The organism is Coprococcus eutactus, from assembly GCF_001404675.1.
GTDB lineage: Bacteria > Bacillota > Clostridia > Lachnospirales > Lachnospiraceae > Coprococcus > Coprococcus aceti.
Genome location: NZ_CYXU01000001.1, coordinates 1 through 57,671 on the forward strand (window position 1 = coordinate 1; position 57,671 = coordinate 57,671).

The window sequence follows — 57,671 nt, forward strand, 5'->3', positions numbered from 1 at the left end:
GAAAGTCATCGTCAAAAGCAGATGGAAAGAATAGGGTTATGTCTACTAGCAAAGGGCGGGTGGAGTCTGAAAGAAGTATTACTTGTGAGGGTGGAAGTACAACAATAGACGATGTTACAGGAATGGATTGGTATAATTATTATAGGGATACATATGGGAAAGAAAATGTGTGTTGGGAAAGTTGTAATCCATCAGAAGTAGCGTCCGCTTGGCAAGGTAGTTATCCCTATACTGGTGTGGATGCCTATACGAATATAACATTACATGATGGTGATATAATCTATATGGGCGAACCATTCCCAACGGGGTATTCTACAACATCAGAAGTAGCGCAGACTATAGGCAATGATGCTCAAAAGGTCTTTGGAGGATTGCAAGTAAAACCATATTATGAAAAAGGAATGGCTTATGCAGAATACAGAAGTAAGTTAACTCCTTACAAAGTTCATGGAGAACTAAATGTGGCAGATGGAGTCGCTTTGAATAATCCGCAATTTGGTCAAGGAGGATTAACGCAAAGATTTGACCCTAATTTTGATTTTAATTGTGCTAATGGAGTACTGGAAAAATTAGATAATCAAACGATTAGTTTAACAAATACTAAAATATCACTAGAGGAATATTTCGGTATGATGAATGAAATTAAGTAGGAGAAATGCTATGAAAAATGGGAAAATTAAATTGGGAAGATATATTATTGAACCAAAGACGAGTATTGATATATTAAATGCAGATGAATTCAATGTAATAAAATTTAATACTGGAAAAGTATATATATCCAAGGAGCCAATGGAATTAAATAAAGAAAAGTTCTGGACTACTATTTTTTGTGATAATAAGATAATATCAAAAGTTGAATTAAGTAATGCTGAAGAGAAGTACAAAATGAATTATCAAACAATGAATGATAATATTCTGAAAGAATTAAGAAAACATAATAATGATTTTTTGAAAAATGAATTAGGAATTCCAAGTAATGAAAGTATTACAGGAATAGAATATGATTATGCATGGGGAAAAATATTTTCATATTATGATAATAAATCATCGGAGACAGGCATTGTGATTGTTTATATTTAATTATGGTTATACTTTAAGACTTCCTTAGAAGTAAAATCTAATAAATCCAACTACCTCCATAACCATTGCCGAAGGCAAAACTTTTCGGTGACCGATTACTATGAATCGAGTCAGAATTCCGTAGAGGAATTCATAGGTTAAAGCGAAATCAGAGTAGTGCAGTCTTTTTGAACTCATAGTAATTCACTCCTAAAGGTTATTCAGAGTGAATTCAACCGGAATCAATCACAGTTAGAGCAAACGGCTCCAACTACAAATACAGCTGATTCGGAGAGATACTCACTCCTGAAGTGATTATCTAATGAAATGTTGGTGGCGACAAACCGTGCGATTATACATCGCTTACGTTTTCTGGAATTGTATCTGGAAATATTGAATATAATAATGGTATCCAAGAAAAAACAATAAAAGAATAGTTTTTGGAATGAAATCCAATAACTATTGAAAATAAACAAGTTTTTGGATATAATGAATACAGCAAATAAAAAATAAATTAGTCATCGAAAATAGATTCATAAGAAAGAAGGTAAATCCTCTCCTCATCATAGGACTCGGATTTTGTTTCGCAAAACAGGAGGATTATATGAATAAGATAATACTTAGAGACGAGTATCTTCAAACTTTGAAGGAATTTAAAGATAAAGACATTATAAAGATTGTAACAGGTATCAGACGATGTGGCAAATCCACGCTTATGCAGATATTTCAGGGCTATCTGAAAGAATCTGGGGTACAAGCAGACCATATCATTGCTATTAATTTTGAAGACTATGATTATGAAGATTTGAAGCAGCCAAGAGAATTATATAAATACATCAAGGATAGGCTTGTAGATGATGATATGCACTATGTGTTCTTTGATGAAATACAGAATGTGGAAGATTTTCCAAAGGTTGTGGACAGTTTGAATTTAAAGCCAAATGTAGATTTGTATCTGACAGGCTCGAATGCCTATATGCTATCTTCTGAGATTGCAACATTTCTTTCCGGAAGATATGTGGAGGTCAAGATGTTGCCCCTTTCCTTTAAAGAATATGTGAAGGCAACGGGAGATGAAAAAGAACTTTCGCTAAAGTATCAGAAATATTTGAAATTCAGTTCATTTCCATATGCTATGATGTTGGATGAGAAGGAAGAAGTAATTAATCAGTATCTTGAGAGTATCTATAGCACTGTGATGTTAAAGGACATTATTTCAAGAAAGAAGATTACCGATGTGATGATGCTTGAAAGTGTGATACGATTTATGTTTGATAATATTGGTAATCTTACATCGACAAAGAAAATCAGTGACACTATGACATCTGACGGAAGAAAAGTGGATGTAAAAACTGTTGAGAAATACATTACAGCGCTGGAAGAATCATTTGTAGTTTATCAGGCAAAACGATACGATGTGAAGGGTAAGAATTATTTGAAAACTCTTGATAAATATTATGTGGTTGACATTGGACTTCGTTATATGTTACTTGGTTCTAGAAATGCAGACACTGGTCATATTCTGGAAAATATAATCTATCTTGAGCTTATTAGACGAGGATATAAGGTCTATGTCGGCAAGGTGGAATCAGAGGAAGTGGATTTTGTTGCCATGAACAGTAAGGGAATTATTTACTATCAGGTGGCTGCTACGGTCAGAGAGGAATCAACACTTTTAAGAGAGCTAAGACCATTGCAGAAAATTACAGACCATTATCCAAAGTATATCATAACACTGGATGAAGACCCTGATGCTGATTACGATGGTATCAGGAGAATTAATGCGCTGCAGTTCTTACTTGGTGAGGAATAAGATTGAGGGATGAAATACCAAAATCCCACCCAATTTCATAGTAAAGACCTGAATCCGTGAAGTTGATTTGTTTTCGAATTTAGGAAGTGATATAAAACGAGAAGATTATGTCCATATTGTTGATGAATATTGGGTAGATTAGCGAAAAGAGTATGAAAAATGGATGTGCGTGTTAATAAAAATGATAAAATGGTGGAATGGGATGTGGGAGGCAAAACCATCTCGATTTATAACGAATATACCTTATATGCATTTAAGCATGGAAAAGGTATGCTAATGATTAAGGAAAAATATGAAACATCAGATAGTGGATTTAGTGCATATAATGAAGAGGGAAATTTAGTATTTTCGTATAGGAGTTTAGGAAATCATCTTAATTATAGGAATAAGGATATTTCTGTAATCAATGGTGCAATAATATCAGCTGATTATGAAGAAGAGAAAAGAAAATTAATAATTATAAAGGAGTTTAATGAAATAAGGTCACTTTTAATATATGATGATAATGCAGACTTTTTATCAGAGATAAATTGTCCAAAAGGTTATATATTTGTTTCGTTGAAAAATTGTGCTGGTCATATCATGGTAGTAGCACAAGGAATAAATGATTTGACTAGGGATTCATTTGGAAGAAACGATTGGAATTTTGAAATTAATTTTGAAAATTTTTACGTTGAAAGAAAATCTATCACACAGTAATTGATTAGAAAATGGTACCAGAAGGCAAAACTTCATATTAAGTTCCAATTGACCGATATAAACGCACTTTTTGTAACAAGAAAATTTGTTATGAAAGACTAACTGTCTTTACCAAAAACTTTCGACTTGCCCTTACGAAGTAATAGGCAATAGCGAAAGTTTTTATAAAGACAGTTCCATAGCAAAATTTTGGGGATGGGTGCACTTAAGGACAGTCAAAATCAAAACCTCATATTTAGTTCCCAAATGCTGAAATCAACAAAAAATGCGACATTATTATTGATGATTATGAAGAAGAGGTTCTTGAATTAGATAAAATACCAATGGCATTAGAGGTAGTAAATCAGTTTATAAAGAGTAACTCAAATAAAGAACTTGGTAAATTGAAAACAATGTTGGATTGTGTTATAGGCGAAAACATAATGCCTGAGTACATAGATTAATGCGATATACTGTATTGTTTAGCAAATAGGCATGCAATAAATCACATAGTGAGTTATAATGAAATCAACAGGCTGATACATATTATAAGAGGAGGACAAATTTAAACTATGGGAGTACAAAAGAAGAAGTTGTTACACCGGATAATGGCTCTGGCGATCGCAGTTGCGGTTGGATTGTCAGTGATCGTGCCGGGAGGAACAAGTGCTGAAGCGGCGACAATACCTGCGGATGTGACAAAACCATCTGCCAATTGCGTGTTTATAGCAATGAAGGGCAAGTATGTGTCGGAGGCTTCGGCTGCAGTGAAGAGGATCAATCAGATCCGTTATGAAGCATGTAAGCAGGGCGTTAAGATTGATGGACGGAAATTGACGCTTGACGACTATGTGCCGATCAAGTGGTCGGCAGGACTTGAGAAGATAGCAAGGATCAGAGCTGCGGAGGCGAGTGTTACAATGTATCACTCAAGACTTAACGGAAAGTCTGTATTTGATTTCAAATATCCGGGAAATGGCTGGCCGACTTCCGAGGTGCTTGCGTGGAACTGGTCAGAGAGCATGCTCATGGGCATTGAGCAGTGGTACAGCGAGAAGGATGCCTATGTGAAGGGAACTCCTGGAGCGGTGACCGGACATTACACATCCATGATAAATCCTGCAAACAGGTATGTGGGTGTTGGTACATTTATAAATAAGAATGCATCTTATCCGAATACGACTGCAGCCCAGTTCATGGGAAGCGGCAGTCAGGCTGAGACTATGGCTAAGTCCACTGGTGAGAGCGATGTTACGGTGGAGGTGCAGAAGGACAATATCACATCGGTTAAGATGACCGGAAATAAGAGCGTGCAGGAGGGACAGAAGGTAACTCTCACACTCAAGGCAGTCCTTGGACAGTATGGAAGTACATCGTATAAGGTGCTTGCGGGAGCTAAGTGGAAAACATCGAATTCCGCTATTGCAAAGGTGTCACCTACAGGAGTGGTAACAGGTCTCAGAAAGGGAACTGTGAAGATCACAGCCACTGTTGGATCACGTTCAGCATCATATACGGTAACAGTAACAGGAAAATGTGCGCATGTATATTCCGGCAAGGTAGTAAAAACAGCAACTACCAGAAGCGATGGCAAGGTGTTACATACATGCAGAAAATGCGGCCAGAAGAAGTATATCGTTGTCAAGAAGATAAAGAGTGTTACATTATCACAGACGAGATATAAGTATGATGGTAAGACAAAGACACCTAAGGTGACTGTGAAGGACAGCAATGGTAAGATAATATCATCAAAATACTACAAGGTGACATATCCTAAGGCGAGAAAGAAAGCCGGAACATATACGGTGAAGATAAAGTTTTCCGGAAGGTATAAGGGTACAGTTTCAAAGAAGTACAGAATAGTAAAATAAAAAAATACCGTTGTTCATAAAAAATATGGACAACGGTATTTTTAATCTGAAAGAAATTATTTCTTCTCAGGCTCTGGAGTATAGTCAAGTATGGATGAAATAGCCTTGTGAACCTTTGTATACTCAGTTATAAGAATATGCATACGCTGGAATCCAGGCTGCTCCAGATGATAATATACTCTGGTCATTCTCTTTCCAACCTGCTCTTTGTGATCGGAGATGAAACCGTATTCAATCAATTTGTACAGTGCAGGATATAGAGAACCGATAGGAATCTTTATCACGCCGTCTGACAGTGAGTCCATGAGCTGTGACAGCTCGTAGCCGTAATAATCTTTCTGGCTGAGCAGATAGAGTACGAGCAGCTCCACGGAACCTCTGATGAAGTTCGGCTTTGCAACGACTCTTGCATGTACAGCCTCAACTGCTGCTTCCTTTGCGGTATCATTACTTTGATCCTGAACCATAATACTGTTGGAATATATGCTGTTTAATACGTTTTCCATTAAAACCACCTCATACAAAAAAAATAGTTACACTTTGTATTGATTGTAATTGCAAAATCATTTAATTGCAACCTTTCTTTTCATTAAAATGAAAATAAGTTGCGTATTTTTGCAATTTTTGCTTATTTGAGAAAGGTTTTTGACTGTAACTGCCTGGATAATGCCAATAGACGGCTGGCAGCATCCTTTGGATCGTCAGCTTTCATTATGGCGGACACCACACAGATGCCGGCGATAGGTATGCCCGAGAGGACATCCAGGTTGGTCGGATTGAGTCCTCCGATGGCATTTACCGGGATGGGAACTGCCTTGCAAATGTCTCTCAGTGTATCCGTGGATGTGAGCACTGTCTTGACCTTGGTGGTGGTTGGGTAGATGGCTCCAACTCCCAGATAATCAGCTCCCTGTTCATACGCCTCCACGGCCTGAGGAACAGTCTTGGTGGTTGCGCCCACGATGCGGTCAGGCCCCATGAGTTTTCTGGCTATGGAGACTGGCATGTCTGTCTGCCCCACATGGACACCTTCGGCATCGGTCGCCAGCGCCACATCTACCCGGTCATCTATGATGAGTGGCACGTTGTAGCGGCGCGCAATTGAGTGCACCTTGTCCGCAAGATGTATGTACTCACGGGTAGTTCTTTCCTTTTCTCTAAGCTGCATGAGTGTCGCACCGCCGTCCAGAGCACACTCCACTCTGTACAGAAATTCCTCCTCGGACAACCCTGTGCTGTCCGTTATAAAATATAAAGTAGGATCAAATGTATACATTTCAAACTTCTTTCTCCGCCGGCAGACGGCGGTATGCTGTATAGTTCAGATCGTTTTGATCTGATAGTTGTTGTTACACATACAGATAGTCATTGAGTACGGGCTGCAGTCCCTCGCCCTCTATGTCTGAATACATATGTTCAAGACTTCTGTTGTCGTTGATCTCGAACTGCTCGTCGCCCTGCTCACTGCAGGAAGTCTTGCCGCTGTATTTGCTTTCGTGATCGCCGATTCCGGTTGACACGCCCGCCGATACCTTGGTCGCTGCGATCTTCACTATGCCGTTCCTGAAGTCTGCACTCTCCCTTGAAGATACCGTTATTCCGGCAAATGGCAGGAATATCCTGTATGCGCACAGTATCTGGCAGAGCTGCTTCTCGTGTACGTCCAGAGGATTGATCTGATCGTTGTTGATGATCGGTCTCAGTCTTGGACAGGAGAGTGACATCTCTGCGTGTGGGTATTTTCTTTGGAGAAAATACGCGTGAAGGGCTGTTGCCAGTGCATCCTTGCGGAAGTCGGAGAGCCCTAACAGTGCTGAGAATGCAACGCCCCGCATTCCGCCCATGAGGGCGCGCTCCTGCGAGTCGAAACGGTATGGCCATACTCTCTTGTGACCCATCAGGTGAAGAGTCTCGTATTTGTCTGCGTCGTAGGTCTCCTGGAACACTGTCACATAGTCCGCACCGCACTCATGGAGGTAGCGGTACTCATCGGTGTTCACTGGATATATTTCAAGGCCTACCATGCGGAAGTATTTCCTTGCAAGCTTGCATGCCTCGCCGATATACGTTACGTCACTCTGGCTGCGGCTCTCGCCGGTCAGTATAAGGATCTCTTCCATGCCGCTGTCGGCGATGACCTTCATTTCCTTCTCGATCTGCTCTGCTGAGAGCTTCATTCTGTTGATGTGATTGTAGCAGTTGAAGCCGCAGTATACGCAGTAGTTCTCACAGTAGTTGGCTATGTAGAGCGGCGTGAACATGTAGACCGTGTTGCCGAAGTGCCTGCTTGTTTCGCGGCTTGCGCGCTGCGCCATCATCTCAAGAAATGGTTCGGCGGCGGGGGAGAGCAGAGCCTTGAAGTCCTCTATGCTGCACGTCTCGTGTTCAAGGGCAGCCATGACGTCTCTGCCTGTGTAACTGCTGTAGTCGTAGCTGTTCATGTGCTCCATGACCTTGCTGCGGATGTCAGATTCAATAACCTCCATGCCCGGAAGGTATTCCATATGGCTTTTCCTTGACGATGGATCTGTCTCCAGACGGTGTTTGATCTGCAGCGCTTCCGGCGAAAGATATTCCGAATCTATCAGAAAGTGGTTTTCCATCTGAGTGCACCCCCTTAGTCATGCAGGAATCCGGTCAGTGGATCTGAAGCGGATGCCCCTCTGGTGAGAACTCTTCCAAGACCTGCCAGATAAGCCTTTCGGCCTGAATTTATCGCGTCCTTGAATGCCGATGCCATGAGTGGCAGATTTCCGGCTGTGGCGAGGGCAGTGTTGGCCATGATGGCGGCAGCGCCCATCTCCATGGCTTCACATGCCTGGGATGGCCTTCCGATACCGGCGTCAACTATGATCGGAAGCTCGATCTCGTCGATGAGGATCTGGATGAAGTCTTTGGTAGCCAGTCCTTTGTTGGAACCTATAGGTGATGCCAGTGGCATGACCGCTGCGGCTCCCGCATTTACCAGATCACGGGCGGCATTCAGGTCCGGGTACATGTAAGGCAGTACCACAAATCCTTCATTTGCCAGTGCCTCGGTTGCCTTTATCGTTTCCTGGTTGTCGGGAAGGAGATATTTGCTGTCGCGCATGATCTCCACCTTGACGAAGTCTCCACAGCCCAGAGCCCTTGCAAGCCTTGCTATGCGCACGGCCTCCTCGGCGTTCCTCGCGCCGCTTGTATTTGGCAGGAGAGTAACTCCCTCTGGGATGAAATCGAGAATATTTTCCTCTTCCTTTGTATTTGCACGGCGGACGGCCAGAGTGATGATCTCTGCTCCTGCGTCTTTTATAGCTGATTCGATCAGCTTCATGGAATACTTTCCTGAACCCAGAATAAATCTTGAATTGAATTCATGTCCTCCTATTATCAGCTTGTCTTCTTTCATTATAATGCTCCTCCTCCCATGAAACTCACGACCTCCACACAGTCGCCGTCGTTAAATGTAATGTCTGCGTATGTCTCTCTCGGTATGATCTCCTCGTTGATCTCAACAACTATGCGCACCGGTTTGTAGCCGGATTCTTCAAGAAATGCCGCCAGATTCTGCCCGGCAACGTCGAGATCTTTTCCGTTCACTGTTACCATAGCCCTTTCCTCCAAAGTCTTTTATCTGCACAAAAAAAGAGTTACCGATCTGGTAACTCCAATAAAGTCTGCACTTTAACAAACGTCTGCTATCAGGCTTCCCTACGTTGGCATTATCCAAATCAGGTTTCCGGTCGAAGGTCACACCTTCCTCTCAGCCTGTACTACAAGCTCCCGCGTCCTCTTTTTGTTGTCAGATAATAATATACGACCTGAAAACCCGGAATGCAAGAGTAATCTATCAGGCAAAGATGTCATTTGACCGCAAATATTCGAAGTTCTCTCAAAAATATACGGAAAATGTACTGCGATTGATGGCTTTTCCTTGACACAGCCCACATATGTATGTACAATTTAGTTGTTTGGCGCGCTAAAGTGTCATACAAAATCAGCAGGTTGCACAAATGCTGATTTGAGTTATCTTATGGAGGACAGTGAAGTTATGAGACAGAAGAAGATTCATTACATCTATAATAAAGAGATGGAGTGTATGGATCCTGAGGAGAGAAGAAAGCTTCAGGGGGAGAGACTTAGAAAGACAGTAGAACTTGAATATGCAAATGTACCGGCATACAGAGCCAGAATGGACGAGGCGGGAGTAAAGCCGGAGGATATAAACAGCATAGACGATATCGTCAAGCTGCCATTTATGCAGAAGACAGATCTCAGGGATAACTTCCCATTTGGACTGTTTGCAGCAGACAGGAAGGACATCATCAGAATCCAGGGTTCATCAGGAACCACAGGTAAGCCTGTTGTAGCTGGCTACACCCAGAACGATATAGATGTGTGGACGGAGATGGTAGCCAGAGCTATCAAGTGCGCTGGTGGCGGAGAGGATGATGTCATCCAGATAGCTTATGGTTATGGATTGTTCACAGGTGGACTTGGAGCACATCAGGGCGCGACTAAGGTTGGTGCCATGGTAGTTCCGATGTCATCAGGCAACACACAGAGACAGATCATGATGATGAAAGAACTCGGCGCAACCATGCTTTGCTGTACACCTTCATATGCTACATACCTCGCAGAGACCATCAGGGAGATGGGCATCGATCCATCAGAACTGAAGATCAAGTCAGGCTACTTCGGAGCAGAACCTTGGACAGAGGAGATGAGACAGCACCTTGAGGAGCTTCTTGACTTCGATGCATTTGATATATATGGACTAACAGAGATCGGTGGACCTGGTGTTGCATTTGAGTGCTTTGAGAAGAACGGAATGCACATCAACGAGGATCATGTTCTTGCAGAGATCATTGATCCGGTCACAGAGGAGCCGCTTCCAGACGGAGTTCCTGGAGAGCTTGTGTTTACAACCCTTACCAAGACAGGTACACCTATGATCAGATACAGGACACACGATATATGTACACTTACACACGGCACATGTGCATGTGGAAGAACAACAGTCAAGATGAGCCGTATCACAGGCCGTACAGACGACATGCTTGTAATCCGTGGTGTAAATGTATTCCCTAGTCAGATAGAGTCAGTCCTTCTCGGCGTGGAGGAGGCTTCAGCTCATTATATGATCGTGGTTGATCGTGTGAATTCACAGGATAAGCTGACAGTTCAGGTAGAGCTCAAGGAAGATGTGGATATGGGCGATGCTGCAAAGCTTGCGGCTATTGCATCCCGCATCAAGACAGATATCAAGCAGACACTGCTTATCAGCGCAAAGGTTGAGCTGGTTCCACCTAAGACCATTCCACGTTCAGAGGGCAAGGCAAAGAGGATCACAGATAACAGACATATCGGATTCTAATCGGTAAGATTGAGTAGTCAGACGAATCACAGGACTGAAATGTTTGAGAGCGGAAGACTATAGAGAGAATAAAACAGCCGGCTTAATGGCGAGCTTTCCGGGATCGAGACCGGGCATGCCGCTGTGAGCCGGCTGTTTTATCAGGCAGTGATCAGGCAGGGATCAGGCAGTGATCTTGGGAGGCTTGCACCAGCAGACATCAGCTGTGAGGCCTGCCGCCGGGAAACTGGCAAAACAGATAAAATCGCCAAATGCTGAAAAACCTTGCATTTTGGTATGTTTCCGTGTAGAATTTGCTTTGTTATGTGCGCTGACAGTGAGATACTGCACTGCAGTGGTAAAGTTGGTGCGGAGCAGATAAATTATAATTATTATGGAAGGTGGATTAACTAATGAATGTTTACGAGATGATTGCGTTTATAGCGTATTTTGTCCTGGTAATCGGTGTAGGAATTTATTTCTTCTTCAAATCCAAGGGGAATGCCGGCGAGAAGGATTATTTTCTTGGAGGAAGAGATATGAATGGTCTGGTGGCTGCACTCAGCGCCGGAGCATCTGATATGAGTGCGTGGGTTCTCATGGGACTGCCCGGAGCATTCTATGCGACAGGACTCAGCAACATGTGGATATCAGTTGGTCTGTTCATCGGAACAGCATGTGCCTGGATATTCATAGCACCGAGACTCAGAAGATTCTCGATAGCGTACAACGATTCGATCACTATACCTCAGTATTTGACAAATCGTTTTCAGTCAGACAATAAGCTGCTTCTCATAATATGTGCAGTTATATTTGTGGTTGCATATTGTATATACGCTGCGTCAAGTATATCGGCCTGCGGTACTCTGTTCAACACTGTTATGGGCATCGATAGGAATACAGCCATGATCGGCGCTGCAGTCATCATCATCGTGTACACATTCCTTGGTGGTTTTAATGCAGTGTGCTGGACGGATTTCTTCCAGGGACTTCTGATGCTTGCAGCTCTCATGATCGCACCTATCATTGCGGTCATCACCATGCAGGGCGCTGGCTTTATAGCACCTGATGTTGTCATTCCAGACAATTATTACAATGCCCTTATAAGTGGTTCATTTGACAAGACCAGTGTGATCAATATCATATCAGGACTTGCATGGGGACTTGGATATATGGGTATGCCACATATTCTTATAAGATATATTTCGATCAAGTCAGAGAAGGAGATGAAGAAGTCCAGAATAGTCGGTACTTGCTGGACGGGAATCATCCTCGTTATGGCATCCGTAGTTGGTATGGTCGGCCTTAAGTATCTTGGCGGTGGACTTACAGATAACTCACAGGTATTCATCAGACTTGTAAGAGGCGTGTTCCCTGCACTTGTAGCTGGTATACTTCTCTCAGCTATCCTTGCAGCGTCCATGAGTACAGCTGATTCACAGCTCCTTGCTTCATCATCAGCATTTTCGTCTGATGTGTACAAGCCTATATTCAGAAAGAGTGCATCTGACAAGGAGATGCTCTGGGCAGGAAGAATTGTGGTAATCATCATCTCAGTTGTGGCACTTGCCATAGCGATGAATCCGGACTGCGAGGGTATCATGGCACTCGTGTCAAATGCATGGGGCGCATTCGGATCGGCATTTGGACCGGTCATCGTTCTGTCACTGTACTGGAAGCGACTGAATTACAATGGAGCACTTGCTTCTATCATAGTCGGATTTGCTGTTGACATGCTCTGGTACAAGTTCCTTGCAACACCAACAGGACTTTATGAGATCGTTCCTGGATTTGCAGCAGCGTTCATCACAGCTATCGTCGTATCACTTCTCACAAAGAAGCCTGACGACAAGGTTGTTGAGATATTCGAGAAGGCTAAGCTTCCTACGGAGTAATTTGCAGTGTAGAGTTATAAAGCTGGGATCTTTTGGTGGCGGATGAGTTTGTCTGCACACAAAATTATCTCTAAATCAAAATAAAAGGCTGAAAAGATACAAAATCTGAAGAAATTGTATCTTTTCAGCCTTTTTTGCTAAATAAGAGATAATTTTGTGCGCAAAAAAAGAACCACCTGAATTGCTAGGCGGTTCTTTTTTAAACAACAACTTAAACAACTAAGAGTAAATTACTTTCTCTTGAACAACTGAGTTCAGTATATACACAAAATATGAACAGAATATGTACAGAAAAAAAACGTTTTGCAAAATAAAATCTTCAAAATTTAAAGATTTTATGACACATTTTTCAAAGTGCACAAAAAGAAAATGGCCATTTGTGCGGTATGCACAGAGCCTTGTAAAAACATGTAAATCCCGCATAAATATGTAAATAACAGGTAAAGGAGTAAGTATTTCAACTGGTAAAACAGCCTCTTTTTAATTATGATAGGAGATAGGGCGATTATAAGTGTGTGTATGTTTGCCATAACGGGTGGTATATTCGTGTATGCTTACCATCAACCAGTTCCTGCCGAAGTACTGCAGTGTGCTTCTGCGCGATGATTACAGGGAATACGTTTCGGAGATAATCATAGAGGGACACACGGATACGAATGGTTCCTACATATACAATCTTGAACTTTCACAGCAGCGAACGTTCTCAGTGGCAAAGTACTGTCTGACGGAGAGCAACGGCATCATAAGCAGTGGACATGGCAGCGTCGAGACGCGTGGAGATCAAGTTCAGGCTTCAGGACGAAGAGATGATAGATGAGATGATGGACATTCTCAAGGACAAATAGATATATAAGAGGAGAGCAATGGCGGTAAACAAGACAAAACTCAAAAAGCAAATATTTGACATAATACAGATAGGGGACAAAAGCAATCTGGCGAGCAGGGCATTTGACATATTCATAGTGGGTGTCATATTGTCGAACATATCGGTGATGTTCCTGCAGACCTACGATCAGCTTGAACCATATTATGGGCTGCTGAGTGTTATCGAGTGGGTGACTACAGGCATATTCTGTGTTGAGTATATTCTCCGCATATGGACGGCGGATTTCCTGTATCCCACATGCACCAGAGGAAAGGCTATAGGAAAGTTCCTCATATCATATGACGGAGTTGTGGATCTGCTCACGATCATACCAGTGTTCTTTCTGTCTGGCTTCGTGGCGTTCAGGATGCTCAGGGTGATCCGTATATTCCATCTTTTCAGGATCAATTCAAAGTACGACAGCTTCAATGTCATCAAGATGGTCCTGCTGAGAAAGAGCAGACAGATCATATCGTCCATGTTCATCATATTTATACTGATGATGGCGAGCAGCCTGTGTATGTACAGCACTGAGCATGCCGCACAGCCGGGAGTGTTCAGCAACGCCTTCAGCGGCATATGGTGGGCGGTATCGACAGTCCTTACCGTGGGGTATGGAGACATTTACCCGATCACGCTGCTGGGCAAATGCATGGCGATAGTCATAGCATTTATGGGAGTTCTGCTGGTAGCGATACCTACAGGTATCATAAGCGCCGGATTTGTAGAACAGTATCAGAACAATGCCAACGAGGAGTCCAAAGTTGTTGATGTGGACGAGATTGGAGAACTGCTCGTAGATGATGTGAGCAAGTTTTGCGGCAGGACCATACTCCAGGCTACGGAGGAGTATGGTGTGAATATATATATGGTACTCAGGGATAATATGTCTATACTGCCGACAGGTGATCTGGAGATACAGACAGGTGATATTCTGATAGTGAAGTCAAAATTTCTTGAGAAGAGACGTGGAAGCTCATTATCTTAGGTTATGCAAGTAATAAATATAAAATTGAGATTATAAATGAGAAGTTTCTGTAAACTACAAAAAAAACTCAATAATCATATTGATTTATTTTGACTAATTGGGTATACTTTCAACTGAATATGAGAGAAAGTGTTCATATTTATTTTCAGATTATTGAGTGCTGTATAGTTGCGGTGCCGGCAGGGTACAGGCGACATGCACCTATCAATGAAATACATTTAAAGAAAAGGAGTTAAGAAAAATGGCAACAGTTGATTTAACTAAGTATGGCATTACAGGCACAACAGAGATCGTACACAATCCTTCATATGAATTGTTATTCGAGGAAGAGACAAAGGCTGACCTTCAGGGATACGAGAAGGGACAGGTTAGTGAGCTCGGCGCAGTTAACGTTATGACTGGTATTTATACAGGCCGTTCACCTAAAGATAAGTATATCGTAGTAGATGAGAACTCAAAGGACACTGTATGGTGGACATCAGATGAGTACAAGAACGATAACCATCCAATGACAGAGGAGACATGGGCATCAGTTAAGGATCTTGCAAAGAAGGAGCTCTCAAACAAGAGACTTTTCGTAGTTGATGCATTCTGCGGAGCAAATGCTGATACTCGTATGGCTATCCGTTTCATCGTTGAGGTTGCTTGGCAGGCTCATTTCGTAACAAACATGTTCATCAAGCCAACTGAGGAAGAGCTTAAGAACTTCGAGCCAGATTTCGTAGTGTACAATGCTTCAAAGGCTAAGGTTGAGAACTACAAGGAGTTAGGACTTAACTCAGAGACATGTGTAGCATTCAACATCACAAGCCATGAGCAGGTTATAGTTAACACATGGTACGGCGGAGAGATGAAGAAGGGTATGTTCTCAATGATGAACTACTACCTTCCACTTAAGGGAATGGCTTCAATGCACTGCTCAGCTAACACAGATATGAACGGTGAGAACACAGCTATCTTCTTCGGCCTTTCAGGAACAGGTAAGACAACACTTTCAACAGATCCAAAGCGTCTCCTCATCGGTGATGATGAGCACGGCTGGGATGACAACGGCGTATTCAACTTCGAGGGTGGATGCTATGCTAAGGTTATCGACCTTGACAAGGATTCAGAGCCAGACATCTACAACGCTATCAAGAGAAACGCTCTTCTTGAGAACGTTACACTTGATGCAAACGGCAAGATCGATTTCACTGATAAGAGCGTAACAGAGAATACTCGTGTATCTTACCCAATAGATCATATCAAGAACATTGTAAGACCTATATCATCAGCACCAGCTGCAAAGAACGTAATCTTCCTTTCAGCAGATGCGTTTGGAGTACTTCCTCCAGTATCAATCCTTACACCAGAGCAGACACAGTACTACTTCCTGTCAGGATTCACAGCAAAGCTTGCTGGTACAGAGAGAGGTATCACAGAGCCAACACCTACATTCTCAGCTTGCTTCGGTCAGGCATTCCTCGAGCTGCATCCTACAAAGTATGCAGAGGAGCTTGTTAAGAAGATGGAGAAGAGCGGTGCTAAGGCATACCTTGTTAACACAGGATGGAATGGAACAGGCAAGAGAATTTCAATCAAGGATACAAGAGGAATCATCGATGCAATCCTCAGTGGTGCTATCAATGAGGCTCCTACAAAGAAGATCCCTATGTTCGACTTCGAGGTTCCAACAGAGCTTCCTGGCGTAGATCCAGCAATCCTTGACCCACGTGACACATACGCTGATGCTTCAGAGTGGGAGACAAAGGCTAAGGATCTTGCAGCAAGATTCCAGAAGAACTTTGCTAAGTACGAGGGTAATGCAGCAGGTAAGGCATTAGTTGCAGCAGGCCCACAGCTCTAAGATATAGCTTAGGATCATATAGAAGAAAGGAACTGTCATAGTCCAGAGCCTTTCGCATAGAGAAGACCGGATACATTCGTTCAGAGTGTGTCTGGTCTTTTTTTGTCTGCGCCATCCATAAGTAATATTATGCTTTAACCGGCAACCAGAAATTACCTCTTGCAATGCCGAACAAATGTTCGTATAATATTATGCATGAACGAGATAATTACAGGACTTACAACGAAAGAAAAACTGAATATACTGGCGGATGCGGCGAAGTATGATGTGGCGTGTACATCCAGTGGAGTGGACAGGAAGGGACAGAAGGGAGCCCTGGGCAACAGTGTATCATGTGGTATATGTCACAGCTTTGCAGCGGATGGAAGATGTATATCGCTGCTTAAGGTCCTTATGACGAACCACTGTGTATATGACTGCAAGTACTGTCTGAACCGCAGAAGCAATGATGTGCCAAGAGCGACATTTGAACCGGAGGAGCTGTGCGATCTGGTCATAGAGTTCTACAAGAGGAATTATATAGAAGGGTTGTTCCTGAGCTCCGGTGTGCTCAGGGATCCGACATACACCATGCAGAGGATGTGTGAGACTCTGTATCTTCTCAGGACGAAGTACAGGTTCAATGGATATATCCATGTGAAGACCATTCCGGGGGCATCGGATGAGCTTATAAGCATGGTGGGATATTTAGCGGACAGGATAAGTGTTAATATGGAGCTGCCGACTGAGGAGGGGTTGAAGAAGCTTGCCCCGAACAAGAGCTTTGGCACCATACTTGATCCCATGGGCAAGCTGACCAGCACTATAGAATCCCACAGACTGGCGGTGGGCAAGACTGCGCGTATGGAGAGGAGCGGTATCAACAGATACCTTACTGGAAGCATATTCAACGAGAAGAATCTGCAGAAGGATCTGACCGCATACAAAGCAGAGCTGGCAGGGCAGGAAAGACATGGTGCTCTGCAGATGTCAGCAGCAGAGGCACTCACAGATGGAATGACCTCTGATAAAAGAGACATCGGTGCTGCCTCTTCGCCCCTCCCTGTCATGTTTGGAGATACAGACAGGAGACAGGCATTTGCCCCGGCGGGACAGAGCACACAGATGATAGTTGGAGCCAGCGGAGAGTCGGATTACACGCTCATACACACAGCCCAGAGACTGTATCAGCGATACGATCTGAAGCGTGTGTTCTACTCCGCGTATATACCGATCAACGAGGACTCGGCACTCCCTGCGCTGGATACGGCGGTTCCATTGCTCCGTGAGCACAGATTGTATCAGGCGGACTGGCTGCTCAGATATTATGGATTCCACGCTGAGGAGATATTGTCTGAGAACGAGCCGAACCTCGATCAGAGAATGGATCCGAAGTGCAACTGGGCAGTGAGACATCTTGACCAGTTCCCGGTGGAGGTGCAGACGGCACCGTATGATCTGCTTCTCAGGATTCCCGGCATAGGGCCGAAGTCGGCGGGCAGGATAGTGAGAGCCCGCAGATACGGAAGTCTGGATTTCGATAATCTGAAGAAGATGGGGGTGGTGCTTAAGAGAGCACATTATTTTATAACGTGTGGCGGACGTATGATGTACAGGATCCCTATAGAGAGGGATTACATTGTCAGGGAGATGACGGATCTGAGCCGGGGAGAGAACTGGCAGGCATCACACGGCAATGAACAGTATAGACAGATGACTTTATTTGATATAGGAATGAAGGCGTGAAGGTGGAAGTTATGGACAATATGAAGGTTTTCACATGCAGAGACAGATATGACGATATGGCTACATGCATATATGAGGCGTGGAGTATGGCACTGCAGGTCGGACACGACCATGTGATGCTTATGAAGGAGCCTGTGGAACAACTGGATATGTTCGCTGACTATATACATGTCGAGCCGGATGCGGACAAGGTGCAGAAGTTTACCCGGTCTGTGAAGAAGGTATCCTGGCTGGTGTACCGCAACGTATTCAATGCACTATTGTCGCATCAGGAGGATGCACTGGATACTGTGTACAGATATCTGATACTGGCATTTGCCGAGGGGCGGAAGGTGGAACATATGCTCATAAGTCCGGAGGTGATGCGTATCATGGAGCTTGGGCGGAGTGTGAGCAACGAGGCACATCTATTCAGGGAGATAGCCAGATTCACTGTTGTCCAGGGGCGGGTGTATGTATGTCATATAGAACCAAAGGACGATGTTGCGCTTCTTGTCGCCAGTCATTTTGCGGACAGGATGCCGTCAGAATACTGGCTGATAGTGGATGATGGCAGACGTTACGCCGTGGTGCATCCGGTGGATTCGGATATGTATGTGAGGCGGCTTACAGATCAGGAGATGGAGACGCTGGGCAGTGCAGAATATATGGAGGATGATTACACAGATATGTGGAGAACATTCTTCAGCGCGGTGAGCGTGGAGCAGAGAGAGAACTACAGATGCCAGAGAAGCATGTTCCCTTTGTGGTCGAGAAAGCATGCCACAGAATTTTTGGGATGATCATAGAAAAAATGCTTGAATTGGCTGGAAAAATATGATAGTATCTGAACTTGTGATGTATTAATCATATTTTCCTTGCTCACAGATGACTGTGGGCCAGAGACCATAAGGAGGTGCAATGTAATGAACAAATATGAATTAACTTTAGTTGTTAGTGCAAAGATTGATGAGGAAGCCAGAACAGCTGTAGTTGATAAGGTTAAGTCTTATATTGAGAAGGCTAACGCAACAATTACAGAAGTTAACGAGTGTGGACTCAAGAAGCTTGCTTACGAGATTCAGAAGATGGGCGAAGCATACTACTACTTCATTCAGTTTGATGCAGAGGCTGGAGTTCCAGCTCAGCTTGAGGCTAACATTCGTATTATGGAATCAGTTCTTAGATATCTTTGCGTTAGATTAGACGCCGAGTAATAGGAGGTATTCTATAATGAACAAGGTAATATTGATGGGTCGTCTCACAAGAGACCCGGAAGTTAGATATTCACAGTCAAACACAGGTGATGGCCAGATGGCTATTGCAAGATACACATTGGCTGTAGACAGAAGATTCAATAGAAATGGCGACCAGAGTGCAGACTTCATCGGCTGCGTTGCATTTGGCAGGAGCGCTGAGTTTGCAGAGAAGTACCTGAAGCAGGGAACGAAGATTGCTATAACAGGTAGAATCCAGACTGGAAGCTATACGAATAAGGATGGTAACAAGGTGTACACAACTGATGTTGTTGTTGAGGAGCAGGAGTTTGCTGAGAGCAAGGCTGCAAGCGGACAGGCATCAGGCGGTGGATATCAGCCAGCAGGAAGACCGGCACCTGGCAATGCAGGAGCTGAGGGCTTCATGAGTATACCGGAAGGTATTGAGGACGATTTACCATTCAAGTAAAATAGGAGGTAAATACAATGGCTTACAATAAGACTGATAGAGCTGACGCTCCAATGAAGAGAAGAAATATCCGTAGAAGAAAGAAAGTCTGCGAGTATTGTGCTAATAAAGAGGCTGTGATCGATTACAAGGATTCAAACGCACTCAGAAAGTATATCTCAGAGAGAGGTAAGATCCTTCCAAGAAGAATCACAGGAACATGTGCTAAGCATCAGAGAGCAATCACAATTGCTGTTAAGAGAGCTAGACAGATCGCAATATTACCATACGTTCAGGATTAATTCTTATCATTGATAAGTATATAAAGGACCCGTTGTTCAGCTATGTGCTGGATGACGGGTTTTTGTGTAAATTCATAGAATATTATTTCCTGTAGGCGTATTTTATGAGGACAGAAAGGTGGGGGATAAATGGCAGAGAATGTTGTGAGAGTAAGCGGACTCACGAAGACATTTGGAAAGAATACTGTTTTGTCCAATGTCAATATATCTCTTGAAAGGGGGAAGATATATGGCTTTATAGGACAGAACGGGGCAGGAAAGACTACCCTGATCAATCATATCAATGGTCTGTTGTTTCCTGACGAGGGAGAGATAGAATTATTTGGCGCCAGTGACAGCAAGGGGCTGGTGAATGCCAGAAAGAGGATAGGAACGGTGTGCGAACATGCCGGACTGCACGATAATTATAATGCTGTAGACAACATAAAGCTTAATATGAAGCTGAGGGGGATAAAGAACGACAAGCTCATCGAGCAGACCATAGCAAATGTTGGATTGCAGGGCGTTGGCAAGAAGAAGTTTAGGAATTATTCGATGGGAATGAAGCAGAGGCTGGCGATTGGCTGTGCCATGCTGTCAGGTCCGGATCTCCTGCTATTGGATGAGCCGATAAACGGACTTGATCCGGTTGGAATAGTTGAGATAAGAAATCTTCTCAAGCAGATAAATCAGAGATTTGGTGTGACGATACTTATATCCAGCCATATACTTACAGAGCTTCACGAGCTGGCAACGGACTACATAATGATAGACAGAGGACAGATCATAGACTGCCTCTCTGCAGCGCAGCTTGACGCGAAGTGCCACAGGAGACTGAGATTGCGCACCAATGATGTGAAGAAGGTTCTTGATATACTTGCTATGAGATACAATATAGTGAATGTGTATGTGAATGGCGATGAGATAATCGTGGACCAGCCGGTAAACTCAGACGAGCTGGCATGGGTTCTCTACAATGAGAGGGTGTTTGTCAGTGAGTACCATCTCGAGGAGGAGAGCCTTGAGAACTACTTTATTCACAGGATAGGGGGTGCTCATTATGCGTGAACTGTTGTCGGCTGAATTTTATAAGCTGTATAAGAGCCTGGGCTTCAGGGTGTGCCTGATAGTTTTCTTTGTCCAGGATATAATATATCTGATCTCGGTGGGATTGGTTGGAGATATTCTCGGAATAGAACTCACGGGAGATTTTCAGTTCCAGTATCTGCTGGGCTCGTTTTCTGGAAGCTCGGTGTCCGGCATGCTGTTTGGATTTATTGCGGCGTCGCTCATCACCAGCGATTACAAGTCCAGGGATATCCAGTGTGCGATAGCCCAGGGACACAGCAGGGCACATATAATGTTTTCGAAGATCATAGTATATATAGTGGCGATATGGATACTCTCTCTTGAGGACATACTTGTATATACCATAGGAGGATGCATTTGTGGAGGCTTTGGAAAGGCATTTACCCTGAATGTGGCGGGATATATGCTGAGATCGATAGCGTGCGAGGGCTTTGTGCTTACGATGTTATATATGACATGCGTATTCCTTGCATTTGCGCTGACGTCCAAGGCAGCGTCCGTATCCGTGAATCTGCTGCTGTTTTTCCTGGTGGATCTCGGCGTGCAGATCATGCCCGTGCTGTTCCAGTCGGATGTTCTGGAGAAAATACTGGGCTATATGCCGTTCAGCTCTGTGAGGGAGATGAGCCAGGTCGATATAGACTGGAGTCACGCGGGAATATCCCTGGCAGTGGCCGCTGCGTATGGCGCGGTGATGATAGTGGCAACGTGGTTGACATTCAGGAAGAGAGATCTTCGATAGAGAATTATGACAGAATATACATTTGCTCAACCGTTCATCTGTGTTGACAAAAGTTCTGTCAAAGTTTATTATAACTCTAGCTATGAGAAAAACTCATAGGGATTTACATGCAGAGGATCAAACAATGTGTAGAAAAGGAGTATAACGATGGGAAAATACACAAAGGAAGACATACTGAAAAAGGTCAAAGAAGATGATGTTGAGTTTATAAGACTTCAGTTCACAGATATTTTTGGTGACCTTAAGAACGTAGCGATAACCTCAAGCCAGATAGAGAAGGCACTTGACAACAAGATCATGTTCGACGGTTCTTCTATAGAGGGCTTTGCGAGAATTGAGGAGTCAGATATGTATCTGTATCCTGATTATGATACATATGAGACATTCCCTTGGAGACCACAGCAGGGAAAGGTTGCAAGACTTATATGTGATGTATATAAGCCTGATGGAACACCATTTGAGGGCGATCCAAGATATGTACTTAAGAGAGCTCTGGCTGAGGCAAAAGAGATGGGTTACACTATGAATGTAGGTCCTGAGTGTGAGTTCTTCCTCTTCCAGACAGATGAGAACGGAATGCCTACAACTAACACATACGAGAGAGCAAGCTATTTTGATCTCGGACCACTGGATTTCGGTGAGAATGCGAGAAGAGATATGGTTCTTACTCTTGAGCAGATGGGATTTGAGATCGAGGCATCACACCATGAGGTAGCTCCTGCACAGCATGAGATAGATTTCAAGTACGGTGAGGCTTTGAGAACCGCCGACAACATCGAGACATTCAAACTGGTTGTAAAGACTATTGCCAAGAGACATGGTCTCTGCGCAACATTCATGCCAAAGCCAAAGTATGGCGTATGCGGTTCAGGTATGCATATGAACATGTCGCTCCAGAAGGATGGCAAGAACATATTTGCAGATGAGAACGATAAGCTCGGACTTAGCCAGGAGGCTTACTGGTTCATCGCCGGAATCATGGAGCATATGAAGGAGATGACAGCCATCACCAACCCGCTTGTAAATTCATACAAGAGACTTGTTCCAGGCTATGAGGCTCCTATTTACATCGCATGGTCAGCAAAGAACAGAAGTCCACTTATCAGAATTCCAAGTGCACGTGGTGCAGGAACAAGAGTTGAGCTCAGATGTCCGGATCCAACAGCTAACCCATACCTTGCCATGGCAGTATGCCTTAGAGCAGGACTTGACGGAATCAAGCGTCAGCTTCCAGTTCCACCAAGTGTAGATACAAATATATTCAACCTCACTGCAGAGGAGAAGAAGACACGTCATATCCACAGCCTTCCTGCAAACCTCAGAGAGGCAACTCTTGCCATGAGCGAGAGCGACTTCATGAAGGAGGCAGTTGGTTCACACATCTTCGAGAGGTATACAAGTGCCAAGATGGATGAGTGGAATGAGTACACAAGACAGGTTACAGACTGGGAGATCTCAAACTATCTGTACAAAGTCTGATCTTATACACGAACAATATAAAATGATGAGTAGTATAGGTAAGCGGAGCGAAAGGTCTGCTTACCTATATATTTGATAATAGCTATACATACACGATTGAGAGGGCTTTGATTTGGTAAATGTTATAATAGTTTTTCCGAAAATAGAGGAAGCAAAGAGTATAAAAAACCTGCTCATTCGCAATGGTATAAGTGTTACAAAGGTGTGTACAACCGGAGCCCAGGCGGCGCAGGCTGCGGATGCGTGTGACGATGGAGTCATAATATGTGGATATAAATTCCTGGATATGATGTATTCAGATCTTGAGAATTATATTCCGAAATATTTTGACATGATCGTGCTCAGCAGCAAGAAGAATTATGAGGAAGTCCGGGACAGCGGCGTGGTATGTCTGTCTATGCCGATAAAGTCCATGGACTTTGTGAATACCGTAAGTCTCACCATAGAGAATCTTCTGTGGGAGAGAAAAAAGAGAAAGTCCAGGCCAAAGGAGAGAACCGAGGAAGAGAAGAAGGTCATCAAGGCGGCAAAACTCAAGCTTATGCATGACTTTGAGTATGATGAACAGGACGCTCACAGATATCTGCAAAAGAAGAGCATGGATAACGGTATAAATATAGTCGAGATGGCATATATGATACTGGATAATTCAGATTGTTTCTAAAACAGATCAAGAGGGAGGCTTTCTATTGCGATTCACGAAGATGGAAGGACTTGGAAATGACTACGTGTACGTGAACTGCTTCAGAGAAAAGGTGTATGATCCGGAGATCCTTGCCAGGCTTGTCAGTGACAGGCACAGGGGCATTGGGGGCGACGGACTGATACTTATAGGACCTTCGGCCAGGGCTGATTTTAATATGGATATATACAATGCGGATGGCAGCAGGGCAGAGATGTGTGGAAATGGCATAAGATGCCTTGGCAAGTATGTATACGACCATGGAATGACGGAGAAGACGGAATTTACTGTGGAGACACAGGCGGGTATAAAACGGCTCAGATGCATTCTGCAGGATGGAAGAGTGGTTGCGGTGTGTGTGGATATGGGCAGACCGGATATAGGTGCGGCTGTCGAGATGGCTGTTCTGCCTGATGAAACCGTGGATTTTGTCCGGGTATCCATGGGCAATCCCCATGCGGTTGTGTGGGTAGATGATATATATGTCTGCCAGATGGAGACTCTGGGGCCTGAGATGGAGGTGCATCCCATGTTCCCGAACAGGACAAATGTAGAATTTGTCCAGATCGTTGACGAAGATCATATGAGGATGCGAGTGTGGGAGCGCGGCTCCGGCGAGACATTTGCGTGCGGTACAGGCGCGTGTGCGGCTGTGGCGGCGGGGATAGCTGCCGGCAGGACGAGAGATTCGGTAAAGGTCTCGTTGCTCGGAGGAACTTTAGATATTGATTACGACAGGCAGAATGAAACTATGTACATGACAGGACCGGCAAGGGAAGTATTTGAAGGCTGGACTGATATATATTAGGAGGAAAGATATGTTTAAGGCAAATGAAAATTATTTAAAGCTTCCGGGAAGTTATCTCTTCTCAACAGTTGGAAGAAAGCAGAGAGAGTACAGCGCAGCACACCCTGACAAGAAGGTTATAAGACTCAGTATCGGTGATGTGACTCAGCCACTTGCACCGGCTATCATAGAGCGCCTTCACAAGGCTGTAGACGAGATGGCAGTTGCGGAGACATTCAAGGGATATGCTCCTGATCTCGGCTATGAGTTTCTCAGAAACACCATAGCAAAGAATGACTATGCTGACAGAGGCGTGGACATATCTGCTGATGAGATATTTGTCAGCGACGGGGCAAAGAGTGACTCAGCAAATATCCAGGAGATATTTACAGCAGACAGCAAGATCGCAGTATGTGATCCTGTATACCCTGTATATGTTGATTCAAATGTAATGGCAGGAAGAACAGGAACATACGACAAGAACACAGAGTTGTGGAGCGATGTAATTTACATGCCATGTCTTGCGGACAATAACTTTGCGCCAGAGCTTCCAAAGGAGACACCTGACATCATATATCTGTGTTTCCCAAACAACCCTACAGGAGCAACGATCAAGAAGGATCAGCTTCAGGAGTGGGTAGATTACGCAAATAAGGTCGGAGCAGTCATCATCTACGATGCTGCATACGAGGCATATATCAGCGAGGAGGATGTTCCTCATACAATATATGAGTGCGAGGGCGCAAAGACATGCGCTATCGAGCTCAAGAGCTTTTCTAAGAACGCAGGATTCACAGGAACACGTCTTGGCTATGCTGTAGTTCCAAAGGATCTGAAGGACGCAGATGGCGTGTCAATGCACAGCCTGTGGGCAAGAAGACATGGAACAAAGTTCAATGGCGCTCCATACATTGTTCAGGCAGCAGGAGACGCAGTGTACTCAGACGAGGGCAAGGCTCAGACAAAGGCTCAGATCGCATACTACATGAACAACGCAAAGGTTATCTCACAGGGACTTAAGGATGCAGGCTACACTGTATCAGGCGGTGTAAATGCGCCATACATCTGGCTTAAGACACCGAACAACATGTCATCATGGGATTTCTTCGATTATCTGCTTGAGAATGCAAATGTAGTCGGAACCCCAGGCTCAGGCTTCGGACCAAGCGGTGAGGGATATTTCAGACTTACTGCATTCGGAACTTATGAGAATACAGTTGAGGCTATAGAGAGAATCAAGAATATGTAATACAGCTATAAGCTGTGGCGTATACATGCATGGATCAGCGTGTGTGATCCGAGATATATACGTTACAGTACATAGTGTCTTTGGCATGCCTGCAGGCACTCCGGTAAGGGGAGTCTGCGGGCATGTTTTTTGTTATTTGTCGGTCTTTACTCATATATTCAGATTTGATATAATGACTTATAAGGGTGATTAAAAGCCAATAACGGAGGTATTGAGATGAAGGATAACGGACTTTTGGTACAGTATTTTACAGCGAATACGACCGACAGCCAGGATTTATGGAAAAAGGCAGCAGAGGACGCTGCGGTTCTGAAGAAGATGGGGGCTACGGCTGTATGGTTTCCGCCTGCTACAAAGGGAGCACAGGGCAAAGAAGATATGGGGTATGCTCCGTACGATCTGTATGATCTGGGAGAGTTTGACCAGAAGGGTTCAGTTGGAACCAGATATGGAACTAAGGATGAGTATATAGCTGCTATAAAGGCTATGAAGGATCAGGGGATAAATGTCTATGCGGACATTGCGGTCAGACAGAAGCTTGGCGCTGACAGGATAGAGAAGGTTACAGCAGCCGACTTCAACACCAAAGATATTCCACAGATGATCGGCAATAAGAAGACTGTGGGAGCACTTTCAAAGTTTACATTCCCTGGAAGAAAGTCAAAGTATTCCAAGTTCAAGTGGAACTGGAAGCATTTTGCGGGAATAGACTGGAAGCAGGAAGAATTCAAGAAGCGTGTGTGCGCTCTTGAGGGCAAGGATTATGACGAGGCGGACAAGGAATATTCCAAGTATGATTATATAATTGGAAGCGAGATTGATTTCTACAATCAGGAAGTGTACGACGAGCTCATGGCGTGGGCTCAGTGGTACGAGAAGACCACTGATGTGGACGGATTCAGATTCCAGGAGGCAGAGGCTATCCCTGCATGGTTTGTGAAGGATTTTATTGAAGCGACATCTGATGTCCCTGCAGCCGCTAAGAAGAAGGGCGCAGATGAGGCTCCGGAATATGTACATAAGGACATATTTGCTGTCGGTGATTTCTGGCACTGGAATACAGAATATCTGAATGGCTATATCAAGGCCACAGACAATGAGGCATCCATGTTCGATGTGCCATTGCACTTCAATTTCCACGATGCATCTGTGGCAGATGGAGAGTATAACATGGCAGATCTGCTTAAGGGTTCACTTATGATGAGCAATCCGGAGAAGGCTGTTACATTTGTAGATAACCACGAATCCCAGGTTGGAGGAGTTCTGGAATCATACGTTGAGGATTGGTTCAAGCCTCTGGCGTATGCGGTCATACTGCTCAGAGAGCAGGGCTATCCGTGCCTGTATATTGGCGACTACGCGGGAATACCACAGGTTAAGGTAAAGTCGAAGAAGACGATGCTGAATAAGCTGCTCAAGCTCAGAAAGAAATATGCATACGGAACTCAGCACGACTACTTTGATCACAGCGAGGTTGTTGGATGGACCAGAGAGGGCGACGAGGAGCACAAGGATTCAGGACTTGCGGTTGTCATGTCCGATGGAATGGGCGGCACCAAGAGAATGTATGTGGGCAGACAGTTTGCGGGAGCACATTTTGCAGATGTCATGGGTAATGCCAAGTATGACATCAAGATAGATGACGAGGGCTGTGGCGAGTTCTATGTCAACAGAAGAGGCCTTTCAGTCTGGATCAAAAAAGATTGCAAATTATAAGAAAGTGGTATATAGTATATATTACTTTATCACGCTAAAGTCGTGAAAGTCAAAAAGGAGCTTAGACATGGGAAAAACAGTACATACAGAGGCAGTACAGGATCTGTTTGAGGCAATACTTACATTGGAGACAGAAGAGGAGTGCTTTAATTTCTTTGAGGATGTATGCACGGTGAATGAACTGTTATCTATAGCACAGCGTTTTGCAGTGGCCAAGATGCTGAAGGAAGACAACACATATCTGGAGGTTGCGGAGAAGACCGGAGCATCCACAGCCACGATAAGCAGGGTCAACAGATCCCTGAATTATGGCAAGGACGGATATGAGCTTGTATTTTCAAGAATGAAGAGCTTCCAGCAGAATGACAAGCAGAGCAACGAGAAAACCGACAAGTAGTCAGACAAAACCCCTGAACGATTACATTTTATCGTTCAGGGGTTTTATTTGTGTTACAGGCTGGAGTCCTGTAAAATCTGGTCGCAATACTTGTTGGTTGTGCGTAAGCTGACTATTTTTTCCTGCCCTCGGCTGCGGCGTTTGCCTGTGGCTGCTTAGCCTTTGCGGCTTTGGCTGCTGCCTGCTCTCTGGCTTTCTGTGCCTGGGCTTTAGCCTTCGCCTTGGCATCTTCCTCAGATTCCTGTCTGAGCTTGTCTACCAGATGCTCCACATATTTCTTCTTGGCATATATATCAACTGAGAGAAGTGAGATCATGCTGAGATCGTGGAGATAGGAGTCCTTCTCAGGATCATACATGGCATCAGCCTTGTTGGCTGTTCTCACGATATCCTTGATGATGTCACCGTAATGCTGGGATAGATGCTCATACAAGTGGGCGTATATATCAGAAATATCCTTTCCGTCCTTGTTGGAATCAAAATAACCATCTATAAGAGGCTCAAGCAGAGTCTGTATATCGTTGATGCTGAGCATGTTCTTCAGGTAGTATATATAAATGAGCAGTATAAGGTGCTGCTTAGAATATCTCTTCTTGTTAGGCGATGGCAGAAGATTGTTCTTCGTGTAGTTGTTGATCATGGTCTTGGTCATCACCTTGTCCTCGTCATTGCGTCTGTTCTTTCCAAGCTGATCCTCCATGAAGGTGGTCAACTGATCCATGTACAGGTCAATGGAAGGAATATCCTTAGGGTTTATATAATCAAGGCCACCGGCCATTGATATTATGTCTTTAATATTTGTCTTTTTATCCATATAGACACCTCTTATATTAGTTGGAGCACGCACAGGAACTGCTGTGCGAAAATGCTGTTCATAAATACCGTTCACAAATTGACATATTCCAACAGTTGTACGTGCTGTGTATGCAGTATGCATTGTTTACGCAGCATGTGCTGTTTTGTGCAGTATGTGTTGTTTATGCAGTGTGTAATACCGCATATAAACAGTTGATTTTGAATCAACACGACATATTATATAGTATTCAAAACTACATTACAAGGTTGTTTTACTATAAAACGTATTAATTTGTTAAAAAATCAAGAGGAAAGAGAATGCTCAGGATGCTAGCTGGCTGCAAGTTTGACGATTGTATCTTTTTGAGCCGAAAAAAGAGAAAAGCACACAAGCTTTTGCAAGCCTGTGTGCTTTTCGTAAATTCCTTCGAGAAATATCACAAAATTGTATCTTTTTCAACGAAAATGTCTGTTTGCGCATAACCCCGCCACCCGGCGCTGACTTACTCGCCATCGGCGTCGCCTGGCTCCTGCGGAGCCAGCGTGATAAGCACTCTGGCGACTCGCTTTTTGTCCATCTCAAGTACCTTGTAGATGCATGAGATGTCGGTGACGGACTCGCCCTTGGCTGGAATGTGATCCAGCAGCTCGGTTATGTAACCGCCGAGGGAGTCGTAGTCCTCTGATTCTATCTTTAGATTCAGTGCATCATTCAGATCATCCAGCTTGATGGAGCCATCGACGTTGTAGTGGGTGTCGTCGACCTTGATGATGTTGTTGTGTTCCTCCGTGTCGTACTCATCCTTGATGTCTCCGATGATTTCCTCAATGAGATCCTCGATGGTAATAAGTCCTATGCAGATTCCGTACTCATCGAGCACGATGGCCATGGTATTGGAATCCGACTTCATGGAGTGCAGAAGATCATTGGTCTTCTGATATTCATATACATACAGTGGCTTTCTCATGATGTTACGAACGCTGAAATTATTGATATCATGGGTTGCCTTGTAGAAGAAGAGATCCTTAACATGAAGGATACCGATCACGTTATCTCTGGAGTCCTCATATACAGGAATTCTCGTATACGGTACTTCCATGTAGAGCTTCAGCAGATCATCATAAGCCATATCAACAGAGGCGATGGTCATATCTGCTCTTGGGATCATGACATCCCTTGCAATGGAATCTCCGAAGTCCACCACATTGGTTATCATTTCCTTCTCTTTGTCCTCGATGACGCCTTCCTCCTCACTGACGTTCACCATGCTTATGAGTTCATCCTCGGTCATCTTCTGGTTCCCGCCGTCCTTGTCGAGCCTTATGATCCAGAATATAAAATCAGCGATCTTATTCACTATGAATATCACAGGTGTGAGCACTATCATAAGGAACTGGATTATGTCAATGTATAACAGCGATATCTTCAGGTTATAACGCTGAGCCAGGGTCTTTGGTGTGATTTCTCCGAAGAGGAGAACGATCAGTGTCAGGGCTCCGGTTGCAATACCGACAGCAGAGCTTCCAAATGCCTTTGTTACGAATGTGGTCGTGAGAGAAGATGCTGATATGTTGACAATGTTATTTCCTATAAGAATAGTGCTTATCAGCTTGCCTGAATTCTCTGTGACCTTGAGAACCCGTGAGGCCCGCTTGTTGCCGTTGTCTGCAAGAGACCTGAGCGAGAATTTACTCACCGTTGTGAGTGCTGTTTCAGCTGAAGAAAAGAATGCGGACAGTGCGATCAGCACCACCAGAATGATAATGTTTATTATGGAACCTGCGTCCAAGATTTCATCTCCAATCATTTAAAAAATTTTTAATTCTGATTGTACTTAATATATAGCATATTGTCAAGAATCCGTACCTTGATGTGGCAAAGAATCAGCGAAGAATGAAATGTGGAATAAAAAGCAGAAAAAGACACACAATAATAAGGCAGCAGAAAAATGCATAGCAAAAAGGAGAGAACATCATGAGAAGTTCAACAGAAACCTACAAAGAAGTTGCAGAGAGATGCAGTGCGTATGAGAAGAAGTGTTCTTGTAAGGGCCTTTCAAACGATGTGACGGGTAAGAGTTGTCTTAACTGCGATCATTTTACAGACACAGAGTACTGTGAGCTTGATCTGTATGATCCTATAGTCAAGAATCTCTAGCTGGCAGCCAGAAAATTCTGGTAAAGGATATCAGAATGGAAGAGTGGAGCGGGGCAGGAAAAGCGCCGCTCTGTACATAAAGTAAAGTTGACACATCTGACATGTATTGATATACTTAATCACTGAAAATGGAGACGTCTGCGTGTGCAGACAGAGTAAATAGTGAAAGGTATATACGTCGATGATTAGTGCGAATAACGTAACATTGAGATTTGGTAAGAAGGCTTTATTTGAGGATGTAAATATCAAATTTACAGAGGGTAACTGTTATGGACTGATCGGTGCAAATGGTGCCGGCAAGTCAACTTTCCTGAAGATCCTGTCAGGAGAGATAGAGCCGTCAAAGGGTGATGTGACAATGAATGATGGAGAGAGACTTTCAGTTCTCCAGCAGGATCACTACAAATACGATGAGTACCAGGTGCTTGACACAGTAATCATGGGTAACAAGCGTCTGTATGAGATAATGAAGGAAAAAGATGCTATATATATGAAGGAGGACTTCTCAGACGAGGATGGAGTCAAGGCTGCAGAGCTTGAGGCTGAATTTGCTGAGATGAACGGCTGGGAGGCAGAGTCAGATGCTTCCACACTCCTGAACGGACTTGGAGTAGGCACAGAGTATCACTACAGCCTGATGAAGGATCTGGATGGTGGACTCAAGGTCAAGGTGCTTCTTGCCCAGGCCCTTTTTGGCAATCCGGATGTACTTCTTCTGGATGAGCCTACAAACCACCTTGATATGGATGCCATCGCATGGCTTGAGGAATTTCTCATCAACTTTGAGAACACGGTTATCGTTGTATCGCATGACAGATATTTCCTGAACAAGGTATGTACCCATATAGCAGATATAGATTACAGCAAGATCCAGCTTTACGCAGGTAACTATGACTTCTGGTACGAGTCAAGTCAGCTTATGATCAAGCAGATGAAGGAAGCCAACAAGAAGAAGGAAGAGAAGATCAAAGAGCTCCAGGAGTTCATTCAGAGATTCTCGGCAAATGCTTCCAAGTCCAAGCAGGCTACATCCCGTAAGCGTGCCCTTGAGAAGATCGAGCTGGATGACATCAAGCCATCAAGCAGAAAATATCCATACATTGATTTCAGACCAAAGAGAGACATCGGTAACGAGGTGCTTACCGTATCACATATCTCCAAGACGGTTGACGGAGAAAAGCTTCTGGATGATATCTCGTTCACGGTTGGTCATGACGACAAGATAGCATTTGTCGGACCGAACACCAAGTCAACCACCATGCTCTTCAAGATACTTGCAGGCGAGGAGGAACCGGACGAGGGAAGCTATAAGTGGGGAGTTACTACCTCACAGGGATATTTCCCTAAGGACAACACCAAGGAGTTCGACAACGACCTCGTGATAGTTGACTGGCTGACACAGTATTCAGACGAGAAGGATGCCACATATGTAAGAGGCTTCCTCGGAAGAATGCTCTTTGCAGGTGAGGATGGAGTTAAGAAGGTCAAGGTCCTATCTGGAGGAGAGAAGGTAAGATGTCTTCTGTCCAAGCTGATGATCATGGGTTCAAACACCCTGATTCTCGATGAGCCTACAAACCACCTCGATATGGAGTCCATCACGGCACTCAATAACGGACTTATCAAGTTCCCTGGTGTAGTACTGTTCTCCTCACAGGATCACCAGTTTGTACAGACAACTGCAAACAGAATCATAGAGATTACAAATACAGGTCTCATAGACAAGCAGACAACATACGATGAGTATCTTGCAAATGACGAGCTTGCCAGAAAGAGACAGGTCATGAACATGGATTCAGAGGACTGATATATTGATATATGATCACCTGAATACAGATCATGACAGAAAAAATGGCTGTGACACAACAATATGTCACAGCCATTTTTTCTTATTCTATACCAAGATCAAAAATGTAATTCAACAGCTTGATAATGTGGTCAACATTCTCCTCGCTGTTGCCCGGGAATGAGAGATACACATCGTTGTATCCCAGGTTCATGCGGTTGGCAAAATCCGTTCCGCTGATGTTTATTGCGTATGCGGAAGTGTGATTTGCGGAATCCTGCGCCGTTACTACACGATCCTTGAGCTCTCCCTCGAAGAGAGTTTTGAGAGTGCCATCATATGTATCAAGCGGATGTATCAGATTTATCCAACTGCAGCACTCAACTCCGGCCTTGTCGGATATCAGCACATCATATACATTGTCCTCGCACAGCAGCGGGAAGGAAGAGTATTCCGTTCCATTTGCATCGTAGTCAGCGTCAAATGTAGTCGGATCGTAATGCAGGTTCTGCATATATTTGATCTTGTCCGAGTCCTTATAATTATAGTAGCTCTTATAGTCGTCTATAACGGATGTGTCCACGCTCCATGGATCAGGACTGTTGACCACCGCATATGCAAATACCGTCGGCCGGGTATTGGAATATACCGCCAGTGAGATCCAGGCCAGTGACACTACGATCATCAGTATTCCTATGATCTTCCATTTGTTGCAGTCTATAAAATAATGAAAACGCTGTGAGCGTGTCATGTCCGCTGTCTCAGCCTTTTTTTGCGCCCGTCTGTATCTGCGGCGCTCTGATCTCGTCATGGCGTGAAGCTCAAGACTGTTTTCGGTCGCAAGGTCCGCTTTGGGCGCTGCAGATCTAGGATCTGAGAAACCGTCGGCCACCTCACGCTTGACACCCCTTGGCTGGATCAAAATGTCATCCGGGGCATCCTTCTGTGTGCTTTCCAGCACCTCTTCCTGTGTATTATCTTTTTTGCTCATTCAAAACTCCTCTGCACGAAAAGAGCCGGAGGGCGTCCGGTCTTCCGCGTCAAATATATTTAATAATAGTATACTAACATATAGAAGAGGAGAACAGAACCCCTCCAATAGTGAAAAAAGTCTAAAATTTAAAATTGCACAATAAAACAGATCGGTTTTGCATGCACTATACATAATGACTAAAAGAAAACCCTGTAAATAAGCTGTTTTCTATATATAAAGTACAGTTGCCATATTAGCCGGAAAGGCGCATGGAATGTACGAAAAATAGGCTATTTGACAAAAATGATAAAATACACGCCTTATAGATAAAGTTTAATTAGTTATTTTTTTAGCTTAAAAAAAGGCGAATGTGCAAAAAAGATAAAAAAACTCAAAAAAGGGGTTGCCAAATTAGATAATATGCCCTATAATAAGCCTATGTTGACAAGGACGTTGTCAATAAAATCACAACAGAGGTCATGAAAAAGCATGACACGGCATTCCGGATATGCTCGATAAGGTGATTTTAGAGCATAGCATTGGAATAGCACACATATTTAAAAGGAGGGTTTTTTTGTGAGAAAAATCAAAAAGGCGTTAGCACTTTCATTAGCTATGGCAATGGGATTATCACTCGTTGCATGTGGCAGAAATGATGATGCTACAACAGAGGCAACAGAGGCTAAGACAGAGGCAACAGAGGCAGCATCAGATGATGCTACAGAGGCAACAGAGGCAGATGCTTCAGCAACAGGAGCAATTGCAGCACCTAGCACAGATGGCTGGGATGACAGCAAGAAGATCTACGCTTACTCATGGGATGAGGATTTCTCAAAGAAGATGAACGTCGTTCTTGACAAGTTCCCAGAGTACAAGGACTATGTTGAGTTCGTAACACTTGGTGTTGGTGGAACATCAGATGAGTACAAGACAGCTATTGATACAGCTCTTACAAGTGGAGATAAGTATCCTTCACTTATCCCTGCTGATAACGATGTAGCTAAGTACTGGTCAGAGGATGACACAAAGACAGCTAACCTTACAGATCTTGGTTTCACAGATGATGTTATGGCTAACTCATATGACTTCGCTAAGCAGTATGGCACATACAACGGCGAGCTTAAGGCTGTTACATGGCAGGCTACAGCAGGTTCTGTATTCTACAGAAGAGACATTGCTAAGGAAGTTCTTGGATCAGATGATCCTGAGACAGTTCAGGCAGCTCTTGCTGATTGGGACAAGTTCTTCGAGACAGCAGACAAGTTAAAGAATGCTGGATACAAGATCGTATCTGGTCCTTCAGATGTTAAGTACGCTATCTGGGATACTCAGTCACAGCCTTGGGTAACAGATGACGGTTCATCAGAGAAGCTTACACTTGACGGTGCAGTTACAGAGTACCTTGAGACAGGTAAGAAGATCTATGATGGTGGATATTCAAACAACACAGCCCTTTGGGATTCATCATGGGCTGCTGATATGGCAAATGATTCAAAGGTATTCTGCTACTTCGGATGTCCTTGGTTCATCGGTTCAATGCAGGGTAACGGCGCTGTAGATGGTAACTGGGGAGCTGTTACAGGCCCTACATCATACCACTGGGGCGGTACATACGTAATGGTTGGTAAGGATACACCAAACCCAGAGCTTTGTGCATTCCTTCTTTACGAGTTAACATGTGATCCAGATGTTGGTGTTGATATCACAAACAAGACAGGTGACTGTGTAAACAACAAGGCAGCTAACGAGAGACTTATCAATGGTGAGCTTTTAAGCGACAATGCAGCTCAGAAATTCCTTGGCGGACAGAACCCAATCGAGGTATGGGCAGCATCAGCAGAGGGAATCAACCTCAGCAACGTAACATACCAGGATGCTTCAATCAAGGCATTCATCGACGAGGCAGCTACAGCTTACAACTCAGGTACATACACATCAGTTGATGATGCTGTTAAGTACATCGAGGACAAGTGTGCTTCAGAGCTTGGTATCTCAAAGTAATCTATCCCTAAAATAAAGGATAAAACTATAAAGTAACAAAATGCACGCATCAGTAATGAAAGTTGCTGGTGCGTGTGTACTATAGACCAATATTTTAAGGGGGCGTATCACACTATGAAAAAGAACAAGACAGTTGAATATGGCAAGTATGGTTTGATGTTCCTCATTCCGTTCTTCCTTGTTTTCCTTATCTTTCAGCTGTATCCACTTATCTATACGTTCTACAACTCATTTATCTACTCAGCTAAGAATGGTAGATATGTGACAACAAGCGTAGGACTCGGTAACTTTACCAATTATGTGTTTGCAAAGACCGGAAGTGAGTTCTGGCAGGCACTTGCTATAACAGTTGTTCTGTGGTTGGTAAACTTCGTACCTCAGATCCTTCTCGCACTTGTTCTTGCTGCCTGGTTCACAGACATCAAGGTTAAGATAAAGGGTCAGGGTGTATTCAAGGTAATCATGTACATGCCTAACATCATTACAGCAGCTACAATCGCCGTTCTCTTCTACGGTATGTTCGAGGTTCAGGGACCTATCACGAGCCTGTTCAGAAGTTGGGGATGGTGTGATGAGGGTGGTATCCTGAATCATGGCTGGGCATCACTTATAATCATTGCTTTTATCCAGTTCTGGATGTGGTATGGTAATACAATGATCGTCCTTTGTGCAGGTATTCTCGGTATCAATCCATCACTTTACGAGGCAGCCAGTGTTGATGGTGCTACATCAAAGCAGCAGTTCTTTAAGATAACACTTCCACTGCTCAAGCCGATCTTACAGTACACACTTGTAACATCAGCTATCGGTGGTCTGCAGATGTACGATATTCCACAGCTCTTCAACGAAGGTAACCCGGTTGTAAGAGTAGGTGGATCGGATGTCAATTCTACAACAACAGTAGTTATGCTTATCAAGAAGTACGTAAGTGCAGGTCCTACACAGGATTATGGTAAAGCTGCAGCTTACTCAGTAATGCTTTTCGCATTCACATTGATTATAAGCTTACTGTTCTACAAGCTGACATCAGAGAAAACAGAAAAACAAGGAAAGTAGGTGAACAAAGTTGGATCAGACAGAATCAAAAGCAACGGGAACGAGGGTTTTAAGATATGTCATCTGTATCATACTTTGTTTCCTGTCAATCATACCGTTTTATATTTTGTTAATTAACTCAACACTTAAGTCCAGTGATATTCTTACAGGAATAAAGCTTGTTCCTGGATCACAGTTCATCACTAACTTCAAGGGACTTTTAGAGGGTGGTGCGAAGACGAGTGGAGTAAACGTACTTCAGGCTATGCTCAATTCGTTAATTATCACAGTACCTGCAACAGCTCTTCAGATCTACTTCGGTTCTCTGACAGCTTACGCAGTTACAGTTTACAATTTCAAGGCAAAGAATTTTGCATGGGGCTTCATATATGCTATCATGATGATTCCTCAGCAGGTATCTATCGTAGGTTTCATCAAGATATGTAACCTCACACATATTTATGGTTCATATCTTGCAATGATCATTCCAGCGATCGCAGCACCAACAACTGTTTACTTTATGAAGCAGTACATGGAGACTGGCCTCTCAGTAGAGATCGTAGAGGCTGCCAGAATTGATGGATCAGGAGAAATTCATACGTTCAACTCGATCGTACTTCCTCTTCTGAAGCCAGCTATGGCAACTCAGGCAATCTTCGGATTCGTTGCATCATGGAATAACCTGTATACACCTTCTATCATACTTGCTACAGAGAGAAAGAAGCAGACAATGCCAATGTACGTTCAGGCGTTAAAGGCAAATGATAAGTCAAGAGATTGGGGTCAGATCTATTGTGGACTTTTCACAACTGTTATTCCAATCCTCGTAATGTACTTCTTCCTTTCTAAATATATTATTGCAGGTGTTGCACTTGGTGGTGTAAAGGAGTAATATATATTGTAATCAATTAAATATAATGTAGGTATCGATGACTCTTGGGTCGATCGATACCCGCATTATATTATTTTTTTTTACGAAACAATAAGCGAAGAGGACATTTTGAATGAGCGAGATATCAAACAACAGGGAAGAGAGCAGAGAGAATGACAGGGGAAAAGAGAAAGAACCACTTCTGAGACGGGCAATGGATGCGTTTGGAACTATATTTGCACTTAATGTGTGCTTTGTAGTTGGCTGTATACCTATATTTACAGTGGGAGCATCGCTGTCAGCTCTTTATGCTATGTGTATAAGACTGCAGGAGGATGAGGAAGAGACGGTTGTCGCCGGATTTATCCATGAGTTTAAGAGAAACTTTAAACAGTCGACCATAGCGTATTTCTTTATTCTGCTTGCGATATTTGTAATGTATTTTGAATTCCTGCTTGTCAAGAGAGTGACGGGATTCATATCTACATTCTACACAGGAATTCTTGTGACAGAACTTATATTTATGGGACTTATTGTTCCGTTTTTGTTCCCGTTGATAGCCAGATACAACAATAAGCTGGGAACCACGGTGAGAAACTCACTGGCTTTGGCTATCACATATAAGGGCTCATGGTTAAAAGTATTTATCGCATGGTTTGCACCTATATTTATATGCGTGAGATACCCTATGATATTTGTTAATATATGGTATCTGTGGGTTTTATTCATATTTGGTGCGATTGCATACGGAACCAGTACGACGATGAGGAAGATATTCAGACTCAACGAGAAGAAACTGGAGGAAACCGCCCGAAAAGCCGAGGAAGAGGCGAAGAAGGCAAAGGAGGAGGCTGAAACTGCTGCGAAACTGTTAGAAGCCGAGGCTGAAGCTGAAGAAAAGGATAAAGAGGATACAGGGAATAAAGAAGACTTGGATTCGGAACAGGCATAAAGCCTGAAGATAGTGATATTTCCCATAAAAGAGGTTAAAGAGAAATCTTTAACCTCTTTTTTTATGAAAAAGTGTCACATTTATGATAATGTAATCGTTATATATAGTGAACGTTCAAAAAAGACAGAATATCAAGGGGTGTTCATGGCGGGGAACACATGAAAAAGGATAGGGAAATTATGCATAATGATAAGAAAGACAGCGAATTGATAGCAGAATATTATGACAAGTACGAACAGAAGTTATACAGGCTGTCGTATGCCGTATTGGGAGATATATGGCAGGCGGAGGAGGCTGTACAGGAGACATTTCTGAAAGTCATAAGATACAGGAATATGATAAAAAGGATGCCGGAGGAGAAGAGGTCGGCGTACATAACCAAGACTGCAAGAAATATCGCTGTTGATATGTACAGGAAAAATAAAAGAGATAAAGAGGCTGTGTGCAGTCTGCAGGGGGATGACGATTCCACGGAACTTGCAGACAACATCCTGTGGAGTCATGCCGATCCATCGGTGAAGAGCAATATGGCTGATGAGGTGGAGAACAGACAGTTGATAACAGGCATACTTGGAAGATTATCTGATGATGATGCCCTAGTGCTCCAGCTAAGGATAGTGCGGCAGCTCAGTGTAAGAGAGACAGCTGATCTGATGCGGCTGACAGAGGCTGCGGTCCGGAAGAAATATGAGCGGGCGGTAAAGAGAGCGCGAAAACTGCTGATGAAGGAGATGATGCTGGATGGAGAATAGGAATATGGAGAATGTTGATAACACGGACAATACGGATAATATGGACAAGCTGTCTGAACATGAATTTTCGGCAGAATACAAAGCTAAAAAGGAAAGTCTGCTCGCCGGAATGAGAGATATGGAGGAGTCCGGCAGACCGACAGGCCTCGGGAAAAGACATGGAGGAATGGAGAGAATTATCAAGGTTGCAGCACTGCTGCTGTGTGGTGTGATCCTTATACCGGTATCGATCCATGCTGCGGTCAGCGTGTATAGATTTACGATCGAGAAGAATGGTGGTTATGCAAGTGGAACGATAGAGCTCAATGACGATGGTGTTGCCACAGCTGCAGATGACACCGAGAGCACGGAGACTCTGGACGCGATGAAAAAGAGAATGGCGGAGGAGGAAGAAAATGGAACACAGAGCATAATGAAAGGAAGCGATGGTAATTCATACATGATAAATTCTGGCAAAAGATACGTGGAGATCACTCTTGATTATCTGCCGGAAGGCGTGGTTCAGGTCGAGGAATGTAAGTATGACAGCCCGGACAGGAAAGGATATATGGGAATATCCATAGCGGCAACCCAGTGGAATGGACAGTCGAATACTGTGATAAACCGAAGCATCGAGGATGCCACAGTCAGACAGGCGGGAAGTTATGAGTACCTGTTGTTTGAGAGGGGAGGAGTTGATTGGGGATTTGATAGAGTGCTGTACGTTCCGATAAAAGAAGAGTCCGTTATTCTGACTGTGTATATCGGCTGCGATATAACGGATGAGGAACTGGACAAGATCGTGACCGGAATAAATGTCAAGGATGCTGAGGGCGATGATCCATCTAACTGGGTCGGAGTTGACTCAACATTTTATGATGACAATCCGGATAATGTTGATACGATCCAGGTGGATGACAAGTACACATTTATAGGATTGGACGAGTCGTTTGTTGTGGATGGCGTAGAGATGACGGTAAACAGTGTGAACGTATACGATGACACCCGGGGAATAGATCCTGCGGATATGCTCTATGTTGTGGGAGATCTCAAGGAGAAAGGTCTGGTGGATACGGACGGAAACTTTGTGGATGTCAGATGTCGGAGGATGAACGAAGCGACAGATAACAGCTTTACAAGCTGGGGAGATTATAATAACAGCAGCTTGCGGATGGTTGCGGTGGATATCACATATAAAGCGGACTACAGAGCATATCCGTATGACGATATAGTTATAGATCTTGAGAGGGGAGAAAAACTCTCGGGGGACAAGCTGGCGCCACCGGTTGACACGAATTATTATTGCGGAGATGGTGAGCCTCGTGCGAGTTATGAAAGACGGATGACATATGGAGTACCTGCGTATGTAGTAGATGACGGCACAGAGATTACTGAAAAGAGCGTGGATGGCTACTGCTGCCTGAAGAGGGATGGCGAAGAACATTTGCTGACGGTGTATTTCCTTGTTGACGAGAGTGAGCTTGAGGATTGTTACATGCAGGTAAGTCCGAGCAGTTCAATGGCAGGTTATTATGAGTATATGACAATATATCTTGGTGAAGGAGAGTAAATATGAGGAAAAGAAGATGGATGATATGTGCAGCTTTGGTTTGCCTTGCGATGGCGTGCGGTGGCTGCGCGGATAAGAAAAAGGAAGCAAACACGGCGGTCATAGAGGGCGATGATATCAAGGAATACAGCAGCGGAACGGACACGTCCGGGGACACCGAGAAGGATGCAGATTATGATGACAGTGTGGGTGGACTTGCCAGAACACTCAGCATTCCGACCAGCGTAAGTGTTGATATACCTGTTGAAAATTGCGGAACTTTGGAGTCTGCAAGCATCAAAGCGTCGGAGATCAAGACTCCGGATGCCGATAAGATGTATACGAAGAAGTTCACCATGGGCAGCATAGGAGCTGAAGATAGGGAGACGATACTCAAAAGCATATTTGACGAGGAGGATGGAGTTTTCGAGTATCCATATGATATGAAGGACAGTGTGACACAGGAGCAGAGAGATGAACTGTTCGCTCATAGGGGTGCCGATGTGGATTACAGCAAGGATTATTTTATTGGGAAGATAGATGGAGTTGAATACATACTGTATTTTTATGATCTGTCGTGGATATCAGATGAGGGATTTTCTATCCAGCTTGCGGTGACGGACCCTGTTCCTGAAGATATGGCGGACAAGGGTGCGACATTCACGGAGTATACCTCATGGGATCCCGCGGAACTGATAACGGCAAATGAAGGGAATCCGTCGGACGTTCAGACTGATGAATCCAATATGAGTGGCATGGATGAGGATGCCGGAATGGTAAAAGCGCTGGACTACATGGACAAATGGGGCTTTAATGATGTGGTCCCTACATCACAGTCGGAGCTTTACCGCCAATATAGTGATGAGTATGGAGAGGTTGTAGGATATGAGAAGGATGGATACTCTGTGACATTTCAGGCGTCCGTGAATGGACAGCCGCTCTATCAGCCGGATGCATTTGGCATAGACACCATCTCAAACCAGAAGAATGCGGAGGATAGTGGTTCGTTTTCTGCAGAGAAATACTACTATACGGAGCAGTCCACATACAGTATCGCATTTACAGGAGAGAAACTTACGGGATTTACATGTACTTGGCCGATGAAGTCCGCGGGGGATATTCAGGATGCAGGGACACTGATCACCTGGGATTCTGCGGTGACAAGCCTCAAGGGAGTCATGGAAAGCCACTTTGCGGATTATACCGGATATAATTCAGTGGAGTTCAACGATGTGAGACTCACATATTTCAGGATAAAGACAGGGGACGGCGAGTATGAGGCTATACCTGTGTACTCATTTGCACAGTTGGATTCGGATCATTCCGACACTTACCCGATACAGCTTGTACTGATAGATGCGAGGGATGGAAGCGAGGTCAGCATGGTTCAGGATGAGGCGAGATTTCTGAATAAATAGACCACAAATGAGTTGCATATTTGGCTGTGTAATTGTGCATGTCTGCTTGACAACAGAGAGCGTACATAAGTATAATTAATTGCGATAAAATAAGTCATATTGACTATATTAGGAAAGGAAAAACATCGGTTTCGGTGTTGCAGAGGGTTTATATGGTTTACAGTGTTACGGTTACACAGCTTATAGAGAAGATGGATCTCAAGAACCATACTCCGGAGATCGATACGGATAAGATACTTATCCAGGATCCGGGTATGAACAGACCGGCAGTACAGTTTGGTGGATTCTTCGAGCACTTTGATGCAGGAAGAATACAGATTTGTGGTAATGTTGAGCATGCCTATGTGGCAGCTATGCATACTGAGGAGGAGAACAAGCGCATCATGGATGAGTTCTTCTCATACAAGCCGCCATGCCTTATATTCTGCCGAGGCCTTGAGCCATATCCATTTATCATAGAGATGGCGAAGAAGCATGGGGTTCCAGTACTCACATCCGATGCGGTCACATCTGCATTTGTACATGAGGTGGACAGATGGCTGCATGTGGAGCTGGCTCCAAGAATATCGGTGCATGCGGTTCTTGTCGATGTATACGGCGAGGGCGTACTGATCATGGGTGAGAGTGGAATCGGTAAGTCGGAGGCGGCGCTGGAGCTTCTGAAGAGAGGACACAGACTTGTTGCGGACGACGTGGTTGAGATCAAGAAGGTCAGCGATGCAACTCTTGTAGGAAGAGCTCCTGACATAACAAGGCATTTTATTGAGCTCAGAGGAATTGGAATAATAGATGTGAAATCACTGTTTGGTGTTGAGTGCGTTAAGATAGATCAGAATATCGATCTTGTCATCAACCTGGAGGAGTGGAGCAAAGATACAGAATACGACAGACTCGGACTTGAGGACAATTATATGGAGTTCCTGGGAAATAAGGTGGTAAGTCACAACATACCTATCAGACCGGGAAGAAATATCGCGATCATAGTTGAGTCGGCGGCTGTAAACCACAGACAGAAGAAGATGGGATACAATGCAGCTCAGGAGCTTTATAACAGAGTTACACAGAATATTATGAAGGGCAACGGCGGTGGTGACAAGCAGTAAATGACTGCCGGCCGTGATATTACAATAAAAAGCGGAGAATGTGGAAGGAGAAAAAACATGGCTAAGTATGTATTTGGAGTTGATGTTGGAGGAACTACAGTAAAGATGGGACTTTTTACCGTTGGGGGCGAACTGCTCGACAAGTGGGAGATCAAGACCCGCACAGAGGACGGTGGAAAGAATGTTCTTCCGGACATTGCTGATTCTATAAAGAAAGTTATTGAAAGCAAGAAGCTTGCAAAGGAAGATGTTGAGGGCGTTGGAATCGGAGTTCCGGGACCTGTCAAGGAGGATGGAACGGTTCTCAAGTGTGTAAACCTCGGATGGGGAATACTGAATGTTGAGGACGAGCTGGAGAAGCTGGTCGGATATCCTGTAAAGGCTGGAAATGACGCAAATGTCGCTGCGCTCGGAGAGATGTGGCAGGGCGGTGGCAAGGGCCACAGCAATCTGGTAATGGTAACACTTGGAACAGGTGTTGGCGGCGGAATCATACTCAACGGCAAGATGCTGTTCGGCGTGAATGGTGCCGGCGGTGAGATCGGACATATATGTGTTGACGATTCAGAGACCGAGACATGTGGATGCGGAAACAAGGGATGTCTGGAGCAGTACACATCTGCAACAGGCGTGGTAAGACTTGCGGGCAGAGCTATGGCAGCTTCAGATAAGAAGTCAACTCTCCGTGAGCTCGAGGCTGTTACTGCAAAGGATGTATTTGATGCAGCAAAGGCAGGAGACGAGCTTGCACTTGAGATAGTTGATACACAGGCACGTATCCTGGGTCGTGCGCTTGCACAGATAGCATGTGTAGTTGATCCTGAGATATTTGTAATCGGTGGAGGCGTGTCAAAGGCGGGCTCCATACTTACAGATTCGGTAAAGAAGTATTTCGAGCATTATGCATTCCATGCATGCAGACAGACAAAGTTCGCACTTGCACAGCTTGGCAATGATGCAGGTATTTATGGAAGTGCATGCAGCATACTTGGAAGGTAATTGACCTGAATGTAAATTCGGTAAAATTTACCAGTAGAATTTGTGAAAATATCCAAAGGTTTTGCGAAAGATGGTAAATTTATATTAAATTTTAATATTGAATTATAAAAGTCTTTAATGTATGATGAATTTAATGGTGATGAATAGTGCCGTAAAATCCAATATATTAAAGACTTTTATTGTGTATGTTAAGAAAAAAGCAGTTCTCTGTGACAGAGGGTGCTTTTACTTTTGTTTTAAAATACATGCACATGTGAATAAAATATAGAAGACAGATTGTATGAGGTTGACATGTCAGATTTAGAAATATTGAACAGTATTCGAGAGATAACCGGAGAGAAGAATGCAAGCGCAGATGAGGTGATGAGCGCACACACTACCTTCAGGGTGGGCGGTCCTGCCGACTATTTTGCGAGTCCTTCTGATGCAGATCAGGTTGCGGGGCTTATAGAACTTTGTCGGAAATGTGAGATACCGTATTTTGTTCTTGGTAATGGCAGTAATCTGCTTGTGTCGGATGCTGGCTACAGGGGCATGATAATCAATATAATGGACAATATGAATGGGATAACAGTTGACGGTGATGTGATAACAGCCCAGGCCGGGGCAAAGCTGGTGAGAGTCAGCAGACTGGCAAGGGATAATTCGCTGACCGGTCTTGAGTTTGCTTCCGGGATTCCCGGTACTATAGGCGGTGCGGTGTATATGAATGCGGGAGCTTATGGTGGTGAGATGAAGGACGTTGTCACCAGTGTCAAGGTGATGGATGCCGATGGACATATATATGATATGTCGTCGGATGAACTGGATTTTTCGTACAGACACAGTGCTGTGGAGGCTGAGGGGCTCATAGTTCTTGAGGTTACCATGAAGCTGGCAGCAGGTGTGCAGCAGGATATAGATGACAGAATGAAGGAATTGTCGGATTCCAGAAGAACAAAGCAGCCGCTTGAGTATCCGTCGGCGGGCTCTACATTCAAGAGACCTGAGGGATATTTTGCGGGTAAACTTATAATGGAAGCAGGACTCAGGGGATATTCTGTGGGAGGAGCACAGGTGTCCGAGAAGCACTGCGGATTTGTTGTGAACAGGGGCGGTGCAACCGCTGCTGATGTGACAGGTCTGATCCATGATGTACAGAAGAAGGTTATGGATCAGTTTGGCGTGATGCTGGAGCCTGAGGTGAAGATGCTTGGCGATTTCTAGCATTTAGTGAGACAGGGAGAACAGAGCATGAGATTTGTTATTGTGACAGGAATGAGTGGAGCAGGAAAGGCAACGGCGCTTAAGACGCTTGAGGATGCCGGATTTTTCTGTGTTGATAATCTGCCTATCCAGCTTATAAAAAGATTTGCCGAGATCGCTTATGATGAGCAGATCCAGGTGGATGATGTTGCTATCAGTGTTGATATCAGAAGTGGAAGGGCTTTGTCACAGCTCAATTCGTGCCTGGCGGATATCAGAAGAGAGGGCATGAATTATGAGATCCTGTTCATTGAGTGTTCCAATGCAACTCTGGTAAAGCGTTATAAAGAGACTAGAAGAAACCATCCTCTTTCGGTCAAGGGTGGGCGAATAATAGATGGAATAAACAAGGAGCGTGAGCTTATTGGCTTCCTCAAGGAGGAGGCTGATTATATAATCGATACTACCAACCTCCTTGTGAGAGAGTTTAAGGCGGAGCTTGACAAGATATTTGTGCAGAATGAGGAGTATTCGAATTTCATAATTACGGTCATGTCATTTGGCTTTAAGTATGGAATACCGAGGGATTCTGATATAGTTCAGGATGTGAGATTTCTGCCTAATCCGTACTATGACCTTGAACTCAGGGAGAAAACGGGAAACGACAAAGAGATACAGGACTATGTTATGAACTGCAAGGAGGGCCCTGAGTATCTGGAAAAGTTTATAGATCTGATAACATTTTTGATACCGAATTATATCAAGGAAGGCAAAAATCAGTTGGTCATTTCCATCGGCTGCACAGGCGGAAAACACAGATCCGTCACGATAGCCAATGCTGTCTATGCCCGTTTGCAGAAGTCAAAGTATACAGTGAGGATAGTTCACAGGGATATTTTGAAGGATTCAATAGTCAAGAAGTTGTAGCATGTAATAACAGATAGTATAGCAGGTGGAATATGTCATTTTCTTCAGACGTTAAGATGGAGCTGGCAGGGAATGTCCCGGGAGCGAGGCATTGTCAGATAGCTGAGCTGGCTGCGATGATCTCAATGGTGGCATATGTGAGATATTGGGCCGGCAGACCGGCCGGGCTGGTGATAGTTACAGAGAGAAGTGTTATCGCAAAGGAGATAGCTTCCCTGATAAAAAGGCTGTTCAGATATATTCCGGACTCAAGTGTAAGAAGGACCGGAGCTGACAGCAGAGTATACAGGATGGAGATCAATTCTCCAGAGATTGTCAATACGATACTGATGACCTTGAAGATAGAAAACGAACATGAGTGTGAAGGACTGATACAGTGTCAGCTCATGAAGGTCAGCAGGATGGATGTTCAGCAGGATTGCTGCAGAAGAGCATATATAAAAGGAGTGTTCATGACCTCGGGATCAATCAGTGATCCGAACAAGGGATACCACATGGAGGTGGTGTGCGAGAACGAGGGAAGGGCACAGTTCATACAGGAGATAATAAACGGATTTGGTGTGGAAGCCCGCATAATACAGCGGAAGAAATACTACGTCGTCTATCTGAAGGATGGAGAGATGATAGTTGATATGTTGGGAATAATGGGGGCACACATATCCCTGATGAATATGGAGAACATAAGGATCAGGAAGGATATCCGTAACAATATCAACCGCAGGGTCAACTGTGAGGCCGCAAACCTCAACAAGACCGTGAGCGCTGCCGTAAAGCAGATGAATGACATTAATTACATAATAGAGACAAAGGGCATAGGATATCTGCCCGATAACCTTCAGGAGCTGGCGCTTGCCAGACTGGAGAATGAGGATGCTTCCCTTAAGGAGCTTGGTGAGATGATGACGCCGCCGATCGGTAAGTCGGGGGTTAATCATAGATTAAGAAAAATAAGTGAAATCGCAGAAGAAATGCGGGGCTGTTGATGAGCCCAAGGAGGATGTAATGATCGAAAAGACAGTTGTTGTATCAATGATGGGAGAGGCAGAGGAAAGACCTGTTGCAGTTCTTGTACAGATTGCAAGTCAGTATGACAGCAAGGTTCACCTTGTTACCGGAGATAAGAGAATCAATGCTAAGAGCATTATGGGTATGATGAGCATGAACTTCGAGAATGGCAGTGAGCTCACTATAGTTGCAGACGGTGCTGACGAAGAGGCAGCAGTCAATGCACTTTCAGAATATCTGACAAAAAACAATAAGTAATTTGGATGATTTATTGCACCTCGGATGTGTATGTGGTAAAATAAATTTATCAATGGACATTTGTCGGAGGAACAGGATATGGGATTTTTTGACGGATTATTAAAGAAGATACCATTCGTATCCAGATTTTCCAAAAAGAAGGAACCGGTCAACAATGTGGAGCTCCAGTTCAACAAGGCCATGAACCTTATGGACAACGGAGATGCTGAGGAATCAGTAAACATACTTGAACAGGTTGCAGACATAGGAATAATGGATGCGCAGTATAAGTCATATGGGGATGATGCTCTTCTTGCACTTGCAGAGTTCTATGAGAAGGGAAAGTACCGCAACGCAGTTGTGGATGTGGATCTGAATAAATCTACCAAGTATTACGAGAAGTATGTGAATCAGAACCATGACGGCGATGTTATATTCAAGCTTGCCAAGATGCTTCTGGAGGTTCAGAACTTCTCAAAGGCAATCAAGTATTATGAGCTTGCAGCCACAGATTACGGTATAAAGGCAGCGTATATGAGCCTCGGCTCAATATACGAGAGCGGACTTAACAGAGTGGATGAGTACGGCAACAAGAGTGATTATGTCGTGCCTATCGATCTGGACAAGGCCATGATGTGGTACAAGAAGCTTGCTGATACCGGTGATGCCAAGGCAAAGGCTTCATACGAGAGAGTTGAGTACATGAGTACCCATGGTGACAGCCTTGAGTTCGAGGAGAAGGACAAGCTGTACACGGATATAGCAGAGGCCAGAAAGGCAAAGGGAAAGGAGCCGCGTTACAAGGTTATCGAGGCTTCAAGACTTCAGTATCAGTACACATATGTACATGATCAGGTTGAGGGATTCATCCACAAGCTTCCAAAGGGCTGGGTGAAGACGATCAACGAGTCGACAGGCGAGGAGTATTACGCACCAAGTCTTACATATAAGGATTTTGCAATGTATGTATATTATGACAGTGTGCCAAAGGATTCAAAGATGACTCTTGAGAACTACCTGAGATACTGTAACGATGCGTTTGACGAAGAGCTGCAGCTCAAGGCGTATGTCACAGAGTATGCAGATGGAATATGTACGACTTACTATCACAAGGACATGGAGAAGGGAATCGTGTCATTTGCCTTCTATCATGGACGTAGACTGGCATGTATGAGATTCGTATGTGCTACTATGGAGATCATAGAGCAGTACGAGGAGATCATATTTGAGACAGCCAACTCATTTGCGTTTGTAGATCCTACACTGGCCAGTGACCACAGTGCCAACAGAAAGGATATGCAGTATTATAACGAGGCTATATACTGCTACTACCTTGAGGATTATGAGGGTGCCATGAGAGCCGCAAAGCAGGCTCTTAAGCTTGGAAGCATAAAGGCAAGTTACCTTCTGATAGAGCTGTACTACGATGAGGACAGCCCGTACAGGGATGTTGAGAAGACTATAAGCTATGCAAAGCAGTTGTTTGAGGCGACTAAGGATCCTGAGCTTGCATTCCTTCTTGGAATCGTATACGACCAGCAGCTCAAGGATTATGTGAAGGCAGTTAACTGGTATGAGAATGCAGAGCGTCTTGGACACAAGAGAGTTGCATTCTATCTTGGAAGAATATATTATTACGGTCTGCTCAGAACGAAGAGAGACGGAGGCAAGGCACTGTCTTACTTCAAGAAGGCCAGAGAGAACGGTATTCAGGAGGCTGAGGGCTATATCAAGGATCTTGAGGATCTCAAGGGAGAGGACCTTCAGACAGCCGTTGAGAAGTGGGAGCGTGCAGTGGAGGCCGGAAGCGAGTCAGCGGCTATCAAGATAGCCATGATGAAGCAGAGACAGATTTTCTACATTGCAACACCATATGAGATTGAGAAGGCTTATCTTGAGGCACTTGGTCTTGGAAGCGCCCGTGCCGGATATGAGCTCGGAAGAATCTATCAGGTACAGGAGAAGCAGGATAACTACAGGGGCGAAATCAAGAGTATCAAGTATTTCGAGAAGGCGTTCAATGCGAACTTCGATGACTGGGATAAGGAGAACCTGTTCAAGGTCATCAATTACAAGGTTGAGAAGGGCCTGGCAAACGACGAGGCCATCAAGTTGTACATAGAGAATGCAAGTATGGGATATGTTCCGGCTATAGAGAAACTTATCGGACTTGTGCCTACAACTACCCAGCAGATATGGAGCCTGTATGACGCTCTTATCGATCTTGCTGAGACCGGTGATGAGTCAGCGATAGTTGCCATGAACAAGCTGGAGATGAACTATGTAGACCTCATACTCAGAGAGCCGGCCAAGGGACAGAAGGTTGTGGAGAACAAGTTCTTCAGACTCTGTGTTCCAAAGGAGTGTAACTCAGTCATCAACGATGACGGCGGTACTATCAAGATGGCTGATTCAGTCGTTGAGTTTGCAGTTGCCGAGATGCCTGTCAATGCTACGGCAGAGCAGGATTACCTGAAGATCTACAAGCTGATAGTTTCAGAGTATCTGCCTGATGAGAATGCGGATGTGATCATTGCAAACTCAAGAATGATCGGATCTGCAATAAGGGCTTCAAAGGATAACGTACATACATTCAGCATCCTTCTGATAAGCTCCAAGAACCAGTACATATTCAAGCTGAGTTCCAAGGACAGGCGTCAGATGATGCAGTTCAAGGATGTCGTAGTTGCAATAGCCAAGTCTCTTGTTGAGACAGGTGAGATCTACAAGGCGACAGAGGAGGGCAAGAAGAACATCGGTCTTGCATTCCTGCTGAAGGCTAATGAGAGTGGATTCCTGTCGATCGGCAAAGGCGAGTAATACAACAGGATATCAATTAGATCAGAATGATCCCGGAGGACATATCTCCTCCGGGTTTTTTACCCCATAGGGATAGAGAAAGGGAGCATATTATGCCGGGACTTAACAAGAGAGAGCTCACGAGCAAGCCTTTGAGAATGGATTCCAGAATGGCGAGGGATTTGGAGAGATTATCTGATTATACCGGTTATTCTCAGAATGAGATCATTCTCATGTCCATAAAGAAATATCTCTTTGAAAATCGTGGGTATTTCCTGCGGGATATGGTTGAGGAGAAATGCCTTTTGCGCATTGAGAAGGAAGTAAGGATCATGCGTGGAGAGACCCATCTGAAGTATGGAGACATGACGGTGGATGTGGTGAAGTCAGAGAATGCAAATGGTAATATCAACTTATATGTAGCGACTATAAGACTTCGTAATAAGCTTGGAGAGATATTCTATGAGGATGTACAGGAGCTGGATATGTCGGGAAAAGACTGGGAATATTATAAGGAGTTCCTGTATGAGGTTGTGATGAAGTATATGGATATCGATGAACCAGCACTTAAGACGTATTTCAGGGAAAAATTCCTGTATGAATAGTATAAAGTGATAAAAAATCAGAGAGTGCAATGATATGGGTTTAACTATTTACATTGCAAATTTTTAGTGGTATCCTATAATAGATTTGGAAAAAGTGGTCGAATCGAGGTGAGATGCTTGTTTAGAAATGTTATGAATGACCTTGCAACATGGTATGAGACCGGAGCGGATAAGATTGCAGTTGTCCGTGGTGGCAAGTTTGTTGGCAAGACATGGGCTGTGGCTGATTTTGCCATGGGATTTTTTGAGGATCATATAATAATAGATATGGACAAGTATCCGGACTTTGCCGCATATGCAGCAAAGGAGAGGAGACCGGAGAAGCTTCATGCCAAGCTTACAACGTCGCTTGACAAGTATGATTTCAAGGATAAGCTTCTTATATTTGACAATGCGCAGAACTGTGTGGGACTGCTCGGCAACCTTGTTGAGTACAGCAGATATAATACTGACTGCAGGATCTGTGTCATTGCGACATCCTGTGGACCAATCCCGGGAGAGGAAGAGTGCCAGGATGACATATGCGTATATGAGATGATGCCTATGAACTTTGAGGAATTCCTGAAAGCGGGAAAGGGCAGAAAGCTCTGTGCATTTATAGAGAACCAGAAGATCACACCGATGCCGGATGAGGTCAGGGACAGCGTCCAGACAATGCTTGAGACTTTCTTCGTGACCGGAGGAATGCCGGAGGCGGTGGATGAATATTATAAGACAGGAGATCTCAGAAGAGTTGATGTGGTTTTGAAGTCTATACTTGACAGAACTACTGAATATCTGATAAACTCCACTCCGAAGAGATATCTTACCAAGGTCATGGCGATATGGAATAGTATTCCGGTTCAGCTTACCAAGGAGAACAAGAAGTTCATGTATGGATACGTTGATCCGAAGGCCCGTGCCAGGGAGTACGAGGCGTCAGTTGATCAGATCGTCAGGATGGGCGTTGTGCGTCAGGTGTACAGAGTCAGGAATGGAGTGCTTCCTCTGGCAAACCAGAAGGATGACAAGTCATTTGAGCTGTATCATCTTGATCATGGTCTGCTCAGGGTCATGGCTGGTATTCTGGTTCAGGATATTGACACAGATAATGTTCTTGATATGATGGATGGAGTTATAGCAGAGCAGTACGCTCTTGCAGAGCTGTATGTGAACAGGAGTATCGGTGATCTGTATTTCTGGATCTCATCGGCCACAGCGAAGGTTGATTTCGTGTATGAGGGCGATGGAGAGGTCATTCCAGTGGATGTTCAGACAAGTCCGCACACCAAGGCCCAGAGCTCCAGAGTATTCAAACAGAGATATGACAATCAGACTTCAGTGAGGATATCTACAGATGACATGTTTGTCGATAAAGGATTGGTAAATATACCGCTATATGGTATCTGGTGTTTCTAACCGATAGCGTATGGTAGTAATTTATAGATGCCGAAATAGCTCAGTTGGTAGAGCAACGCATTCGTAATGCGTGGGTCGAGGGTTCGAGTCCCTTTTTCGGCTTCAATATTGAGGAAGGCTGCCTGCAAAAGTTTTTGCGGCAGCCTTTTGTACTCAGTGGGAAAGGACGGGATGATATGGATGCTCCAAAATGGTACAGACATTTGAAAACCATAAACAGACATAAGAGAATGGTCATGCATAACTGCTTTAAGTGCGGATTATACTGGCAGGGGCTTGTGCACGATCTGTCAAAGTATTCGTGGACTGAGTTCTCAGTCGGGGCAAAGTATTATCAGGGAACAAGAAGCCCGAATGATGCGGAGCGCGAGAGCAAGGGATATTCAAGCGCATGGCTGCACCACAAGGGAAGAAACAAGCACCATCTGGAATACTGGGTAGACTACAGTGTTGACAGGAACTGTGTGGAGCTGGTGGGAATGCGCATGCCGGAGAAGTACGTTGTGGAGATGTTCTGCGACAGGGTGGCTGCCAGCAAGAATTATAATGGTGATAAGTATACGGATTCATTTCCACTTGAGTATTATCTGAGGGGCAGATCCAGACATCATCTGCACCCTGAATCGGCGGATCTGCTGGAGGACATGCTAACGACTCTGGCTGAGAAGGGCGAAGATTATACATTTGACTATATAAGGCGGGAGATACTGCATAACAAATAAGGAGGAGACATATGGAGTTTACACATCTGCATGTGCATACAGGCTACAGTCTGCTGGACGGTGCGGCGAAGATAGACGGACTTGTGCGCAGGGCAAAGGAACTGGGATATGATTCCCTCGCAATAACGGATCACGGCGTCATGTACGGTGTTATAGAGTTCTATGAGACTTGTCTCAGAGAGGGGATAAAACCTATTCTCGGATGTGAGGTGTATGTCAGTCCGGGATCACGATTTGACAGGGAAGTTGGAAAGGGTGATGACAGATATTATCACCTCGTCCTTCTGGCGGAGAATGATCTGGGATATCACAATCTGTCCAAGATCGTGACCAGAGGATTTACCGAGGGCTTTTACTATAAGCCGAGGGTCGATATGGAGGTGCTGGAGAAGTACCATGAGGGAATTATAGCGCTCAGCGCCTGTCTTGCCGGTGAGGTTGCGACAAAGCTCAGAAAGGGCGACTATGACGGTGCGAAGGAGACTGCGATAAGATACAGGAATATATTTGGCGAGGAAAACTATTTTCTGGAGATGCAGGATCACGGAATACCTGAGCAGGCAACTGTGAATGCGGGGATCATGCGTCTGTCAAAGGAACTGGGTATCCCTATGGTCGTGACAAATGATTCGCACTACATCTATGCCGAGGACTGGGAGGCACATGATGTTCTCCTGTGTATACAGACTAACCACAAGGTTCAGGACGAGAACAGAATGCGCTATGAGGGAGGTCAGTTCTACCTCAAATCAAAGGAGGAGATGGCTGAGCTGTTCCCATATGCCCTGGAGGCTCTGGAGAATACACATAAGATCGCAGAGCGGTGTAATGTGAATATCGTATTTGGCGAGCAGAAGGTTCCGAGATTCGATGTGCCGGAGGAATATACCGCGGAGGAATATCTGGATCATCTGGTATATGAGGGTATGGAGAAAAAGTACGGACTTACATATGAGGAGTCCGGTAAGATGGCCGAGGGAACCCACGGCTACGAGGTCAGACAGAGAATAGATTATGAGCTGTCTGTCATAAAGAGCATGGGATTTGTGGATTATTTCCTGATAGTGTGGGATTTCATTCATTTTGCAAAATCGCAGGGAATCGCAGTTGGACCTGGAAGAGGTTCGGCGGTTGGCAGTGTGGTTGCTTACTGTCTGGATATAACGACAATTGAGCCTTTGCAGTACAACCTTCTCTTCGAGAGATTCCTGAACCCGGAGCGAGTATCCATGCCGGATATTGATATAGATTTCTGTTATATCAGACGTCAGGAGGTTATCGACTACTGTGTAAGGAAATATGGCGAGGAGTGCGTGACACAGATAATAGCATATCAGACCATGGGCGCAAGAAACGTCATAAGAGACGTTGGAAGAGCCATGGATCTCCCGTATGCGGTGTGTGATTCCCTTGCAAAGGCAATACCTGCAGAGAAGGATATGACTATAGATATAGCACTCAAGACGAGCAAGGATTTCAGGGATATGTACGAGGGCTCGGACGAGATCAAGAAGCTTGTGGATATAGCCAGAAAGCTTGAGGGACTCCCTAGAAATGCAGGAATGCATGCGGCGGGAGTGGTTATAGGCCGTGAAGCCATAGAGGAGTACGCGCCTTTGTCAGTCGGAGCCGAGGGCGCGGTGGTAACCCAGTTTGAGAAGAACACGGTGGAGCATCTGGGAATGCTCAAGATGGACTTCCTGGGACTCCGTACGGCGACTGTTGTGCAGGATACAGTCAAGCTGGTCAAGCAGACAACAGGCAAGGATATAGACATAGACAATATAGATTACGATGATCCGAATATACTTGGACTCATGGGACAGGGAAAGACCGAGGGTATGTTCCAGCTCGAAAGTGAGGGCATGAGAAACTTCATGATGAAGCTGAAGCCGCAGAGTCTGGACGATGTAATTGCCGGTGTTGCTCTGTTTAGACCGGGTCCTATGCAGTTCATAGACGACTACATCAGGGGCAAGGAGAACCGTGAGCTGGTTCACTATGATACCCCTGAGCTTGAGGAGATACTTGAGCCGACTTACGGATGTATCATTTACCAGGAGCAGGTAATGCAGATCGTTATGAAGCTGGCGGGCTATACGCTGGGAAGAAGTGACCTTGTGCGCCGAGCCATGGCGAAGAAGAAGCCTGAGGAGATGGAGAAGGAGCGTCATAACTTTGTGTACGGCAACAAGGAGCTCAATGTTCCGGGATGTGTGGCAAATGGAATCTCGGAGACCGTGGCAAATAAGATATTTGACGAGATGATGAAGTTCGCGGAGTACGCATTTAACAAGTCCCACTCCGTGGCATATGCGGTACTTGCGGCGCAGACAGCGTACCTGAAGTATTACTATCCGGTGGAGTTCATGGCTGCGCTGATGTCATCGGTAATTGACAACAATGGCAAGGTTGCAAAGTATATAAGCGTGTGCAAGCAGATGGGTGTTGAGGTGCTCCCTCCGGATATAAATGAGGGAGTGGCAAAGTTCTCCATAAGCAACGGCAAGATAAGATACGGCCTCTCCGGTATCAAGAGTGTCGGAGGCGCTGTTGTCGACAGGATAGAGGCGGAGAGAACCAAGAATGGACCGTTTAAGGATCTCAGGAATTTCCTCACAAGGATGCCTTCAAAGGATACAAATAAGAAAACTGTGGAAGCTCTGATACTCAGCGGTGCATTTGATGATATGGGAGCAAACAGAAAGCAGATGATGATGGCTCTTCCGGCCATAGCGGAGGAAGCAGCAAGGGAGAGAAAGAGCAGGGAGTCCGGGCAGATGTCTCTGTTTGACCTGATGGGAGACGATTTTGTGCAGAGCAATCTTGTACCTTACCCTGATGTGGAGGAGTATTCGGATCAGGAGAAGCTGGCGCTTGAGAAGTCTGTGCTCGGAGTGTATATATCGGGACATCCGCTTGGCAAATATATCGAGCTTATGCAGAGAACATGCACGGCTCAGGCGACGGATTTCGTGGTGGACACCGAGGATGACGATGAGATGAGCCGGGATCAGGGTGACGGAGATGGACAGAAGCTTCAGGACAATGCAATGTATGTCATCGGCGGACTCATATCAAGGGTGACGGTGAAGCTCACCAAGAACAATCAGAATATGGCGTATGTGACGATAGAGGATTTGGTCGGACAGGTCGAGGTTATAGTATTCCCGAGGGATTTCGAGAAGTTCAGGGACAGACTTCTGGTGGATTCCAGAGTGTTTGTCAGGGGCAGGGCGAATCTCGGTGAGAAGGAAAACAAGCTCATATTGTCGGATATGATAAGCTTTGAGGAGGCAGAAGGTGGCAAGAGCTTTCAGTCGGGGAAGCCATGGAACAACAGACAGAAGCCTGTTCAGAGCAAGAGCCAGCTCTGGGTATTGTTCGATGATGTGGACGAATACATGAAGAACGAGTCTGCATTTATGTCGATCCTTGAGGAGTACAAGGGCACATGTCCAGTGTACGTGCAGCTCAAGAAGTCCAGACAGGCGAAGAATATGGGCCGGGGATTCTGTGTGGATGAGAATTCCGGCGTGGTGTACGCGCTCCAGATGGAATACGGCAAAGACAGGGTATTGCTCAGAAAAGTGTGACAGAAATACCGCAAAAGGAGAAAAAAGTGGAAGTAATTACAGCAAACAGTAATCCGAGGATAAAAGAACTTAATAAGCTGAACAAGGATGCAAAGCTCAGAAAGGACAGAGACGTGTTCGTGGTCGAGGGGATACGCATGTTCAGGGAGCTTCCGCTTCAGAATGTTCAGGAGGTGTATCTGTCGGAGAGTGCGCTTAAGGAATACAGGGATGAATTCAAGAGCATGGGTGTGCTTGATGGCAGGAATACCTGGATACTCAGCGACGGAGTGTTCGCAGGGGTGTCACAGACCAAGACTCCACAGGGGTGTATGGCTGTGGTGAAATGCATGCATTATCAGCTTGATTCCGTGCTCGGCAGGAATGACAGAGAGACATTTCTTGTGCTGGATACGCTCCAGGATCCCGGAAATATGGGAACTATATTCAGAAGCGCAGAGGCAGCAGGTGTGACCGCCGTGCTTATAGGAAAAGGTTCATGCGATCCGTACAATCCGAAGGTAGTCAGATCGACGATGGGTGCCATATTCAGGGTGCCATTTGTCATGTGCGATGACCTGCCCGGGATCGTGGAGGAGCTGAGACGGTCAGGCGTTGTGGTGTACGGAGCACATCTGGACGGCGACGATCTCTACGACATAGGATTCCCGGACAGGGTGGCGTTCCTCATAGGAAATGAGGGAAA

At 44.6% G+C, this 57,671-nt stretch carries 52 protein-coding genes, 1 tRNA gene and 1 riboswitch (1 of these 54 running past the window's edge); of the genes, 45 read left to right on the plus strand and 8 right to left on the minus strand.

What is annotated here, in order from left to right:
* The 5 genes from ARA78_RS00005 to ARA78_RS00025 form a co-directional block, all read left to right on the plus strand.
* On the plus strand, window positions 1-650 hold a 650-nt coding region (locus tag ARA78_RS00005; RefSeq protein WP_207641789.1), incomplete at its 5' end, for a hypothetical protein.
* Window positions 651-660: 10 nt separating this feature from the next.
* Complete coding sequence (locus ARA78_RS00010; protein WP_055223661.1) at window positions 661-1,080, plus strand: hypothetical protein; 420 nt, start codon at window positions 661-663, stop codon at window positions 1,078-1,080.
* Between the two features lie 583 nt (window positions 1,081-1,663).
* The gene (locus ARA78_RS00015) at window positions 1,664-2,872 is read left to right on the plus strand and encodes an ATP-binding protein (protein ID WP_015533321.1); all 1,209 of its coding nucleotides are present in this window, start codon (window positions 1,664-1,666) and stop codon (window positions 2,870-2,872) included.
* Window positions 2,873-3,031: 159 nt separating this feature from the next.
* A complete protein-coding gene (locus ARA78_RS00020; protein WP_015533320.1) occupies window positions 3,032-3,571 on the plus strand; it encodes a hypothetical protein in 540 nt (179 codons plus the stop codon).
* Between the two features lie 551 nt (window positions 3,572-4,122).
* Window positions 4,123-5,421: a CAP domain-containing protein gene (locus ARA78_RS00025; protein WP_055223663.1), complete on the plus strand. Its 1,299-nt coding sequence runs from the start codon at window positions 4,123-4,125 to the stop codon at window positions 5,419-5,421.
* A gap of 56 nt (window positions 5,422-5,477) precedes the next feature.
* On the opposite strand, the gene ARA78_RS00030 is transcribed toward ARA78_RS00025, so the two are convergent.
* The 5 genes from ARA78_RS00030 to thiS form a co-directional block, all read right to left on the minus strand.
* Window positions 5,478-5,927 carry a PadR family transcriptional regulator gene (locus ARA78_RS00030; protein ID WP_015533318.1) on the minus strand — a complete coding sequence of 150 codons (450 nt, stop codon included), beginning with the start codon at window positions 5,925-5,927 and terminating at the stop codon, window positions 5,478-5,480.
* Window positions 5,928-6,049: 122 nt separating this feature from the next.
* Window positions 6,050-6,697, minus strand: a complete 648-nt coding sequence (gene thiE / locus ARA78_RS00035; protein WP_055143818.1) for a thiamine phosphate synthase — start codon at window positions 6,695-6,697, stop codon at window positions 6,050-6,052.
* A 73-nt stretch (window positions 6,698-6,770) separates the two neighbouring features.
* Window positions 6,771-8,024 carry a 2-iminoacetate synthase ThiH gene (thiH, locus tag ARA78_RS00040; RefSeq protein WP_055279806.1) on the minus strand — a complete coding sequence of 418 codons (1,254 nt, stop codon included), beginning with the start codon at window positions 8,022-8,024 and terminating at the stop codon, window positions 6,771-6,773.
* Window positions 8,025-8,038: 14 nt separating this feature from the next.
* Window positions 8,039-8,809, minus strand: a complete 771-nt coding sequence (locus tag ARA78_RS00045) for a thiazole synthase (RefSeq protein ID WP_015533315.1) — start codon at window positions 8,807-8,809, stop codon at window positions 8,039-8,041.
* The gene (gene thiS / locus ARA78_RS00050) at window positions 8,809-9,009 is read right to left on the minus strand and encodes a sulfur carrier protein ThiS (protein WP_015533314.1); all 201 of its coding nucleotides are present in this window, start codon (window positions 9,007-9,009) and stop codon (window positions 8,809-8,811) included. Before thiS ends, ARA78_RS00045 begins: the two co-directional genes overlap by 1 nt.
* An 82-nt stretch (window positions 9,010-9,091) precedes the next feature.
* Window positions 9,092-9,197: riboswitch (TPP riboswitch) on the minus strand.
* A gap of 254 nt (window positions 9,198-9,451) precedes the next feature.
* Between thiS and ARA78_RS00055 the strand changes: the two genes are divergently transcribed.
* The 18 genes from ARA78_RS00055 to ARA78_RS00140 all read left to right on the plus strand — a co-directional run bounded on the left by ARA78_RS00055 (window position 9,452) and on the right by ARA78_RS00140 (window position 28,141).
* Window positions 9,452-10,777, plus strand: a complete 1,326-nt coding sequence (locus tag ARA78_RS00055) for a phenylacetate--CoA ligase family protein (protein WP_015533313.1) — start codon at window positions 9,452-9,454, stop codon at window positions 10,775-10,777.
* A gap of 392 nt (window positions 10,778-11,169) precedes the next feature.
* A complete protein-coding gene (putP, locus tag ARA78_RS00060; RefSeq protein WP_015533312.1) occupies window positions 11,170-12,651 on the plus strand; it encodes a sodium/proline symporter PutP in 1,482 nt (493 codons plus the stop codon).
* Window positions 12,652-13,201: 550 nt separating this feature from the next.
* Complete coding sequence (locus ARA78_RS00065) at window positions 13,202-13,468, plus strand: OmpA family protein (protein WP_015533311.1); 267 nt, start codon at window positions 13,202-13,204, stop codon at window positions 13,466-13,468.
* A gap of 46 nt (window positions 13,469-13,514) precedes the next feature.
* A complete protein-coding gene (locus tag ARA78_RS00070; protein WP_055223667.1) occupies window positions 13,515-14,504 on the plus strand; it encodes an ion transporter in 990 nt (329 codons plus the stop codon).
* Between the two features lie 241 nt (window positions 14,505-14,745).
* Entirely contained in the window at window positions 14,746-16,350 is a 1,605-nt protein-coding gene (pckA, locus tag ARA78_RS00075) for a phosphoenolpyruvate carboxykinase (ATP) (RefSeq protein WP_004849399.1), read from the plus strand.
* Between the two features lie 195 nt (window positions 16,351-16,545).
* A complete protein-coding gene (locus ARA78_RS00080) occupies window positions 16,546-18,075 on the plus strand; it encodes a putative DNA modification/repair radical SAM protein (RefSeq protein ID WP_055279807.1) in 1,530 nt (509 codons plus the stop codon).
* 11 nt (window positions 18,076-18,086) lie between these two features.
* Window positions 18,087-18,857, plus strand: a complete 771-nt coding sequence (locus ARA78_RS00085) for a TIGR03915 family putative DNA repair protein (RefSeq protein ID WP_330375961.1) — start codon at window positions 18,087-18,089, stop codon at window positions 18,855-18,857.
* Window positions 18,858-18,980: 123 nt separating this feature from the next.
* Complete coding sequence (gene rpsF, locus ARA78_RS00090) at window positions 18,981-19,271, plus strand: 30S ribosomal protein S6 (RefSeq protein WP_015533308.1); 291 nt, start codon at window positions 18,981-18,983, stop codon at window positions 19,269-19,271.
* Window positions 19,272-19,287: 16 nt separating this feature from the next.
* Window positions 19,288-19,740 (plus strand): single-stranded DNA-binding protein, encoded by a 453-nt coding sequence (locus ARA78_RS00095; protein ID WP_022216615.1) that lies wholly within the window; start codon window positions 19,288-19,290, stop codon window positions 19,738-19,740.
* 17 nt (window positions 19,741-19,757) lie between these two features.
* On the plus strand, window positions 19,758-20,021 hold the full coding sequence (rpsR, locus tag ARA78_RS00100) for a 30S ribosomal protein S18 (RefSeq protein ID WP_015533306.1): 264 nt from the start codon (window positions 19,758-19,760) through the stop codon (window positions 20,019-20,021).
* A 129-nt stretch (window positions 20,022-20,150) separates the two neighbouring features.
* Window positions 20,151-21,068, plus strand: a complete 918-nt coding sequence (locus ARA78_RS00105; protein ID WP_022216614.1) for an ABC transporter ATP-binding protein — start codon at window positions 20,151-20,153, stop codon at window positions 21,066-21,068.
* Entirely contained in the window at window positions 21,061-21,831 is a 771-nt protein-coding gene (locus ARA78_RS00110; protein WP_015533304.1) for an ABC transporter permease, read from the plus strand. Before ARA78_RS00105 ends, ARA78_RS00110 begins: the two co-directional genes overlap by 8 nt.
* A 147-nt stretch (window positions 21,832-21,978) precedes the next feature.
* Complete coding sequence (glnA, locus tag ARA78_RS00115; RefSeq protein WP_015533303.1) at window positions 21,979-23,310, plus strand: type I glutamate--ammonia ligase; 1,332 nt, start codon at window positions 21,979-21,981, stop codon at window positions 23,308-23,310.
* A gap of 112 nt (window positions 23,311-23,422) precedes the next feature.
* Complete coding sequence (locus ARA78_RS00120) at window positions 23,423-23,974, plus strand: ANTAR domain-containing response regulator (protein WP_070097439.1); 552 nt, start codon at window positions 23,423-23,425, stop codon at window positions 23,972-23,974.
* Between the two features lie 25 nt (window positions 23,975-23,999).
* A complete protein-coding gene (gene dapF, locus ARA78_RS00125) occupies window positions 24,000-24,800 on the plus strand; it encodes a diaminopimelate epimerase (protein WP_055143828.1) in 801 nt (266 codons plus the stop codon).
* A 10-nt stretch (window positions 24,801-24,810) separates the two neighbouring features.
* Window positions 24,811-26,028 (plus strand): LL-diaminopimelate aminotransferase, encoded by a 1,218-nt coding sequence (locus ARA78_RS00130; RefSeq protein ID WP_022216612.1) that lies wholly within the window; start codon window positions 24,811-24,813, stop codon window positions 26,026-26,028.
* A 216-nt stretch (window positions 26,029-26,244) separates the two neighbouring features.
* Window positions 26,245-27,744, plus strand: a complete 1,500-nt coding sequence (locus ARA78_RS00135; protein ID WP_055279808.1) for an alpha-amylase — start codon at window positions 26,245-26,247, stop codon at window positions 27,742-27,744.
* Window positions 27,745-27,811: 67 nt separating this feature from the next.
* The gene (locus ARA78_RS00140) at window positions 27,812-28,141 is read left to right on the plus strand and encodes a YerC/YecD family TrpR-related protein (RefSeq protein WP_015533300.1); all 330 of its coding nucleotides are present in this window, start codon (window positions 27,812-27,814) and stop codon (window positions 28,139-28,141) included.
* A gap of 112 nt (window positions 28,142-28,253) precedes the next feature.
* Here the strand turns inward: ARA78_RS00140 and ARA78_RS00145 are convergent, their stop codons facing one another.
* Together ARA78_RS00145 and ARA78_RS00150 are read right to left on the minus strand one after the other, a co-directional pair.
* Window positions 28,254-28,955 (minus strand): DUF1836 domain-containing protein, encoded by a 702-nt coding sequence (locus ARA78_RS00145; RefSeq protein WP_022216611.1) that lies wholly within the window; start codon window positions 28,953-28,955, stop codon window positions 28,254-28,256.
* A gap of 484 nt (window positions 28,956-29,439) precedes the next feature.
* A complete protein-coding gene (locus tag ARA78_RS00150) occupies window positions 29,440-30,726 on the minus strand; it encodes an HlyC/CorC family transporter (protein WP_055143832.1) in 1,287 nt (428 codons plus the stop codon).
* Between the two features lie 185 nt (window positions 30,727-30,911).
* Between ARA78_RS00150 and ARA78_RS00155 the strand changes: the two genes are divergently transcribed.
* Window positions 30,912-31,094, plus strand: a complete 183-nt coding sequence (locus ARA78_RS00155; protein WP_015533298.1) for a hypothetical protein — start codon at window positions 30,912-30,914, stop codon at window positions 31,092-31,094.
* 181 nt (window positions 31,095-31,275) lie between these two features.
* Window positions 31,276-32,901, plus strand: coding sequence for an ABC-F family ATP-binding cassette domain-containing protein (locus tag ARA78_RS00160; protein WP_015533297.1), 1,626 nt, complete (start codon window positions 31,276-31,278; stop codon window positions 32,899-32,901).
* 82 nt (window positions 32,902-32,983) lie between these two features.
* On the opposite strand, the gene ARA78_RS00165 is transcribed toward ARA78_RS00160, so the two are convergent.
* Window positions 32,984-33,871, minus strand: a complete 888-nt coding sequence (locus ARA78_RS00165; RefSeq protein WP_022216609.1) for a hypothetical protein — start codon at window positions 33,869-33,871, stop codon at window positions 32,984-32,986.
* A gap of 558 nt (window positions 33,872-34,429) precedes the next feature.
* On the opposite strand from ARA78_RS00165, the gene ARA78_RS00170 reads away from it, so the two are divergent.
* From ARA78_RS00170 to ARA78_RS00265, 20 genes are all read left to right on the plus strand, one after another.
* Window positions 34,430-35,854 (plus strand): ABC transporter substrate-binding protein, encoded by a 1,425-nt coding sequence (locus tag ARA78_RS00170; RefSeq protein ID WP_055279809.1) that lies wholly within the window; start codon window positions 34,430-34,432, stop codon window positions 35,852-35,854.
* Between the two features lie 114 nt (window positions 35,855-35,968).
* The gene (locus ARA78_RS00175; RefSeq protein WP_015533296.1) at window positions 35,969-36,910 is read left to right on the plus strand and encodes a carbohydrate ABC transporter permease; all 942 of its coding nucleotides are present in this window, start codon (window positions 35,969-35,971) and stop codon (window positions 36,908-36,910) included.
* A 10-nt stretch (window positions 36,911-36,920) separates the two neighbouring features.
* On the plus strand, window positions 36,921-37,781 hold the full coding sequence (locus ARA78_RS00180; protein WP_022216607.1) for a carbohydrate ABC transporter permease: 861 nt from the start codon (window positions 36,921-36,923) through the stop codon (window positions 37,779-37,781).
* A gap of 112 nt (window positions 37,782-37,893) precedes the next feature.
* A complete protein-coding gene (locus ARA78_RS00185) occupies window positions 37,894-38,712 on the plus strand; it encodes a YesL family protein (RefSeq protein WP_055279810.1) in 819 nt (272 codons plus the stop codon).
* A gap of 179 nt (window positions 38,713-38,891) precedes the next feature.
* A complete protein-coding gene (locus ARA78_RS00190; protein WP_022216606.1) occupies window positions 38,892-39,464 on the plus strand; it encodes an RNA polymerase sigma factor in 573 nt (190 codons plus the stop codon).
* Window positions 39,454-41,013, plus strand: coding sequence for a hypothetical protein (locus ARA78_RS00195; protein WP_055279811.1), 1,560 nt, complete (start codon window positions 39,454-39,456; stop codon window positions 41,011-41,013). Before ARA78_RS00190 ends, ARA78_RS00195 begins: the two co-directional genes overlap by 11 nt.
* A gap of 2 nt (window positions 41,014-41,015) precedes the next feature.
* A complete protein-coding gene (locus ARA78_RS00200; protein WP_015533292.1) occupies window positions 41,016-42,410 on the plus strand; it encodes a hypothetical protein in 1,395 nt (464 codons plus the stop codon).
* A 152-nt stretch (window positions 42,411-42,562) separates the two neighbouring features.
* On the plus strand, window positions 42,563-43,513 hold the full coding sequence (gene hprK, locus ARA78_RS00205; RefSeq protein WP_015533291.1) for an HPr(Ser) kinase/phosphatase: 951 nt from the start codon (window positions 42,563-42,565) through the stop codon (window positions 43,511-43,513).
* Window positions 43,514-43,570: 57 nt separating this feature from the next.
* On the plus strand, window positions 43,571-44,512 hold the full coding sequence (locus tag ARA78_RS00210) for an ROK family glucokinase (RefSeq protein WP_055280056.1): 942 nt from the start codon (window positions 43,571-43,573) through the stop codon (window positions 44,510-44,512).
* A 291-nt stretch (window positions 44,513-44,803) separates the two neighbouring features.
* The gene (murB, locus tag ARA78_RS00215) at window positions 44,804-45,718 is read left to right on the plus strand and encodes a UDP-N-acetylmuramate dehydrogenase (RefSeq protein WP_015533289.1); all 915 of its coding nucleotides are present in this window, start codon (window positions 44,804-44,806) and stop codon (window positions 45,716-45,718) included.
* Window positions 45,719-45,745: 27 nt separating this feature from the next.
* Window positions 45,746-46,624: an RNase adapter RapZ gene (gene rapZ, locus ARA78_RS00220; RefSeq protein ID WP_015533288.1), complete on the plus strand. Its 879-nt coding sequence runs from the start codon at window positions 45,746-45,748 to the stop codon at window positions 46,622-46,624.
* Window positions 46,625-46,656: 32 nt separating this feature from the next.
* Window positions 46,657-47,607, plus strand: coding sequence for a DNA-binding protein WhiA (whiA, locus tag ARA78_RS00225; protein ID WP_015533287.1), 951 nt, complete (start codon window positions 46,657-46,659; stop codon window positions 47,605-47,607).
* Between the two features lie 19 nt (window positions 47,608-47,626).
* On the plus strand, window positions 47,627-47,887 hold the full coding sequence (locus ARA78_RS00230) for an HPr family phosphocarrier protein (protein ID WP_015533286.1): 261 nt from the start codon (window positions 47,627-47,629) through the stop codon (window positions 47,885-47,887).
* A gap of 78 nt (window positions 47,888-47,965) precedes the next feature.
* Window positions 47,966-50,686, plus strand: coding sequence for a tetratricopeptide repeat protein (locus ARA78_RS00235; protein WP_022216602.1), 2,721 nt, complete (start codon window positions 47,966-47,968; stop codon window positions 50,684-50,686).
* A 92-nt stretch (window positions 50,687-50,778) separates the two neighbouring features.
* On the plus strand, window positions 50,779-51,270 hold the full coding sequence (locus tag ARA78_RS00240; RefSeq protein WP_015533284.1) for a hypothetical protein: 492 nt from the start codon (window positions 50,779-50,781) through the stop codon (window positions 51,268-51,270).
* Between the two features lie 117 nt (window positions 51,271-51,387).
* Entirely contained in the window at window positions 51,388-52,668 is a 1,281-nt protein-coding gene (locus ARA78_RS00245; RefSeq protein ID WP_022216601.1) for a DUF4143 domain-containing protein, read from the plus strand.
* 29 nt (window positions 52,669-52,697) lie between these two features.
* Window positions 52,698-52,770 (plus strand) — tRNA-Thr (locus ARA78_RS00250).
* 74 nt (window positions 52,771-52,844) lie between these two features.
* Entirely contained in the window at window positions 52,845-53,390 is a 546-nt protein-coding gene (locus tag ARA78_RS00255; RefSeq protein ID WP_015533282.1) for a DUF5662 family protein, read from the plus strand.
* 11 nt (window positions 53,391-53,401) lie between these two features.
* Window positions 53,402-56,986: a DNA polymerase III subunit alpha gene (locus ARA78_RS00260; RefSeq protein ID WP_055273650.1), complete on the plus strand. Its 3,585-nt coding sequence runs from the start codon at window positions 53,402-53,404 to the stop codon at window positions 56,984-56,986.
* Window positions 56,987-57,012: 26 nt separating this feature from the next.
* Window positions 57,013-57,671, plus strand: partial view of a TrmH family RNA methyltransferase gene (locus tag ARA78_RS00265; RefSeq protein WP_055279812.1) — the 5' portion only. It continues 148 nt past the right edge of the window; 659 of the gene's 807 nt are visible here — the first part of the coding sequence; it begins with the start codon at window positions 57,013-57,015; its stop codon lies off the right edge, out of view.

Coding starts and splice junctions, on each gene's coding strand:
- ARA78_RS00010 (WP_055223661.1), top strand. CDS start 661: ATGAAAAATGGGAAAATTAAATTGGGAAGATATATTATTGAACCAAAG.
- ARA78_RS00015 (WP_015533321.1), top strand. CDS start 1,664: ATGAATAAGATAATACTTAGAGACGAGTATCTTCAAACTTTGAAGGAA.
- ARA78_RS00020 (WP_015533320.1), top strand. CDS start 3,032: ATGGATGTGCGTGTTAATAAAAATGATAAAATGGTGGAATGGGATGTG.
- ARA78_RS00025 (WP_055223663.1), top strand. CDS start 4,123: ATGGGAGTACAAAAGAAGAAGTTGTTACACCGGATAATGGCTCTGGCG.
- ARA78_RS00030 (WP_015533318.1), bottom strand. CDS start 5,927: ATGGAAAACGTATTAAACAGCATATATTCCAACAGTATTATGGTTCAG.
- thiE (WP_055143818.1), bottom strand. CDS start 6,697: ATGTATACATTTGATCCTACTTTATATTTTATAACGGACAGCACAGGG.
- thiH (WP_055279806.1), bottom strand. CDS start 8,024: ATGGAAAACCACTTTCTGATAGATTCGGAATATCTTTCGCCGGAAGCG.
- ARA78_RS00045 (WP_015533315.1), bottom strand. CDS start 8,809: ATGAAAGAAGACAAGCTGATAATAGGAGGACATGAATTCAATTCAAGA.
- thiS (WP_015533314.1), bottom strand. CDS start 9,009: ATGGTAACAGTGAACGGAAAAGATCTCGACGTTGCCGGGCAGAATCTG.
- ARA78_RS00055 (WP_015533313.1), top strand. CDS start 9,452: ATGAGACAGAAGAAGATTCATTACATCTATAATAAAGAGATGGAGTGT.
- putP (WP_015533312.1), top strand. CDS start 11,170: ATGAATGTTTACGAGATGATTGCGTTTATAGCGTATTTTGTCCTGGTA.
- ARA78_RS00065 (WP_015533311.1), top strand. CDS start 13,202: ATGCTTACCATCAACCAGTTCCTGCCGAAGTACTGCAGTGTGCTTCTG.
- ARA78_RS00070 (WP_055223667.1), top strand. CDS start 13,515: ATGGCGGTAAACAAGACAAAACTCAAAAAGCAAATATTTGACATAATA.
- pckA (WP_004849399.1), top strand. CDS start 14,746: ATGGCAACAGTTGATTTAACTAAGTATGGCATTACAGGCACAACAGAG.
- ARA78_RS00080 (WP_055279807.1), top strand. CDS start 16,546: ATGAACGAGATAATTACAGGACTTACAACGAAAGAAAAACTGAATATA.
- ARA78_RS00085 (WP_330375961.1), top strand. CDS start 18,087: ATGGACAATATGAAGGTTTTCACATGCAGAGACAGATATGACGATATG.
- rpsF (WP_015533308.1), top strand. CDS start 18,981: ATGAACAAATATGAATTAACTTTAGTTGTTAGTGCAAAGATTGATGAG.
- ARA78_RS00095 (WP_022216615.1), top strand. CDS start 19,288: ATGAACAAGGTAATATTGATGGGTCGTCTCACAAGAGACCCGGAAGTT.
- rpsR (WP_015533306.1), top strand. CDS start 19,758: ATGGCTTACAATAAGACTGATAGAGCTGACGCTCCAATGAAGAGAAGA.
- ARA78_RS00105 (WP_022216614.1), top strand. CDS start 20,151: ATGGCAGAGAATGTTGTGAGAGTAAGCGGACTCACGAAGACATTTGGA.
- ARA78_RS00110 (WP_015533304.1), top strand. CDS start 21,061: ATGCGTGAACTGTTGTCGGCTGAATTTTATAAGCTGTATAAGAGCCTG.
- glnA (WP_015533303.1), top strand. CDS start 21,979: ATGGGAAAATACACAAAGGAAGACATACTGAAAAAGGTCAAAGAAGAT.
- ARA78_RS00130 (WP_022216612.1), top strand. CDS start 24,811: ATGTTTAAGGCAAATGAAAATTATTTAAAGCTTCCGGGAAGTTATCTC.
- ARA78_RS00135 (WP_055279808.1), top strand. CDS start 26,245: ATGAAGGATAACGGACTTTTGGTACAGTATTTTACAGCGAATACGACC.
- ARA78_RS00140 (WP_015533300.1), top strand. CDS start 27,812: ATGGGAAAAACAGTACATACAGAGGCAGTACAGGATCTGTTTGAGGCA.
- ARA78_RS00145 (WP_022216611.1), bottom strand. CDS start 28,955: ATGGATAAAAAGACAAATATTAAAGACATAATATCAATGGCCGGTGGC.
- ARA78_RS00155 (WP_015533298.1), top strand. CDS start 30,912: ATGAGAAGTTCAACAGAAACCTACAAAGAAGTTGCAGAGAGATGCAGT.
- ARA78_RS00160 (WP_015533297.1), top strand. CDS start 31,276: ATGATTAGTGCGAATAACGTAACATTGAGATTTGGTAAGAAGGCTTTA.
- ARA78_RS00165 (WP_022216609.1), bottom strand. CDS start 33,871: ATGAGCAAAAAAGATAATACACAGGAAGAGGTGCTGGAAAGCACACAG.
- ARA78_RS00175 (WP_015533296.1), top strand. CDS start 35,969: ATGAAAAAGAACAAGACAGTTGAATATGGCAAGTATGGTTTGATGTTC.
- ARA78_RS00185 (WP_055279810.1), top strand. CDS start 37,894: ATGAGCGAGATATCAAACAACAGGGAAGAGAGCAGAGAGAATGACAGG.
- ARA78_RS00190 (WP_022216606.1), top strand. CDS start 38,892: ATGCATAATGATAAGAAAGACAGCGAATTGATAGCAGAATATTATGAC.
- ARA78_RS00195 (WP_055279811.1), top strand. CDS start 39,454: ATGGAGAATAGGAATATGGAGAATGTTGATAACACGGACAATACGGAT.
- ARA78_RS00200 (WP_015533292.1), top strand. CDS start 41,016: ATGAGGAAAAGAAGATGGATGATATGTGCAGCTTTGGTTTGCCTTGCG.
- hprK (WP_015533291.1), top strand. CDS start 42,563: ATGGTTTACAGTGTTACGGTTACACAGCTTATAGAGAAGATGGATCTC.
- ARA78_RS00210 (WP_055280056.1), top strand. CDS start 43,571: ATGGCTAAGTATGTATTTGGAGTTGATGTTGGAGGAACTACAGTAAAG.
- murB (WP_015533289.1), top strand. CDS start 44,804: ATGTCAGATTTAGAAATATTGAACAGTATTCGAGAGATAACCGGAGAG.
- rapZ (WP_015533288.1), top strand. CDS start 45,746: ATGAGATTTGTTATTGTGACAGGAATGAGTGGAGCAGGAAAGGCAACG.
- whiA (WP_015533287.1), top strand. CDS start 46,657: ATGTCATTTTCTTCAGACGTTAAGATGGAGCTGGCAGGGAATGTCCCG.
- ARA78_RS00230 (WP_015533286.1), top strand. CDS start 47,627: ATGATCGAAAAGACAGTTGTTGTATCAATGATGGGAGAGGCAGAGGAA.
- ARA78_RS00235 (WP_022216602.1), top strand. CDS start 47,966: ATGGGATTTTTTGACGGATTATTAAAGAAGATACCATTCGTATCCAGA.
- ARA78_RS00240 (WP_015533284.1), top strand. CDS start 50,779: ATGCCGGGACTTAACAAGAGAGAGCTCACGAGCAAGCCTTTGAGAATG.
- ARA78_RS00255 (WP_015533282.1), top strand. CDS start 52,845: ATGGATGCTCCAAAATGGTACAGACATTTGAAAACCATAAACAGACAT.
- ARA78_RS00260 (WP_055273650.1), top strand. CDS start 53,402: ATGGAGTTTACACATCTGCATGTGCATACAGGCTACAGTCTGCTGGAC.